Raw genomic sequence first — 56108 nt, 5'->3', positions numbered from 1 at the left:
TGCTCGACCGCAAGGCGATGGTCGAGCGGGCCGGGGCGCTGCTGCGCACGCTCGACGCGCCGTTCGGGCCGCGCGCGCGGTTGAAGGATCTCTCCATCGGCCAACGCCATCTGGTGGCGGTCGCCCGCGCCCTGTCGGTGGACGCGCGGGTCATCGTGATGGACGAGCCGACCGCCGCCCTGTCGCAGAAGGAGGCCGAGGAGCTGTTCGCCATCGTCGAGCGTCTGAAGGCGCAGGGCCGCGCCATCCTGTTCATCAGCCACAAGTTTGAAGAGGTGTTCCGCATCGCCGACGATTACGCGGTGTTCCGCGACGGGCGTTCGGTGGGGGCGGGATCGCTGGCCGACACCGATCAGGCGGAGATCGTCCATCTGATGGTTGGCCGTCCCGTCGAACAGACCTTTCCCAAAATCGCCGTCACCCCCGGCGAGGTGGTTTTGGAGGTGGAGGATTATTCCCACCCCACCGAATTCGACGGCGTCGGCTTCCATCTGCGGCGCGGCGAGATTTTGGGGCTGTACGGGCTGGTCGGGGCCGGGCGCTCCGAACTCTGCCAATCGCTGTTCGGCGTCACCCGACCGTCGCGCGGGCGGGTGCGGATCAAGGGGCGCGACACGGTCATCCGTTCCCCCGGCGACGCCATCAAGGCCGGTCTGGTCTATGTGCCGGAGGAGCGCGGGCGGCACGGCGCGGTGCTCGCCATGCCGATTGCGGAGAACATCACGCTGGCCTCGCTGGCGGAGGTCAGCCGCAACGGAATCCTGCGTCCGGCGTCGGAATTCGCCCTGGCGCGGCGCTACGCCCAGCGGCTCGACCTGCGGGCGGCGTCGCTGTCCCAGCCGGTCGGCGCCCTGTCCGGCGGCAACCAACAAAAGGTGGTCATCAGCAAATGGCTGGCCACCCGCCCGGACATCATCATCCTCGACGAACCGTCCAAGGGCATCGACATCGGATCCAAGGCGGCGGTGCACGGCTTCATCAGCGAACTCGCCGCGCAAGGGCTGGCGGTCATCATGATTTCGTCCGAACTGCCGGAAATCCTGGGCATGAGCGACCGCGTGCTGGTGATGCGCGACGGGCGTCCGGTCCGGCTCTACGACCGGGACGGCCTGTCCGCCGAAATCTTGGTGCGCGCGGCCACCGGAAACATGGACGCCAACGCGGAGCTTGCGGCATGACCGCCCCCCACCCCCTGTTGAAATCGCGCGAAGCCCTGCTGCTGATCGCCGGAACGATCCTGCTGGGGTTGATCGCGTCGCGCGCGCCGGATTTCGTCGCGCCCGGCAACCTCGCGGCGGTGTTCACCGACAGCGCCATCCTCATCATTCTGGCCATCGGCCAGACGGCGGTGATTCTCACCCGCTCCATCGATCTGTCGGTCGCCGCGAACCTCGCTTTGACCGGCATGGCCGGAGCCATGCTGAACGCCGCCCACCCGGAATTGCCCGTGCCGTTGCTGGTCCTGGCGTCGGCTGGAATGGGGTTGGGGCTGGGGGCCGTCAACGGCCTGCTGGTGTGGAAGATTGGTCTTCCCTCCATCGTCGTCACGCTGGGCACGCTGACCATCTTCCGGGGCGCGGCCTTCGTGCTGTCGGGGGGCGAGTGGGTGAACACCTTCCAGATGTCGCCCGCCTATCTGGCGTTGCCGCGCGAAACGCTGCTGGGCCTGCCGGTTCTGGCGTGGCTGGCGGTGGCGGTGATCGGTCTGGCGGCGCTGGTCTTCACCCGCACGGCGGCGGGCCGGGCGCTTTACGCCGTCGGCGGCAACCCCACGGCGGCGGTCTATGCGGGCATCGACGCGGGCCGCGCCGTGTTCCGCGCCTTCTGCCTGTCCGGGCTGCTCGCCGGGCTGTGCGGCTATCTGTGGGTGTCGCGCTTCGCCGTCGCCTATGTCGACGTCGCCGCCGGGTTTGAGCTGGACGTCATCGCCGCCTGCGTCATCGGCGGCGTGTCGATCAGCGGCGGGGTCGGGTCGGTGGCGGGCGCCGTTCTGGGGGCGCTGTTCCTGGGCGTCATCAAGAACGCGCTGCCGGTCGTCGGCGTTTCCCCCTTTTGGCAAATGAGCATTTCCGGCGCGATCATCATCGCCGCCGTCATCCTCAACACGCGGGCCGAGCGCGCCAAGGGCCGCATCATCCTTCGGCGGCTCGACGCCGGACGGGAGGCCGGAGCATGACCATGCTGACACCCAACGCGCCGTTCGCCGCCGACCATGGCCGGGACGCGCCGCCGCCCCCCGTCCGCGTCATTCCCGACCGCGCCGACGCGCCGTTCGTCACGCTGCTGAAAAGCTGGGAAACGCTGCTGCTCGCCCTCATCCTGGCGATCTTCACCGCCAACAGTCTGGCGTCCCCTTATTTTCTCGACGTCTGGAATCTGTCGGACGCGACGTTCAATTTCACCGAAAAGGCCATCGTCGCCCTGGCGCTGGCCTTCGTGATCCTGGCTGGCGAAATCGACATTTCGGTCGCCGGGATCATCGCGTTCTCCTCCACCATCATGGGGGCGACCGCCGCCGCCGGGCTGCCGACGCCGGTTGTCGCGGCGGCGGGGTTGGCCGCCGGTTTGGCCTGCGGCGCGGTCAACGGCCTGCTCGTCACCGCGCTGGAGTTGCCCTCCATCGTCGCCACCATCGGCACGATGAGCCTGTTCCGGGGGCTGGCCTACGGTCTTCTCGGCGATGGGGCCTACACCCGCTACCCCGACGGTTTTTCCTATTTCGGGCAAGGCTATGTCTGGGAATGGCTGTCCTTCGAGTTCGCCGCCTTTCTGGCTTTGGCCCTGTTGGCCGGGTTTCTGCTGCACCACACCGCCTTTGGCCGGACCGTGCGGGCCATCGGCCACAACCCGACCGCCGCCGCCTTCTCCGGCCTGCGGGTGCGGCGGGTCAAATTCTGGCTGTTTCTGGCCACCGGGCTGGCCGCCGGACTGGCGTCGGTCATGCTGACCAGCCGACTGGGGTCAACCCGCCCGTCCATCGCCACCGGCTGGGAGTTGGAGATCGTCACCATGGTGGTGCTGGGCGGCGTGTCGATCACCGGCGGGGTCGGCACGATCCCCGGCGTGGTGCTGGCCGCGCTGGTCATGGGGCTGCTGACCTTCGGGCTGGGCCTGTTGAACGTGTCGGGAATCATCATGTCCATCGTCGTCGGCGCCATGCTGATCGCCGTCATCGCCCTGCCCATCCTGGCCCGCAAACTGTCCCTGCGGCTGCGGAGATCCGCCCCATGAACAACGCCACGCACGAGAAAATCGCCTTCCGCATGGTGCTGAAGCCGGGAATGGAGGCCGAATACCAGGCCCGTCACGACCGGATTTTCCCCGAACTGCTGGCGCTGTTGAAGGAGGCGGGCGTTCGCGATTACTCGATCCATCTCGACCGTGAAACCAACCACCTGTTCGCCGTGCTGTGGCGGCGGCGCGACCATGGCATGGACGCCCTGCCCGCCCATCCGGTGATGCGCCGATGGTGGGCGATGATGGCCGATCTGATGCTGGTCAAACCCGACGACGAGCCGCTCGTCACGCCGCTCCCCACACTCTTCCACATGGCCTGACACATGGCGGATCCCCGCTTCATCGCCGTTTTCGACATCGGCAAAACCAACGCCAAGCTGGTGATTCATGACTTGGCGGAGGGAACGGATTTGTTCGTCGCCAGCCAGCCGAACATAGTTCTGACCGACGGCCCTTATCCACACGCCGACGCCGAGCGGCTGTGGTCTTTCCTGTTGGAATCTCTGACCCAGGCCGCCTCGCCGCACCGGGTGGACGCTCTGTCCATCACCACCCACGGGGCCGCCGCCGCGTTGGTGGACGGTGATGGCCTCGTTCTGCCCATTCTGGATTATGAAAGCTCCCTGCCTGATGAGATCGCGGACGAGTATGAGCGGCTTCGCCCGGATTTTCGGGAAAGCTTCTCGCCGTCATTGCCCGGCGGTCTGAATCTCGGACGGCAATTGTTCTGGTTGCAGCGCCGCTTCCCCGACGCCTTCGCCCGCGCGCGCCACATCCTGACCTACCCGCAATATTGGGCGTGGCGGTTGAGCGGCGTGGCGGCGAGCGAGGCGACCTCGCTCGGCTGCCACACAGACCTGTGGGCGCCCGCCGCCGCGACCTTCTCCAGTCTTGTCGAGCGGGCCGGGTGGCGCGCGAAATTCCCGCCCCTGCGCTCGGCCTTCGACGCGCTGGGGCCGCTGCGCCCGGACATCGCGGCCCAGGTCGGGCTGGGGCCGATCCCCGTTCATTGCGGCATCCATGATTCCAACGCCTCGCTGCTGCCGCACATTCTGGCGCGCCCGGCCCCCGTGTCGGTGGTCTCAACCGGCACCTGGATCATCGCGCTGGCGGTTGGCGGCTCGTTGTCCGGGCTGGACGCCGATCACGACATGTTGGCGAACGTCGACGCCTTGGGCCGCCCGGTTCCCTCCGCCCGCTTCATGGGCGGGCGGACGTATGACCGGCTGACCGACCGCGACCCGACCGGCCCGACCGACGCGGAGATTGACCGGGTTTTGCGGGACGCGGTCCTCGTCTTGCCCGCCGGTGGTTGGAGCCTGGATCCGTCCACCCTGTCGCCCGGCGAGCGGGCGGCGGCGGCCAGCCTCCATTGCGCCCTGATGACCGTCGAAATGCTCAATTGTCTGCGCGCCGACGGTCCTACCATCGTCGAGGGACCATTCGCCCGCAACGGCCTGTTCTTACAGGCGCTTGCCACGTTGACCCAGAACCCGATCTTGGCGTCGGACAGCGCCACCGGGACCAGCGCCGGAGCGGCGCGATTGGCGGCGCGGGACTCTGCCGGGCACAGGGCGGACCCTGCCTACACCACTGTTTCAACCAACGTCCACAACACCCAAGGTTTGAGGCGCTATGCGCAAGCGTGGCGACGCCAAAGCGCCGTTCAGGACAACATCCGCGCGTAGAGACGCCGAACCATAATTGCCAACGCCTGCACTCTGCGATCCACGACATCCCCCTGAGCAGGCCGAGCTTCAGGCCCTATAACCCACCAGTGTCCATTGTTTCGGGGAAAGTTCATTCCAGGATTTGCAAGGACGGTTGGATTTCTGATCGCGCCATCGCCCAGACCAAAAGGCGGGCGCGGATCGCTCCGCGCCGCCCTTTGACGGCCCGACCGCTCAGCTCCAGGCGTGCAGCGGCGGGTTCACCCCGTTCAGCGCGTAGTTGCCGAGGATCGCGTATTTCCAACGCACCGGATCGTGCAGCGTGTGGACGCGCGCGTTGCGCCAATGACGGTCGAAATTGTGTTCGGCCAGGGTGGAGCGGGTTCCCGCCAGCTCGAACAGCTTGTTCGTCGCCTCGATGGCGATTTCGGTGCTGAGCACCTTGGCTTCGGCCACCGCGATTTGCGCCTTGGCGACGGACTCGGCGCTGGGCGCGGCGACGGCGGCGTCCACCGCCAGACCGGCCTTTTCCTGCAAGGCTTCGGCGGCGTGCAGGCGCAGCGTCAGCCCGCCGATCGCCTGGATGGTGTAGGGATCGTCCGACGCGCGGTCCAACCCGCTGTCCACCCAGGGCCGGGTGCGGGTGCGGACGAACTCGATGGTGTCCCGGATCGCCGCCTCGGCGATGCCGATGTCGACCGCCACCTGGATGATCTGGAAAATCGCGCCGTCGGCGGTCGGGGTTTCATAGCCCTTGTAGCCCGGCACCAGATGGGTCTTCGGCACCTTGACCTGATCGAGGATGACGGTGCCGCTGGCGGTGGTGCGCTGGCCGAATCCCGACCAGTCGTTGATGACCGTCAGGCCGGGCGCGTCACGGTCGGCGATAGCGTACCAGGCGCGGCCCTGGTCGTCCAAGGCGACGATGGGAACGCGGTGCGCCAACAGCGCGCCGGTCGAATAGAATTTCCGCCCGGTGACGATCACATGATCGCCCGCGTCGGTGAAGCGCGTCTCGAAATCGACCGCGCGCTTGCTGCCGAATTCGGAAAAGGCGTTGCCGAAGCGCACGCCCTGCAACACCTCGCCGAACAGCAGGCGCTGCTGCGCCTCGTCCGACACGGTGCGGATGGCGGCGACGACGCCCAGATGGTTTTGCGAGATCTGGGCCAGCGACGGATCGGCGGCGGACAGAATCTGCACCACCCGAGTCAGCGTGGCGTAGGACACCTCCGGCCCGCCGAACGCCTTGGGCACGTTGATCGACCACAGGCCGCTTTGCGAGAAGGCGCCCAGTTCGGCGACCGGCAGTTCGCGGTTCAGATCGCGTTGCGACGCCGTGCCGATGACGTCGCGGGCCAACGCCTCGGCCACCGCGACGGCTTCGGCGTCGTCCTTGACGACGTGGGCGGGTTGGCTGGGGCGCGGCAGGCCGGGAACCCCTTTTAAAGCCTCTGTGGCCGGAGCCTTTTCAAGCGTGGCCTTTTCAAGCGTGGCTGTGGTCATTGCGTCGTGTCCTTGATTGGATGTCGTTTTGGGTTGGTTCGAGGCGGATCAGGCGGCGTCGGCGACGCCGAAACCGAGGTAGAAGGCCTTCACGTCGTCGCGTTTGCGGAGATCCGCCGCCGCGCCCTCCAGCACCGTGCGACCGTTTTCCAGCACAGTGGCGCGGTCGGCGTGGCGCAGGGCGACGGTGGAGTTCTGTTCGGCCACCAGGATCGACAGGCCGTCGTCTTTGTTCAGGGCATTCAGGGCGGCGAAGATGCTTTCGACCACCAGCGGGGCCAGCCCCATCGACGGTTCGTCGAGCACCAGCAGCCGGGGCCGCGCCATCAACGCCCGCCCGATGGCCGTCATCTGCTGTTCCCCGCCGGAGGTCAGGCCGGACAGCGCGCCGCGCTTGTCGCGCAGCCGGGGGAACAGGCCGTAGACGCGGTCCAACTCGCGCCGCAGCTCGCCCCGCCCCGCCTTCCGCCCCAGCCCGCCGACGATCAAATTCTCCTCGACCGTCAGCGAGCGGAAGCAGTGCCGCCCCTCCAACACCTGGACCAGCCCGCGCCGCACCAGATCCGCCGGGGAACGGCGGGCCGAATCCTCGCCGTCATAGACGATGGTTCCGGCGGTGATCTGGCCGCGCTCGGCCCCCAGCAGGCCCGACAGCGCTTTCAGCGCCGTGCTTTTCCCGGCCCCGTTGGCGCCGAGCAAGGCGACGATTTCCCCCGTCCGCACCGTCAGGCTGACGCCCGACAACGCGCGGATGGCGTGGTTGTAGGTCGCCTCGACGCCGGTCAGCGACAGAAGAACCTCGTGGATCGTCATGGCGGGGATCCTTAGGGTTGGTGGGGGGATGGTTGGGGAGGTGCCGTTGCGTTTGCCCCCTCCCCGGCCCTCCCCCGCTCACGCGGGAGAGGGAGCGATCCATGGAGTGGGAACGGTCCCCTCTCCCGCGAAGCGGGGGAGGGCTAGGGAGGGGGCATGCGGAGCACGCTTAAAAAGCGGCTCCCTCAGTTGCTCGCCTCTTCCGCCGCCGGGTCGCGCGGCGTGATCCCGTGTTCGGCGGCGTAGGCCAGCGAGGATTTTTCGATGATCGGGCGCAGCAAGGCCCAATCCGGCGCGATCCAATCGGACACCACCTTCCATTTGCCGCCGTCCCACTGCTGGAACGTCACCCGCCCTTCGCCCTCGTGGTTGGCGACGCTGACGTTGATGGAATGGAACAGACCCTTGGCCCCCAGCGCCTCGACCCGCGCGGCGTCCAGCTTCAGATGCTCGAAGCCCCACCGCACCTCGTCGCCGGTCAGGGTGCGCTTGCCGAATTTGGCCTGGGCGACGCGCACCGCCTCGACGTTCAGGATGCCGTTGACGATGCCGAGATTGTGGTAAACGCTGCCGATGCGCTTCTTGTCGTCCAGATTGCCCTTGTTCGCGCCATAGACCGTTTTCACGATCTCCTGAAGCACCGGGTATTCGGCGCCCGACGCCTGGGTGGTGATGGCGGTGTAGCCCTTGGCCGCCTCGCCCGCCGGGATCACGTCCTCTTCCGAATTGGACCAGACGTTGCCGATGATGTGGTCAACCGGGAAACCGACCTTTTGCGCCGTCTTCAAGGCCACCGGATTCATCACGCCCCAGCCGCGCAGCACCACGTAATCCGGCTTGGACCGGCGGATCAACAGCCATTGCGATTGCTGCTCGTTGCCTGGATGCGGCACTTCGATCTGTTCGACGCTGAAGCCGTATTTTTCGGCCAGCAGTTGATAGACCGGGATGGTTTCCTTGCCATAGGGCGAGCCGTGGTAGAGCACCGCCAGCTTCTTGCCCTTCAGCTTGTCGAGGCCGCCTTCCTTGGCCGCGATGTAATTCACGATGCCAGAGGTTTCGCTGTAGGGATTCAGCAGCAGCGGGAAGACGTATTTGAACACGCGCCCGTCGGTCGAATCGGTGCGGCCATGGTTGACGGTGATGAGCGGCGCCTTGTCGCGCCCGACATCGTCGATCATGGCGTAGGCGATGCCGACCGACAGCGGGTTCCAGGCGGCGACGCCCGGCTTGCTCTTCTGCCGCTTGTAGCATTCGACGCCGCGTTCGACCTCATACTGGGTTTCGCACTCGTCCCAGGTCAGCTTGACGCCGTTGACGCCGCCGTCCCGCGTGTTGACGAGATTCAGATAATCGATGAACCCGCCGAAAAAGCCGGTGCCGCCAGCGGCGTAGGGACCGACGCGGTAGCTTTGCAGCGGAAAATACTGCTCGTCCGCCTGCGCGCCCGCCAACGGGGTGAGGGCGGCGGTCCCAAGCAGGGCCGCGAAAAAGGCCGATTTGAGGGCGGTCGGAAGCGACATCAGGAGAGTCTCCGTTGATGAACAGTCAGGAATGGGACGGAAAGGGGTCAGGGACGGGCGCGCGCGGTCAGACGCCGCCACCCCCGGTCCAGCAGGGCCGACAGCCCCGCCGGTTCGGCGATCAAAAAGCCGATGATGAGCAGGCCCAGCACGATGCGCTGGCTCATCTCCAGGACGCCGGAATCGAACAGCCCGCCCAGCAGCGCCTCGCCCAGCCGGGCCAGAAGCAGCGGGAAGACGACGATCAGCGCGGCTCCCAGGAAGGCCCCCCGGATGGAGGCCAGCCCGCCGATGATGACGATGAAGAGAATTTGAAAGGAACGGTCCAGGTTGAAGCCCGCCGGTTCGACCGTGCGCAGATAGGCGAAGGCCCACAGCACCCCGGCGACGCCGATGACGAAGGATGACAGGCCAAAGGCGAACAGCTTGACGCGCAGCGCCGGCACGCCGATCACACGGGCCGCCGTCTCATGGTCGCGCACCGCGATCAGGCTGCGCCCGGTCGCCGACCGGGTGATCCGCCACACCAGCAGCGTCACCAGCGTGACGACGCTCAGCGAAAACAGGTAGCGCCCGACCGATCCGTCCAGGGCGACGCCCGCGATCTTCAGCGGCGGCACGGTGATGACGCCCGACGCGCTGCCGTTGGAAAACCAGCCGAACTTGTTGAACACCCATTGGACGAAGAACTGCGCGGCCAGTGTCGACACCGCCAGATAAAAGCCGCGCAGCCGCAGGCTCGGCAGCCCGAACACCAACCCGACCGCCGCCGCGACGACGCCCGCCAGCAGAATGTCGATCAGGAAGGGCAGGCCCGGCAGGCGGAGCGACAGATTGTAGGCGGCGTAGGCGCCGACCGCCATGAAGGCCGACGATCCCAGCGACACCTGCCCGGTGTAGCCGGTCAGGATGTTCAGCCCCAACCCGGCCAACGCCAGCGCCAGAAAGGGCGTGAGAATGGCGTCGAACAGATACTCGCCGCCGACCAGCGGCAGCACGCCGAAGGCGACCACCAGCAGCGCGCCAACGCCAAGCGCGGTCAGCGGCAGACCGCTGGCGGCGGTTTCGGATGGTTTCAGAACAGCGTCGGTCATGATGTCAGACCCTTTCGACCAGCTTGGCGCCGAACAGACCGGCGGGGCGGATCAGCAGGAAGCCCAGGGCGGCGACATAGGCGATCCACCCCTCGATCCCGCCGCCGAAGAAGGGGCCGATGTAGACCTCGGCCAGCTTTTCGACCGCGCCGACGATCAGGCCGCCGACGATCGCCCCGGCGATGGAATCGAAACCGCCGAGCACCAGCACCGGCAGCGCCTTCAACACCACCAGCGACAACGAGAATTGCACCCCCAGCCGCGCGCCCCACAGCAGCCCGGCGACCAGCGCCACCACCCCGGCGGCGGTCCACACGCTGGTCCAAATCCGGTCCAGGCTGAGGCCGACCGCCAGCGCCGCCAATTGATCGTCGGCCACGGCGCGAAAGCCCAAGCCGATGCGGGTGTAGCGGAAGAACAGGGTCAGCGCCGCGACCATCGCCCCGGCCACCGCCGCCGCGAACAGGTCGAAGGTGCTGACAAGCACGCCGGAAATCTCCAGCGGCACGTCGTCAACGCCCAGTTCCAGCCCATGCACCTGGGTTCCCCAGAGCAATTGCGCCGCCCCTTCGATGACGTAGGAGACGCCGAGCGTCGCCATGAACAGGGTGATCGGCGGTTGGTTGACCAGCGGGCGCAGAACCGTCCGCTCAATCGTCGCCCCGATGGCGACCATCGCCGCCAGCGTCAGCAGCAACGCCGCCCAAAAGGGCAAGCCGCGCTCGGTCAGGCTGACGAAGGTCAGCGCGGCGAACAGCAGCAGCGCGCCCTGGGCGAAGTTCAGCACGCCGGAGGTTTTGTAAATCAGCACGAATCCGATGGCGACCAGGGAGTACATCACCCCCGACAGCAGGCCGCCGACCAGCACCTCGGTGAAAAACGGCCAATCCATGGCTCAGATGCCCTCCCCGGCTTCCAGGTCGTGGGCGACGCCGAGATAGGCGTCGATGACCGTCTGGTTGTTGCGGATCTCCTCGGGCGTGCCGTCGGCGATGCGCCGCCCGTAATCCAGAACGGCGATGCGGTCGGACAGCCCCATCACCACGCCGACGTCGTGTTCGATCAGGACGATGGTGGTGTTGTGACGGTCGCGAACGGCGCGGATGTAGCCGGTCAGCTCGCGCTTTTCGGTCAGCGTCATCCCGGCCATCGGTTCGTCCAACAGCAGCAGATGCGGGCGGGCGATCAGGGCGCGGGCCAGTTCCACCCGCTTTTGCACGCCGTAGGGCAGGCCGCCGACCGGACGGTCGCGGTAGGACTCCAGATGGAAAAAGGCGATGGCCTCCTCGGCCCGCTCCTCCACCGCCCGCTTTTCACGCCGGGCCAGCGGCGAGCCGACGATCTGCGCCAACACCCCGGCCCGCAGGCTGTGGGTCAAGCCGCTCGCCACATTGTCGAGCACCGACAACCCCCTGAACAGCGCCAGATTCTGGAAGGTTCGGGCGACTCCCAGATGGGCCAGCCGGTCGGTCGGCGTCTGGGCGAAGCTGTGGCCCGACAGCCAGACCCGCCCGTGATCGGGCTTGTACAGCCCGCTGACCACGTTCAGCAGCGAGCTTTTCCCCGCCCCGTTCGGCCCGATGATGGCGCGGATTTCCCCCGGCGCCACCGACAGGTCAACCTCGCTGAGCGCGACGACGCCGCCGAACGACAACGACACCCGTTCCACCGCCAGCGCGGCGGGCGTGTCGGGGGATGATGCGAGGGCGACGGCGGGCATGGGGGTGGCTCCGATGACATGGTTCGGCGGACGGTTGCCCCCTCCCCGACCCTCCCCCGCTTGCCAGCGGGAGAGGGGGCCTTGCGGAAAGGCGCGTTCCATCCCCTCTCCCGCAAAGCGGGGGAGGGTTAGGGAGGGGGAAAAACAAGGCGACGACGCTTGAGGAAATCCCGTCCAAATCAGACCGGAACCGCCACGCGCGCCGCCGCCTCTTCCAACTCGCGGACCAGCGGCACGACGTGCTTGCCGAAATACTCCACCTCTTCCTGGAAATGCAGGAAGCCCAGCAGCACCAGATCGACGCCGATGGCCTTCAGGGCGACGATGCGCTCGGCCACCTGGCGCGGCGTGCCGATCAGGTTGGTTTTGAAGCCGTCGTTGTACTGGACCAGATCCTCGAAGGTCGATTTCGCCCAATTGCCTTCGCGCTCAGGCGAGGCGTTTCCGGCGTTCTGGACCTCGTGGTGGAAGCCCTTGACCGCGTCGGGATCGGCCTTTTCCAGGATTTCGGCCAGCACGGCGCGGGCCTCCGCCTCGGTTTCGCGGACGATGGCGAAGGCGTTGACGCCGATCTTGGCCTTGTGGTCGGTCCCGGCCTCTTTGGCGCGGATGTCGTCGATCTGCGCCTTGATGCCGTCGGGCGTGTTGCCGTTGGTGAAGTACCAATCCGACACCCGCGCCGCCATGTCGCGCGCCGCGCGCGAGCTGCCGCCCTGGAAGATTTCCGGCAGCGGGGCCAGCGGCTTGGGCTTCAGCGTGTAGTCATGGAAGCGGTAGAAATCGCCGTTGAACGAGAAATTGTCCTGCGACCAGATTCCGCGCACCACGCGGATGAACTCCTCAGACCGGCGGTAACGCTCGTCATGGTCCAGCCACGGCTCGCCAATCGCCTGGAACTCGCCCCGGAACCAGCCGCTGACGATGTTGACGGCGACGCGGCCCTTGGTCAGATGGCTGATGGTGGCCACCTGCTTGGCCAACAGGGCCGGGCGCCACGGGCCGGGCAGCACGGCGGCGATGACGTTCAACTTTTCCGTCGCCGCCAGCAGGGCGTGGGTGAAGGACACCGATTCATGCTGGTTGTCGGCGCCGTACCCGGCGGTGAAGCGAATCTGGCTCAGCGCGTAGTCGAACCCGGCCTGTTCGGCGATCTGGGCGAGCTTCCGGTTGTAGTCGATGTCCCAGCTTGTGCGCTGTTCGATCTTGCTGATGACAAGACCGCCGGACACGTTGGGAACCCAATAGGCGAATTTCACGGGCTGGGCCGGGGGGTCGGTCATGATGCGTCGTCTCCAGACGAAGGGATGAGAAAGGGTGCGGAGTCTTGCGGCGGGTCAGGCGGCGACAGGTTCGCGCGCCGTCAAACGGCCCAGCGCGGCCAGACGCACCGCCTCGTCGGCGGCCTTGCGCGCCCGCGCCGCGATCTCCGGGCTGGTCAGCCGGTAATCGACGAAATCGCCGTCGAGCGCGAAGACGCCGGTCGGCACGGTCTGGGCCTGGAAAAAGCCGAACAGCGGGCGCAACTGATGCTCGATCACCAGCGCGTGGCGCGGGCTGCCGCCGGTCGCCGTCAGCACGACGGGCAGGCCGATCAGGGCGTTGGGGTCGATGAAGTCGATCAGATGCTTGAACAGGCCGGTGTAAGATCCCTTGTAGACGGGCGACCCGACGACCAGCAGATCGGCGCCGACGATGGCGTCCAGCGCCGCCGCCACGCCCGGGGGAATGGCGTTGGGGTTGGTCAGGACGCCAAGCTCCGGGGCCAGATCGCCGACGGTGATGTCGGTCAGCGCGACGCCGGTTCCCGATTCCTGGGCCAGCGCGCCGATCTCCCGCGTCACGGCGTCCACCAGCGTCCGCGTCCGCGACCGACCGCCGAGATTGCCCGACACCGCGACGACCTTGATCTTACCCATCTTGCGCATCCGTTTGTTGTTTGCAGCGATCCACACCCTCCTTGGCAAGCGGCGTGCCATTCATCCAATCCACTGTTTTTAAAGAATTCATTGAACGGCGCCGCCCCGGCGCGGGGCTTCATACGCAACAGCGCCGCCGGAAGGCTGCTGCACATGCAACAGAGTTTTCCGTGATTTTCACTTTATAGACATTAAAATTTTGTTGTTTATAACGGCAATGCATATTCATACAGTGGGATTACAGAGCGCCGTTCACAGCCTTGGTGTCGTCATGAGCAAAGACAGCCCGCTTGCCGATTGGTCCAGCCTTCAGGGGCCGGGGATCCGCGCGTCGGATCGCGACCAACGCCGGATCGTGTCCTTCGACCCGGAAGCCCGGAAGCGCTGTCAGACGACCATCCGCGCCACCGCCATGGTGTTCCAGGATCCGGTGTCGCAGCGGTTGCGCGCCAATCTGGACCGCATCGCGCCGTCGGACGCCACCCTGCTGGTGATCGGCGAGACCGGCACAGGGAAAGAGCTGGTGTCCCGCTACATCCACGCCAACAGCCTGCGCCGCTCCGGGCCGTTCGTCGCCGTCAATTGCGGCGCCTTCAGCGACAGTTTGGCCGAGGCCGAGCTGTTCGGTTACGAGAAGGGCGCCTTCACCGGCGCGCTGAAGACGCAAGCGGGCTGGTTCGAGGCGGCCAACGGCGGCACCCTGCTGTTGGACGAAATCGGCGACCTGCCGCCGACGCTCCAGGTCAAGCTGCTGCGCGTTCTGCAAGAGCGGGAGGTGGTGCGGGTCGGCTCGCGCCGCCCCATTCCGGTCGACGTCCGCGTCATCGCCGCCACCAACGTGGATCTGGAGGCCGCCGTCCAGGCCAAGCGGTTCCGCGAGGATCTCTATTTCCGCCTGAACGTCGCCTCCGTGCGGCTGGCCCCGCTGCGCGAACGGCCCGGCGACATCCCGACGCTGGCCGAGCATTTCCTGGATCTCTACAAGGAGCGGCTGAACCGCCCGGAACTGACCATCGGGGACGAGGCGCTGCGCCGCCTGGTTCAATGCGCCTGGCCCGGCAACATCCGCCAATTGGAAAACACCCTGCACAACGCGGCGCTGCTGGCCCCCGGCCCGGTCATCGGCCCCGACGACATCCGCCAGCGCTGCCAAAACCACGGGCGCGCGGAGGCCGCCGCCGGGTCCGCAGTCGAAACGGTCGATCTGGAAAGCGCGGTCAAGATTCTGACCGAACGCGCCATCGCCGACGGCGAATCCGACATCCACGAGCGCGTGACCCGCAGCGTGATCCGCGCCGCCTTCGATCTGGCCGACGGCAATCAGGTGCGCGCCGCCGACAGTCTGGGGCTGACGCGCAACGCCTTTCGCACCCAATTGGCCCATCTCGGGGCCATCGCCCCGCGCCGCCGCAGCGACGCGCCAACCCCGGCCAAGCCGACGCAACCGCCAACGATCCAGCGGCCCATCCGCCGCCTGACCGACCTGCCCATCGGCTATCAGAAATACGGCACCTCGAACATTCTGAAGATGCGCGGCGCGCTGGAACAGCGGCTGGCCGCCCATGGCTACCGCGTCACCTGGACCGAGTTCCTGTCCGGCCCGCAATTGATGGACGCGCTGGACAGCATGCGGGTGGAGTTCGTCGCCACCGGCGAAGCGCCGCCGGTGTTCGCCCAGGCGGCGGGCGTGCCCCTGGTCTATGTCGGCCACGAACCGCCCGCCCCCAGCGGCGAAGCGCTGCTGGTGCGCCGCGACAGCCCCTTTCAGGCAACCGGCGATCTGCGCGGACGCACGGTCGCCCTGCACAAGGGGTCGAACGTCCATTACTTCCTGCTGCGCGCCTTGCAGGCGCAAGGCCTGTCCTTCGACGACGTCCAGCCGGTCCACATGCGCCCGACCGACGCGCTGGAGGCGCTGGTCGATGGCCGGATCGACGCCTGGGCCATCTGGGATCCCCTGCTGTCGTCGGCGCAGATCCGCAACGACACCCGCGTGCTGACCGACGGCCACGGGCTGGTCCCCAACCATCAATTCTACCTGACCAACCAATCCTTCGCCGACCGCAACCCGGAGGCCGTCGCCATCCTGCTGGACGAGTTGGGCAAGGCCGGGGAATACGCCGCCCTGCACGCCGCCGAGGCCGCGCGCAGCATGACCCGCGCCTTCGGCATCGAGGCGCCGGCCCTGGAACTGGCCTTCAGCCGCCTGACCTACGGGGCAAAGCCGCTGGACGACCGCACGGTGCGCCAACAGCAGGGCGTGGCCGACAGCTTCCACGCGCTGGGCATGCTGCGCTCCAGCATCTCCGTCCGCGACGCGGTGTGGATGCGGGCGTGACGCCCGTTGCCAATGCAGCACCATCCCGGCGGGGTGCTGCATTGGCAACGGCGGAACTGGCGGGTGCACACGACAACTATCTGAAAAACAATAGAAAGTCTTCTTGGCATCGATGTTGCCTTTAAACGGATCACACCACATTCGGAGCCTTTGACCGTGACCCGCCCCATCATCGATCTGCGCAGCCGCCCCGCCTTCCTGCATGATTTCTACGGCGCCACCCCCGGCACACCGGCCTATGACGCGGCGAAATGGTTGAACCGCCGCGTCGGGTCGAAAGAAGACGATCACTTCACCCGCTCCTACACGCTCGACGGCTTCATCGCCGAAATCCGCGACGCGGGCATCACGGCGGCGGCGTTGATCGGGCGCGACACGCCGGGCGTCAGCACCAGCAACGATCAGGTCGTGTCCTTGATCGACGGGCGGCGGGAGTTGATCGGCGTCGGCTCCGTCGATCCGCAGCGCCAGGGCGTCAAGGCCGCCGTCGCCGAGGTTGAACGGGCCATCACCAAGCTTGGCCTGAAGGGGATCAACGTCGAGCCGGGATTCCTCGACCCCGCCATCGCCTTCGACGATCCGCTGCTGCTGCCGGTCTATGAGGCGTGCGACCAATTGGGCGTCCCGGTGTTCCTGATGAGCGGGCCGACCACGCCCGACCCGCGTTTCAACGATCCGGCGGCGGTCGGGCGCGTCGCCCGCAATTTCCCCAACCTGACCATCGTCTGCCACCACGGTTTTTGGCCGCATGTGAACGAAATCATCGGCATCGCCTTCCGTTACGCCAACGTCCACATCGTGCCGGACATGTACATCTTCCTGCCGGGCAGCCGTTTGTACGTCGAGGCCGCCAACGGCTTCCTGCGCGACCAGCTTCTGTTCGGCACCTCCTTCCCCTTCCGGGCGATGAAGCAGACGGTCGATGATTTCCTGGCGCTGGGCTTCGACGAGGCCGTGTTGGACGGGGTTCTGTCCGGCAACGCCGCGCGCCTGCTGAAGCTTGATCTCTGACCGTCCCCTCCCCGCCTTTTCAGGATTTCCCGCCATGGATGTTTTCTGGTTCCTGCCGGTGCACGGCGACGGTCCCTTTCTCGGCAGTCAGGTGGAGTCCCGCCCGGCGACCCTGGATTATTTGAAACAGATCGCGGTCGCCGCCGACCAGCGCGGCTATCACGGCGTGCTGGCGCCCTGCGGCAAGACCTGCGAGGAACCCTACATCGTGTCGGCGGCGCTGATCGCGGCGACGGAGCGGTTGCGCTTTCTGGTCGCCACCCGCCCGTCGGCGCTGACGCCGACCTTCGCCGCGCGGCTGGCCGCCAGCCTGGACCGGCTGTCGGGCGGGCGCTTTTACCTGAACGTCGTCGCTGGCGGCGACGCCGACGAGTTGGCGGGCGACGGCGTGTTCCTGGACCATGACGCGCGCTACGCCCACGCGGCGGAGTTCTTCACCGTCTGGAAACGGGCGTTGAGCGGCGAGCGGGTGGATTTCGCGGGCGCGCACGTCACCGTGCGCGGGGCCGAAGCGCCCTTGACCCCGGTGCGGCGCCCGCACCCGCCGCTGTTCTTCGGCGGCTCCTCCCCCGCCGGTCACGCGGCGGTGGCCGAGCATTTCGACACCTATCTGACCTGGGCCGAGCCGCCCGACGCGGTGGCGGCCAAGATCGCCGACGTGCGCGCCCGCGCCGCCCGCCATGGCCGCACGCTGACCTACGGCCTGCGCGTCAACATCATCGTGCGCGAGACGGAGGCCGAAGCCTGGGCCGCCGCCGACCATCTCATCAGCAAGATCGACCGCAAGGCGGTGGAGAGCGCCCACAGCGCCTTCCGCCGTTTTGAATCCGAAGGCCAACGGCGGATGACCGAATTGGCCTCGCGCGCCGATCTGGTGGTGTCGCCCAACCTGTGGGCCGGGGTCGGGCTGGTGCGCGGTGGGGCCGGAACCGCACTGGTCGGAACCCCGCGTCAGGTCGCCGACCGGCTGCTGGAATACCGCGATCTCGGCATCGATTCCTTCATTCTGTCCGGCTATCCGCATCTGGAGGAGGCGCACCGCGTCGCCGATCTGCTGTTCCCGCTGCTGCCGGTCAACGCCCAGCCGCCCGCCGCCCAACCGGCCCCGACCGTAGCCTTCGTCAGCCCGTTCGGCGGCCTGCAACCCGTGCGCAGCGCCTCCTGATGAGCGCGGCGCTGGATGAGTTGACGCGCGCCCTCGCCGCGACGGCGGTGGCGCGCGACCGCGCCGGGGGAACCGCCAAGACCGAACGCGACGCCATCCGACGGTCCGGCCTGCTGACCCTGGCGGTTCCGACCGCGTTTGGCGGGCAGGGGGCCGGGTGGCCGGAGATTTTGGGGGCGGTGCGGGAACTGGCGCGGGTTGATTCCTCCCTGGCCCATCTCTTCGCCTTTCAACATCTGATGGTCGCCTCCGTCCTGCTCTACGGCCATCCGGGGCAGCAGGAGCGGCTGTTGACGGCGACGGCGAACGGCCCGCTGTTCTGGGGCAACGCGCTGAACCCGCTGGACCGCCGCACCCGTCTGACGGCGGACGGCGACGGATTCCGCCTGAACGGGGTCAAGAGCTTTTGCTCCGGGGCCAGCGATTCCGATCTGCTGCTGGTCTCGGCGGACGACGCCGACGGCGTGTTCCGCGTCCTGGCCCTGCCGACGGCCCGGCCCGGCGTCGCCGTGCTCGACGATTGGGACAATATGGGGCAGCGCCAGACCGACAGCGGAACCGTCACCTTCACCGATGTGCGGGTCGAGGCGGACGAGCTGTTGGGACCGCCCGGCCCCTATGGCGGCCCGGCCGCCAGCCTGCGCCCTTGCGTCGCCCAAGCGATCCTCGCCAGCATTTACCTTGGCATCGCCGAGGGCGCCTTGGCCGAAGCGGCGGCCTTCACCCGCGACCAGTCCCGCCCCTGGCGGACCTCCGGCGTGGCCAGCGCCGCCGAGGATCCCTATGTGCTGCGCCATTATGGGGAGTTTCACGTCGCCGTCGCCGGGGCCGACGCGCTGGCGGAACGTGCGCTCTCCCAATTGCAACTGGCCTGGGACGGGCGGGGAACGCTGACGCCGGAGCGGCGCGGCGCGGCGGCGCTCGCCATCGCCACCTTCAAGGTCGCCGCCGCGCGGGCCGCGCTGGACGTCAGCCACCGCCTGTTCGAGGTGACGGGCGCGCGGGCCACCGCCGCCCGCCACGGCTTCGACCGTTTTTGGCGCAACGTGCGGACCCATTCCCTGCACGACCCCATCGACTACAAGCTGAAGGAGCTGGGGGCCTGGACGCTGACCGGCGCCCTGCCGGAACCGGGTTTTTATTCGTGACCCTATTCGTGCCCCTTGCGGCGGCGACGTCCGCCGCATGAGGGATGGCTATATTTTACAAAATTAATGTTCAGACTCGGATAAAAATCTATTTTGCAGATAGGTTAATAACCGCCTATAATCTCTATTAATCTATAGACATAATATGAGAACACTCCCCCATGCTCACAGCGCGCCACATCGCCGCCGCCGCCCTTGGTCTGTTCGTTGGAACCCTCTCGGCGAACGCCCAAGCCGACGCGACGCTGACCAAAATCAAGGAACGCGGATCGCTGGTCGCGGGCGTCATCCTGTCCGGCGCGCCGTTTGGCTACATCGACGCCAAAACGCAGGAACAGAAGGGCTTCAACATCGATCTGGCGACCGAACTGGCGCGCTGGTTGGGGGTGAAGCTGGACACCGTCACGGTGACGCCGCCCAACCGGGTGCAGTTTCTCCAACAGGGCAAGGTCGATCTGCTGATCGCCAACATGTCCTGGACCGAGGAGCGGGCCGAGATCCTCAATTTCGTTCCCACCGCCTTTGAGCGCAGCGGCGGCGTCGCGCTTGGCCGCAAGGGCGGGGCCATTCACAGATGGTCCGATCTGAAGGGCAAATCCGTCTGCCTGTCGCAAGGGGCCAACTTCACCAAACCGCTGATCGAAGAGCATGGCGCGCAGGTCAGGGGTTTCCCCAGCCAACCGGAATCGGTCCTGGCGCTGAAGGGCGGCCAGTGCGACGTCGCCGTGCACACGGGAGCCACGCTGAAAACCATGCTGCTCGACCGCGCGGAGGAGTGGAAAGACTATGAAATCGTGGTCAACGAGGATCTCTTGCCCTCCCTGAACGTCATCTGGGTGCGCAAGGGGGAAAAGGACACGGAAGCGGCGTTGGACGGGATCATGCGCAAGCTGCACGGATCGGGCTGGATCATCGAGGCCGCCGAACGGCACCGGCTGACCATCACCCCCTATTTCCTGGAAACCCGCGACGCCAACAAGGGCCGGTGACGGGACCGGGACCGTCGCATCATGACCGATCCGCTTCTCCTTGATCTCGTCAAGACCGCCAAGAGCTACGGCATCAACGTCGGTTTCCTGACCAGCCCGCACGAGCGGGACATCTGGCTGGAAGGCTTTCGCACCACCCTGACGCTGGTGGCGACGGTGCTTCCGGTCAGCCTCGCCGCCGGGATTTTGCTGGCGGCGGCGCTGACCGCGCGCCAGCGCTGGCTCGCCCTGCCCGCCCGGATCTTTGTCGAGTTGACCCGCAACACGCCGACGCTGGTGCAACTGTCCTGCGCCTTTCTCGGCCTGAACATGCTCATCAGCCAATCGCTGGGCGGGGCCGGGCAAAATCCGTTCGGGGCGTTTTTCTGGGTGGTCTTCGTCGTCGGGTTGCACGGCGCGGCCTATCACGCCGAAGCGCTGCGCGCCGGAATCGAGGCGGCGCCGGAAACAACCCTGGAAGCGGCGCGCGCGCTGGGCTTCAACCGGCTTGAGATTCTGCGCTGGGTGGAACTGCCGCTGGCTCTGCGCATCGCCTTGCCGAGCATCGTCAACAACCTCGTCAATCTGGTGAAGCTGACCACGGTGGGGTCGGCGGTCGCCGTCGGTGAGATCACCTACGCCTCGATCATGATCTGGACGCAGCGCGACAATGTGGTCGAACTGATGGTCGTGATTCTGGTGTTCTTCAGCGCGATCAATCTGGTGGTCTCGCAGATCGGCCTGTGGCTGGAACGCCGTCTGGCGGTGCCCGGCCTGGGGGCGCGGTCGTGAGCGCGCGTCTGCTGGTTCGCCCGGTCCCGCAGTCGGTCGGACGCCCGGTGATGGCGGCGGTCGCCGCCGTCGCGGCGCTGTGGGCGGCGCTGCAACCGGATTTGGCGGCGATCCTGATCGACTGGGTTCCCTATCTGGCTCAGAGCTTCGCCATGAACATCCTCATCAGCGTGGCCGCCATCGCCATCGGCAGCCTGATCGGCCTGATTCTCGGCGTGATGGAACTGGCCCCCGCCCGCTGGATCCGCACGCCCGCGATCACCTATGTCCACATCTTCCGCAACGCGCCGCATCTGGTGCTGATTTTCGCCACCACCTACGCCATGCCCTTTGAAATCACCCTGTTGGGGGGAACCGTCGCCTTTCCCGACTGGCTGAAGGCGGTGGTCGGTCTGGCGATTCCGGCCAGCGCCCACATCGCGGAAATCGTGCGCGGCGCCATCCAATCCATCCCCACCGCCCAATGGGAATCCGCAGGATCGCTGGGCTTTTCCCGGTTGCGGACGTTGCGCTGGATCATCCTGCCGCAATGCCTGCGCCGCACCCTGCCCGCCTGGATGAATCTCTACGCCTCCATCGCCATGGGATCGGCCCTGGCCTCCCTCGTCGGGGTGGGGGAGTTGCTGCACGCCGCCACCGACGCCAGCACGGCGGTGCGCCGCGCCGACTTCACCATCGCGGTCTACCTGACGGTCCTCGTCTCGTTTTTCGCCTATTGCTACCCGATTTCGCGGCTGACCCAGCGTCTCGAACGCCGCTTCGCCGTCTGAACCGAGAGTGACGCGCCGATCATGACCACCCCTGTTCCCCCCCGACAACCGCCCGCCGCTGGTGCGCTTGCGCGACGTGCATCTGTCCTTCGGCGCGACCGAGGTGCTGAAGGGCGTCGATCTGGACGTTCGACCGGGCGAAGCTCTGTCGATCATCGGCCCGTCGGGATCGGGAAAATCCACCATCCTGCGCTGCATCAACGGCCTGATCGCGCCGCAGCGCGGGGAAATCCACGTCGCGGGAACCGCCCTGCACCAATTGACCCGCGAGGCCGACCGTTTGGCGCTGCGCAAGCGCATCGGCTTCGTCTTTCAGCAATTCAACCTGTTCCCGCATCTGTCGGTGTTGGAGAACATCGCCATCGCCCCGGTGCGCATCCTGGGGCGTCCCCGCGACGAGGTGGAGCGCCACGCCCGCGAACTGCTGGATCGGGTCCGCCTGTCCGGCAAGGAGCGCGCCTATCCCGGCGAATTGTCGGGCGGGCAACAGCAGCGCGTCGCCATCGCCCGCGCCCTGGCCATGCGCCCGGAACTGGTGCTGTTCGACGAGGTGACGTCGGCGCTCGACCCCGAAACGGTGGGCGAGGTGCTGGCCGTCATCCGCGACCTGATCCGCGACGGGCTGACCTCCGTCCTTGTCACCCATGAGATGCGCTTTGCTGAGGAGATCAGCGACGTGGTCGTCTTCACCGAAGGCGGGCGCATCGTCGCCCAAGGCCCGCCGGACGCGATTTTCCACACCAACGACAACCCGCGCGTCACCGCCTTCATCACCGGGCTTGGAAGCCGCGAAGCCACCAACACCGGAACGGAAGGACGGGCGCGATGACCGCCTCGCTCACCACAAACGCGCCCACCACGAACACGCTGACCGCCGACCTGGCCCGCCGGATCGTCGCCTCCGATCCCTTGACCGACGCCGAGGCCGTCCAAGCGGCCCGCGTCGCGCTGGTCGATTTCCTGGCCTGCGCCATCGCCGGGGCCACCGATCCCGCTCTGGCGATTCTGTTGGACACGCTGGGCGGCGTGGGCGGCGGAGACGCCACGCTGATTGGCCGGGCGGCGCGGGCCGACGCCTTCACGGCGGCGCTCGCCAACGGTCACGCCGGTCACGCGCTGGATTACGACGACGTCCACGCCAGCGTGCGCGGCCATCCCGGCACGGTGATTTTTCCCGCCCTGCTCGCGGCGGCGGAGGAGAGCGGCGCCAGCGCGCTGGATCTGCTCGCCGCCCACATCGTCGGGCTGGAAACCATGGCCCGGCTGGGTCTGGCGCTGGGCAGCCGCCATTACGAGATCGGCTTTCACGCCACCGCGACGCTGGGCAGCGTCGGCGCGGCGGCGGCGGTCGCCCGCCTTCTGGGTTTGGACGCCGCCCAGGTCGCCGTCGCCTTGGGCCTCGCCGCCACGCAATCCTCCGGGCTGCGTTTGCAATTCGGCTATGACGCCAAGCCGTGGCACGCCGGTTTCGCCGCGAAAGCCGGGCTGACCGCCGCCCGTCTGGCCGCCCGAGGATTCGGCGGCGCGCCCGACGCCTTCGATGGCCCCATCAGCGTTTTCTCGGCCTTTGCCGCTGGGGCCGCCCAGCCGGATTTGGCGACGCGTGGCTGGGGTGAGCCGTGGCAGATCGTGACCCCGGGTCTGATTCTGAAGGAATTTCCCTGCTGCACGGCGGCCCATTGCGCGGCGGAAGCGGTGCTTGGCCTGCGCGCCGACCACGCCATTGGTCACGCCATCGACCCGACACGCATCGAATCGATCACCGCCACCTTTCCGCCGGGCGGCGACGCCGCCCTGGTCGTGCGGCGGCCCGCCAACGGCGTCGAGGGCCGTTTCAGCGTCGAATACGTCATCGCCTCGGCCCTCGTCCACGGCGATCTCGGGGTGACGACCTTCGCCGACCGGTCGATTCCCCCGGCGGTTCAGGCCCTGCTCGACCGCGTCGAACGGCGTCACGACCCGGACGCGCCGCGCATGTCGAACGATCCGGCGACCCGCTTCACCGACGTGACCATCCGCTTTGCCGACGGCTCCCGCCTGTCGCGCCGGGTGAACCGCATCCGGGGCGCGCAGGATCTCGACGCCAAGTTCCAGGACGCGACGAACGGCAACCCACGCTTTGCCGACGTCCCCGCCCGCGTCTTCGCCATGACGACGCGCGACGACCTGCGCGGCCTGACCGCCGCGCTGGGACAGCCGGTTTCCTGACAAAAAAGGCGGGGAAGGACGAGACGAACCCGCCATGCCCATCCATCAGAAAGACTCCGTCATGACTCCGCCCAAACGCAGCCTTCACCTCGGCCTTTTCCTTCAGGGCGCCGGGCATCATGTCGCCGGGTGGCGCTATCCGGGCGCGGATTCCGGCTCGGAAAATCTGGCCCATCTGCAACGGATCGCCGCCACCGCCGAACGCGCCAAGTTCGACATGCTGTTCCTGGCCGACGGCCTGACCAGCGGCGCCGACGCCCACCCGTCGATGATCGCCCGGTTCGAGCCGCTGACCCTGCTGGCCGCGCTGGCCATGTCCACCAGCCGGATCGGTCTGGTCGCCACGGCGTCGACCACCTATGGCGAGCCGTTCCATCTGGCCCGCGCCTTCGCCTCCATCGACCATCTCAGCGGCGGGCGCGCGGCGTGGAACGTGGTGACGACCTCCTACGCCCGCACCGCCGCCAATTTCGGGGCCAGCCACCCCGACCATGACGAACGTTACGCGGTGGCCCAGGAGTTCGTCGATGTCGTCAAGGGGCTGTGGGACAGTTGGGACGACGGCGCCTTCCCCAAGGACAAGGACAGCGGCGTCTACGCCGACGTTTCCAAGCTGCGCGTCCTCAACCATGTCGGGAAATATTTTTCGGTCAAGGGTCCGCTGAACATCCCCCGCCCGCCGCAGGGCCATCCGGTGATCGTGCAGGCCGGCTCGTCCGGCCCCGGCCAGGATCTGGCGGCGCGCACGGCGGACGTCGTCTTCACCGCCCAACAGACCTTCGAGGAGGCGCAAGCCTTTTACGCCAGCCTCAAGGCGCGCCTGCCCGCCCAAGGACGCAGCCCCGACCATCTGGCGATCATGCCGGGTTTCCTGCCGATCATCGGGCGCACCGCGCAGGAGGCCCGCGACAAGCTGGCGACGCTGGAAGGCTGGACCGACCCGCAGCACGCCCTGCCGCTGCTGAACGAACGGCTGGGGACCGACGTCTCGGTCTATGATCTGGACGGGCCGCTGCCGGACCTGCCGCCGTCCGAACAGTTGCAAAGCCGGTCGCAATTGCTGATCGCGCTGGCCCGCCGCGAGAATTTGACCATCCGCCAGTTGGCCCAGCGGGTCGCCGCCGGGCGCGGCCATCATCTGGTCTGCGGCACGGCGGTCGAAATCGCCGACGATCTGCAACGCTGGTTCGAGGGACACGCGGCGGACGGCTTCAACATCATGCCGCCCTATTTCCCCGGCGGCTTGGACGATTTCGTCGAACAGGTCGTGCCGATCCTGCAAGAGCGCGGCCTGTTCCGCACCGAATATGAGGGGACCACCCTGCGCGATCATTTCGGGCTGCCCCGCCCCGCTTCGACCTTGCCCTGATCCAGCAAAGGCCCGTCGCCCTCGCCAGACGACGGGCTTTCGATGGGACCCTGTCCACATATCCATATCCGTTTTGGGAACCGCCGCCCGCGCAGTCGCGGGTCAGATCGACCACCCGATGATGGAGCGATTGCGGGCGATAGGCGCAGCGCGTCCCGGCGCCTTGCTTTATAAAAACATTTATTCTCTGTTATTATTATTTATATATTGACTTGACTACTAGTGTAATAGAAATTTCTAAGGGCGAGCCGTCACCGCCACCGCCACCGACAGAACGACGCGACCGCGCTCTCACCCTTTGGGCGCCCACCTTCCCCACAGTCACTGACGATAAGGACGATTGCCATGGCCTCCCCCACGATCCGGTTTGGCGTTTGGGCGCCGGTCCATGGTCCGCGCGCCGCCTTGCAGGATCCGGCCGAGCCGTTCGACGCCTCATGGGAGCGCAACCGCGCCGTGGTGCTGGAGGCCGAGGCGCTGGGATTCGATTCCACCCTGGTGGCGCAACACACGGTCAACCCGCATCTGCCTGACCATGACCAGCTCGGCAGCGACGGCGGGACCGCCGCCGGTCTGGTCGGCAGCCACGATCAGGTGGCCGAACGCATCCAGGCCTTCCACGCCGCCGGGATCGAGCTGTTCATGCTGCAATTCCAGCCGCTGCGATCCGAACTGCGGCGCTTCGCCGCCGAAATTTTCCCGCGCGTCGGCAAAACGGTCGCGACCGACCGTCCCGCGCGCGCAGCCGCTGAATAGCCCGGCGTCCCCCACGCGGCGGAGATCCCCATGAGCGCCATCGAACACACATCCAGCACGGCCACCCCGCTCCACCAGCGCCAGCGGTCGAACGATCGGCGCGGACCGGGCGGGACCGCCGTCGGCCCGCGCGGTTTGATCGCCATATCCTGGATCGCGCCGGTTCTGCTGGTTCTGGTTTGGGAGGCGTTGGCCCGCAACGGCTGGCTGTCACCGCAGATTTTGCCCGCGCCAAGCAAGGTTCTGGCCGCCGCCGACGCGCTCGACGCCGTGGCCCGCCGCCGGGACGAGGGAATCGACGATCCCGCTCTGGCCCACGCCGCCGCGCTCGCCGCCGCCAAGGCGAAGATCGTCGTCGATGATCTGGCCCTGCGCAGCGGCGGCCTGATCTTTGACGTGGCCGGGGCGTCGGCGACCCTGCGCGCCGTCAACCTGGACCGCCCTTGGCGCAACGCCCGCGCCTTGGCGTCGCACAACCCCGCGTCCTACAAGGCGATGGCGGTGGGCGCCCACGCGATCCACGGCACGCCGCTGCCCGCCAAGGGCTTTTTCTAAACACATTCGTGCCTTGCACAGAAACGCGCGGCCTCAGGGGCCGCGCGCGGGATCGGCCACACACGTCGCAATCGACATTTAAAGAGGCTCAACGCCATGAAACGGCTCATTGGATTGGTGGTCGGCGCGGCGGCCCTGCTGGGTCTTGCCGCACCGTTCGGCGACGCGCTCGCCGCCGACAGGCAGGTCCGCATCGGCTACCAGAAATACGGGACCCTCATCATCCTGAAGGAACAGGGTCTGTTGGAAAAAAGGCTGGCGCCGCTGGGATACAGCGTCGCCTGGACCGAGTTTCCCGGCGGCCCGCAATTGCTGGAGGCGCTGAACGTCGGCGCGCTCGATTTCGGGACCACCGGGGAAGCGCCGCCGATCTTCGCGCAGGCCGCTGGCGCGCCGCTGCTCTATGTCGGCTATGAACCGGCCTCGCCGAAGGGCGAAGCGATCCTGGTGCCGAAGGACAGCGCGATCCAGTCGGTGGCCCAGCTCAAGGGCCGCAAGGTCGCCCTGAACAAAGGCTCCAACGTTCATTACCTGCTGGTCAAGGCGCTGGAAAAAGCCGGGCTGGCGATCACCGACATCGAACCGATCTATCTGCCGCCCGCCGACGCCCGCGCCGCCTTTGAACGCGGGGCGGTGGACGCTTGGGTGATCTGGGATCCGTTCTACGCCGCCGCGTCCGCCGCGACCGGCGCCCGGACGCTGACCGACGGCGTCGCTTCCGACGGCACGAACATCGTCAAGAACCATCAGTTTTTCCTGGCCGCCAAGCCCTTCGCCGCCGCCAACCAACCGGCCATCGACGCCATTCTGGCCGGGCTGAAGGAGATCGACGACTGGGCGGGCAAGAACGTCAAGGCGGTGGCCGAACAACTCAGCCCGAAGGTGGGCATTCCGGTCTCGGTCCTGGAGGTCGCCGCCGGTCGCCAGGGCTACGGCCTGCGCCCCATCAACGCGGAGGTGATCGCCGAACAGCAGCGCATCGCCGACACCTTCTTCGAGCTGAAACTGATCCCCAAAAAGATCGACGTGTCCGCCGCCGCCCCGGGAAACAAGTCATGAGCAGCCAGCCCCACACCACCGCCCCCGGCGAAGCCAACATCCTCTGGTTCATCCCCACCCACGGCGACGGCCGCCATCTCGGCACCACCATCGGCGCGCGCGAGACCGACCGGCATTATCTGCGCCAGATCGCGCAGGCCGCCGACAGTCTGGGTTATTACGGGGTGCTGCTGCCGACCGGTCGTTCCTGCGAAGACAGTTGGGTGGTCGCCTCCTCGCTGGTTCCCGTGACCGAACGGCTGCGCTATCTGGTCGCCGTCCGGCCCGGTTTGCAATCGCCGACGCTGGCCGCCCGCATGGCGGCGACGCTGGACCGCGTGTCCGACGGGCGGTTGCTGGTCAACGTCGTCACCGGCGGCGATCCGGTGGAGAACAAGGGTGACGGCATCTTTCTTTCGCACGGCGAACGCTATGAGGTGACGCGCGAGTTCCTGGACGTGTGGAAGGGCCTGTTCGGGCCGGAGCCGGTCCACCACCAGGGCAAACACATCCGCATCGAGGATGGCCGCCTGTTCTACCCGCCGGTTCAGGCGGGCGGGCCGCCGCTGTTCTTCGGCGGGTCGTCCGACGCCGCCAACGGGATCGCCGCCACCTATGTGGACAAATACCTGACCTGGGGCGAGCCTCCGGCGCAGGTTGCCGCCAAGCTGGCGGAGGTCCGCCGTCTGGCCGAAGCGCAGGGCCGGACCGTGACCTTCGGCATCCGCCTGCACGTCATCGTGCGGGACACCAACGAACAGGCGTGGAAGGCCGCCGACGACCTGATCCGCCACGTTGACGACGCCACCATCGCGGCGGCGCAATCGGTCTACAGCCGGATGGATTCGGTCGGTCAACGCCGGATGTCGGAGCTGCACGGCGGTCGCCGCGACAAGCTGGAGGTCAGCCCCAACCTGTGGGCGGGCGTCGGGCTGGTGCGCGGCGGGGCGGGAACCGCGTTGGTCGGCGATCCGGCGACGGTGGCCGCCCGCATGCGCGAATACATCGACATCGGCATCGACACCTTCATCCTGTCGGGCTACCCGCATCTGGAGGAGGCGTACCGCTTCGCCGAGCTGGTGTTCCCGCTGCTGCCGCTGGCGGCCACCACCGGGCGGTCGCGCGGTCGCGCGGCGAACAACGGCCCCTTTGGCGAAAGCATCGCCAACCAGCAACCACCCGCGCTGCGCCAATCGGCCCAGTGAGAACCGGTTCATGAATGGGGGGCGCGGGTGACGCCCGCCTCCCCCGCCACGCCAGATTCCCCCACCGACGGCCGTTTTCACCCGCGCCGTCCGCTTCCAGCGGAGCGCAGGACTCGACCGGACCGATATTTTGTTCTATATTTGTTCTGACAAAGAGGGGCGAATATGGAATTGCGGGCGTTGCAACCTTGCGTGATCGTCGCGGTCGAGGCGGTGGTGTCCGCCGGGTTCCCGTCGCCCGCTGGCGACTATGCCGAGGGCCGCATCGACCTGACCGACGCGCTGGTTCCGCACCCGTCGGCCAGCTTCACCTTGCGGATCAGCGGCCACAGCATGACCGGGGCCGGAATCCACGATGGCGATCTGGCCATCGTGGACCGCAGCCTGACCGCCCGGCACGACGATGTCGTCGTCGCCGCCGTCGATGGAGAGTTGCTGTGCAAACGGCTGGTGATCCAACGGGGGCGCACGCGGCTGGCGCCGGATTGCGACGATCGCGCTTACACCGCCATCGACGTGACCGACCATCCGGGTTTTGCGATCTGGGGCGTCGTCACCGCGACCATCCGCTTTCACCGGCGGTGACAGGATGACGATCTACGCCCTGGTGGACGCCAACAATTTCTATGTGTCGTGCGAGCGGGTCTTTCGCCCCGATCTGGAAAACGCGCCGGTCGGGGTGTTGTCCAACAACGACGGCTGTTTCGTGTCCCGCAGCGCGGAACTCAAGGCGCTGGGCGTGAAAATGGGCCAGCCCTTTTTCGAGACACAGGATCTGGTGCGCCGTCACAAGGTGCATGTGTTTTCGTCGAATTACGCGCTTTACGGCGACATGTCGTCGCGCGTGGTGGCCTGCCTGCACGGCTTCACGCCACGTTTGGAGGTTTACTCCATCGACGAATCCTTTCTGGATCTGACCGGCATCGGCGGCCCCCTCCCCGCCTACGCCGCCGACATTCGGAGCAGGGTGAAGCGTTGGACCGGGATTCCCACCTGTGTGGGCATCGGCCCCACCAAAACGCTGGCGAAGCTGGCCAACCACGCGGCGAAAAAGGGGCTGCTCGATCCGTCCGGGGTGTGCGACCTGTCCGATCCCGCCGCGCGGGCGCGGGTGTTGCCGTTGGTGCCGGTGGCCGATGTGTGGGGCGTTGGGCGACGCAACGCCGTCCGGTTGAACCAGCTTGGCGTCACCACCGCCGCCGACCTCCGCGACCTCGACCCGCGATTGGCCCGCCAGGCGCTGACCGTGATCGGCGAACGGCTGGTGCAGGAGTTGCGCGGCCTGTCCTGCCTGTCGCTGGATCGGATCCCTTCCCCCCGCCGGTCGGTGGCCGTCACCCGCTCTTTCGGCCAACCGGTGTCGGATTGGGAGACAATGCGGCAGGCGGTGGCCGCGCACGCGGCCCGCGCGGCGGAAAAGCTGCGGGCCGAGGGCATGGTCGCCGAAGCCCTTCATGTGTTCATCCGCACCAGCCGTCACCGCCCCGGACCCGCCTGCAACGACAGCGTGACCGTTGGCCTGCAACCGGCCAGCGCCGACGGTTTCGTCCTGATCGCCGCCGCCGCCAACGCGGCCCGGCGCATCTGGCGCGACGGCGTCCCGTTCAGCAAGGCGGGCGTCATCCTGACCGGCCTGCGACCCGCCGACCGGGCGCAGGTCGATCTGCTCGACACCACCGACCGCGCCAAAGCCGCGCGTTTGATGGCGGCGGTGGACGCGGTGAACGGCGCGTTGGGCCGCAACACGCTGGTTTCCGCCGCCACGCTGGGGCACGGCTGGCGGATGCGGCAGAACAACCGCTCCCCGTCCTACACCACCCGTTTGGCCGATCGGCCGATCGCGCGGGCGTGATGTCGCGGGGGGCTTTTCTCCATTCGCAAGCGCAACCCGGCCTCACAGGATCGTAACGGCCTCCGCCACATCCAGGCGCGGGGCGCGGGGACGGGCGGGCGGGCCGTCGGCGTGGCCCAGCGCGATCAGGATGTTGGAGCGCACTTGGCCATCCGGGAAAAACTCCGCGTCCACGGCGGCGTTGTCGAAGCCCGACATCGGCCCGGCGTCCAAACCCAGCAGCCTCGCCGCCAGAATCAGATAACCGGCCTGGAGCGTGCCGTTGCGGAACGCGGTGGTTTCGGCCAGGGCCGGGTTGTCCACAAACAGCCCCGACGGGTCGTAATGCGGACTGAGGCGCGGCAGATGGTCGAAAAAGCGCAGATCATGGCCGACGATGGCGATGACCCCGGCCTTCAGCTTGGGCAGATTGCCCTTGGTCAGCGCCGGGCGCAGCCGCTCCTTGGCCTCCGGCGTCGTCAGGAAGACGAAACGGGCCGGGCTGCCGTTGAAGGCGGTGGGGGCCAACCGCGTCAACTCGTAAAGCTGGTGCAGAACGGCGGCGGACACCGGGCGGTCGGACCAGGATTGCGGCGTGCGCGCGTCGAGGAAGAGCGGCCCGGCGGCCACCGGCAGATCGGCCAAATCACCATCGGGAAAGGCCACCGTGGGAATCAGGGTGTTGGTCATGATGCCGGTTCTCCTGTTGCTCGGACGATCAAAGGCTGGCGGGCAGCAGCGCCAACAGGCCCAGCAGCAGCGACGCGAAGCTGACCAGCATCGCCAGATCGGTCATGTCGAGGTCGGAATCGTCGGCCCGGTCGCGAAACAGCGCGCCGTCCTGGCCGTCCGCCGCGCCCCCCACGTTGGCGGCCAACAGCAGGATTCCGTCGGGGGTTGGCATCAACGAGGCCACGGTCAGCAGATCGAGTTCGGATGGGCGGTGCATGATTCGGCCTCCTCGGGATGATCCGGCGGTGCGGTGCGCGCTGTGGGTCCGGGCACGGCTCCTCCGGGCGGTGGGGCCGTCATATTCCACACGATTGGCAACCATCATCGCTATTTATTTCCTATTTATCAAGTATGTTTATATGCCCGCATAAACAACATTTTTCCCTCGCTGCTAAAGTCTATTTTTCTACAGTTTTATGTGTTTTTGCGATTGCGCCGGTCCCACGCGTCGCATTAGTGTTTTCCCAACCCGCCGGACCGTCTCCGCCGATGCCCTCATCGGCCCCTCCAAGTCCGCCCGGCCCCTCCCCCATCTCTGTTGGATTCCGCGCCATGACCAAGCCCTTGCACACGTTGCTGTTCTCCGCCTTGACCGCCCTGCTGCCCTTCGCGGCGGAGGCGGCAAACGGCACGGTGGTGGTCGGCTATCAGACCGACGCCCTGCCCTCCTCCGTGGCCATCGCCAACGGCGATTTCGCCAAGGCCACCGGCGTCACCATCGATTTCCGCAAGTTCAACTCAGGGGCCGATGTCTTCGCCGCCATCGCGTCGGGCGACGTGCAGGTCGGCTATGTCGGGTCCAGCCCCTTTGCGGCGGCCACCAGCCGTGGCCTGGACGTCAAGGCCTTCCACCTCGCCACCATCTCCGGCACCGACGAGGCGCTGGTGGTCCGCAACGGGTCGGGCATTGAAATGCCGTCGGACCTGAAGGGCAAGAAGCTGGCCGCCGCCCCGGTCTCCACCGACCATTACCAACTGCTGGCGGTGTTGAAGCAGGAGAAGATCAGCGAGCGCGACGCCCAGGTGTTCGCCATTCCCCAGCCGGACATCGTCGCCGCCTGGAATCGCGGCGATCTCGACGCCGCCTTTGTCTGGGATCCGGCGCTCACCGAACTGAAAAAGAACGGCAAGGTTCTGCTGACCTCCAAGGAGGTCGCCGACCGGGGCGCGCCGACCTTCTCCGCCTGGATCGCCACCGCGTCCTTTGCCAAGGACAACCCGGCCTTCCTCAAGGGCTTCGCGCAGGTGATCGAAAAGTACAGCGCCTCGTTCCAGACCGACAAGGCGGCCTGGAGCGCGGATTCGGACAACGCCAAGGCGCTGGCCAAGCTGCTGGGCGGGACCCCCGCCGACCAGGCCGCCGCCTTGACGAACCTGTCGCTGGTTCCCCCGGCCCAACAGGCGAGCGCCGCGTGGCTGGGCGGCGGGGAAAACGGCGGGGCCGCCAAAATCCTGAAGGCGACCGCCGAATTTCTGAAGGAGCAGAAGAAGATCACCACCGTCCTGCCCAGCTATGGCGGGTTCGTCACCCCCGACGCGGTCAAGGATCTGCGCTGACGCCATCCTCATCGTGGGTTGAAGAGAGGACGCCATGCTTCACGTCCACAACGCCAGCGTCTTCTTTTCCGCCCGCGACGGGCGGATGGTGCACGCGCTGGACCGCGCCACGCTCGACATCGACGCCAACAGCGTCGTCGTGGCGCTGGGGGCCTCGGGTTGCGGCAAATCCACCTTGCTGAACGCCATCGCCGGGTTTCTGCCGCTGTCCGACGGCTCCATCACGCTCGATGTGCAACCGGTGGACAAACCCGGGGCCGACCGGGGCGTCGTTTTTCAAAAGGACACGCTGCTGCCCTGGAAAAGCGTGGCCGACAACGTGGCGCTCGGCCTGAAATTCGCGGGCGTCCCGGCGCGCGACCGGCGGGAGCGGGCGGAAGAGCTGCTGCGGCTGGTGGGGTTGGACGGTTTCGCCAACGCCGCCCCGCACGAGCTGTCGGGCGGGATGCGCCAGCGCGTCGGCATCGCCCGCGCGCTGGCGACCGACCCGAAAATCCTGCTGATGGACGAGCCGTTCGGCGCGCTCGACAGCCTGACGCGCGAGCAGATGCAGGAACTGCTGATCGACGTCTGGGCGCGCACCGGCAAGCGCATCTTCTTCATCACCCATTCGATTGAAGAGGCGCTGTTCCTCGGGACCACGGTGGTGGTGATGTCGCCGCGCCCGGGCCGCATCGTCGCCCGCTTCGATCTGGATTTCGTCCGGCGGTTCGCGCAGGAACGCGACGTGCGGGCCATTCTGTCGGCCCCGCGCTTCGCCGAGCTGTACGACGAGATCCGCAACCTCGTGCACCGCCCGCATGACCGTCCCCATGACGGGGGAGACCGACCGCAATGACCGATCTGGCAAGCCGGGGCGCGCCGCTGCCCGCCCCCACCGCCGCGCCCACCACATCGCCCAGGCGGGTGCGGCTTCACCCCTTTGGCCTGGATGGCGCGCCCACCCTGCTCATCAGCCTGACCACCGGCGCCGCGCTGATCGGGCTGTGGTTCCTGGTGTCGTGGCTGCGGCTGGTCCCGCCGCTGTTCCTGCCCGGCCCGGAGGAGGTCCTCACCCAGTTCCTGGCCATTCTGGACGACGGTTACGCCGGGGCGACGCTGGGGGAGCATGTGTCCGCCAGCCTGTTCCGCATCTCCACCGCCGCCCTGCTCGCCGCGTCCTTCGGCATCCCGTTGGGCTTGGCGATGGGGCTGAACCGCTGGGTCAAGGGCGTGTTCGACACCCCGATTGAGTTTTATTGGCCGCTGCCGCCGCTGGCCTATCTGCCCTTGATAATCATCTGGCTGGGCATTGGCGAGCTGTCCAAGATCGTGCTGTTGACGTTGGCGATGTTCGCGCCGATCTGCCTGTCGGCGCAGGCGGGGGTGCGTTCCCTGCCGATCGAACGGGTGAACGCCGCCCTGTCGCTGGGGGCGACGCGCTGGCAACTCTTCCTCGACATCGTGCTGCCCAGCGCGCTGCCGGAAATTCTGACCGGGCTGCGCATCGGCATCGGCGTGGGGTGGAGCACGCTGGTGGCGGCGGAGCTGATCGCGGCCACGCGCGGCATCGGCTTCATGATTATGTCGGCCTCGCATTTTCTGGCGACCGATGTGGTCTTTGTCGGCATCGGCATCATCGCCGCCTGGGCCTTCGCCTTTTCCTATGGCATGCGCCTGCTGGAACGGGCGCTGGTTCCCTGGAAAGGCAAAAGCTGAAGCCACGCAAACGCGGTCAAAGTCCGAACGCGCGCAAAAAAGGGGTGGCTGGATCTGTCCAACCACCCCTTTTTATGATGAATGCAGGACGTCAGACCGGGCGGTCGCCCAGCACGGTGGCGCGGTGCATCAGGCGGCTGTGCGGCAGATAATCGTTCACCGCGTAATGCTGGGTCGAGCGGTTGTCCCACAGCGCCAGATCGTCCGGCTTCCAGCTCCACCGCACGGTGAATTCCGGTCGGGCGACGTGATCGAACAGGAAGCGCAGCAGATAGTCGCTTTCCTTCGGGCTGAGGCCCAGGATGGCCGCCGTGAAATTATCATTCACGAACAGCGCCTTGCGTCCGTTCACCGGATGGGTGCGGATCACCGGATGGACGCGGATCGGGTTCTTGGCCCGCGCCTCCAGCCAGCGTTCGTACAGGCCCGGTCCGTTGTGCCGCCATTCCGGGAACGACCGGCTGAAATCATGCACGGCCTTCAGCGGCTCCAAAAGCACGCGCAGCGGTTCCGACAGCGCTTCATAGGCGGCCGACGCGCTGGCCCACAGGGTGTCGCCGCCCAGCGGCGGGACCTTCTTGGCCGACAGCGCGACGATGGCCGGTGGCGTTTCCACAAAGGTCACGTCGGTGTGCCAGACATCGTTGTCGCTGGGGTTGTGCGGACCGGTGTCCAGAACCATGATTTCCGGAACCTCCGGAATGTTCGGATAGACCGGGTGGATGTGCAGCGGGCCGAAGCTGGCGGCGAAGGCGCGCTGCTGCCCTGGGGTCAGCGGCTGGTTTTCAAAGAACAGCACCTGATGGCGCACCAGAAGCGCTTCCAACTCGGCCGCAACCGACGGGGTCAAGGGCTGGGACAGGTCAACGCCGCTGACCCGTGCGCCGATGGTGGGGCCAAGCGGGGTGGCGGTCAGGGTCGGCAGGGCAACATCCGGCATGGACATCCTCATCACGGTTTGGAAAACGATCCGGACCACCCAAAAAAATGGGGAAACGCGCGAACGCGCTTCCCCATCAGTTGGCGTGGACAATGGACGAGCGAATGGACGAACGAGACGCACGGAAACGTCCCGGCCCTTGGTGGGCAAACCCGCAGCGGTCAACCACAGGCGACCGGGTGCAGAACGCTGGTCAGACCTCGGCCAGCGCCTGTTCGATGTCGGCGATGATGTCGTCGGGGTGCTCGATCCCGATCGACAGGCGGACATAGCCAGGGGTGACGCCGCTGGCGATCTGGTCCTCCACCGACAATTGCGAATGGGTGGTGGTCGCCGGATGGATGGCCAGCGACCGGGCGTCGCCGATGTTGGCGACGTGGTACAGCAGCTTCAGCGATTCGATGAAGCGGCGTCCGGCCTCCGCCCCACCCTTCAGCTCAAACCCGATCAACGCGCCGTAGCCGCCCTTGAGATAGGCGTCGGCGCGGCGCTTGGCCTCGCCGGTGTGCAGACCGGGGAAGATGACCGAGGCGACCTTCGGGTGAGTCTTCAGGAAATCCGCCACCTTGATGGCGTTGGCGTTGTGCTGGCGGATGCGCAGCGGCAGCGTTTCCAACCCCTGGATCAACTGGAAGGCCGACAGCGGGCTGATCGCCGCCCCGGTGTCGCGCAGCAGCGTCACCCGCGCGCGCAGCACATAGGCGATGGGGCCGAGCGGCTTGGCCGCCTCCGTCCACACCGCGCCGTGATAGCTGGGGTCGGGCTGGGTCAGCAGCGGGAAGCGGGCGGCGTGATCGGCCCATGGGAAATTGCCGCCGTCGATGATGACGCCGCCGATGGTGGTCCCATGCCCGCCGATGTATTTCGTCGCCGAATAGAGCGTCACCGCCGCGCCGTGATCGAACGGGCGCACGGTCAGCGGGGCGGCGGTGTTGTCCACGATCAACGGCACGCCCAGCGACCGACCGATGTCGGCCACCTCGCGGATCGGGAAGACGTTCAGCTTGGGATTCGGCAGGGTTTCCGCGTAATAGGCGCGGGTCTTGTCGTCGGTGGCGCGGCGGAAATTCTCCGGGTCGACCGGATCGACGAAGCGCGCCTCGATCCCCAACTGTTTGAAGGTGTTGGCGAACAGGTTCCAGGTGCCGCCATAGAGATCGGTCGAGGTGACGAAATTGTCGCCCGCCTGCGCCAGATTCAGAATGGCGTAGAAGGACGCCGCCTGTCCCGACGCCACCACCAACGCCGCCGCCCCGCCTTCCAACGCGGCCAGACGCTGTTCCAGCACGTCCGTCGTCGGGTTGGTCACGCGGGTGTAGATGTTGCCCAACTCCTGAAGCGCGAACAGGCGTTCGGCATGGCCGGTGTCCTGGAACTGGTAGGAGGTGGTCTGATAGATCGGCACGGCCACCGCCCCGGTCGCCGGATCGGACCGGTAGCCGCCGGCGTGCAGGGCCAGGGTTTCAAAACGCGGAGACGTGTCGGTCATCGGTCGGTCCTTTTGAGCAGCGTTTTTGAAAAGGGATTGGCGGAAACGGGCGGCTCAGTAGGCGGCGGGTTCCAGAACCCGCCCGGCCAGGGCCGCCACCGCCGGAAGATCGGCGTAATGGCGTTGGGCGACGTCGGGGTGCGAACGCAGGCGGCTTTTCAGCGCGTTTTCACCGACATCCACGAACAGAGGGTTGTTGGGATCGCGTTCCGGCCCGCGCGCCTGCGCCGCCAGATCAGGCGGCAGGGGCAGAACCGGAACCCGCGCGCCCAGACGCGCGCCCAGGAAAAAGGCGATGGACAGCCGGTCCACCCCGGTCGGCGGCGTCACCACCCGGTGCACCGCCGCGCGGAAATAGCCATCGGTGGCCAGTTCCAGCAATTCACCGGCGTTGACGACAAAGGTGCCGGGAATCGGCGGCACATCGACCCAACCATCGGGCGTTTCGGCCTGAAGCCCGCTTTGCTGGTGTTGCAGCACCAGGGTCAACAGGCCGCTGTCCTTGTGCGCGCCAACGCCCTGACCACCGTTGTTGTCACCACCTTGTTCCGCCTCGGGCAGCGCGTCGCGCCCCGGGTAGCGGATCAGCTTGATGAGCTGCGTCGGGTCGGGGGCCACGATGGGATCGAAGGCGTCGGCATTCTGGCCGATGGCCAGCGCCACCGCGCGCAGCAGGCGCAACGTGACTGCGGTCAGCGCGTCTTGCAAGGCCAGCGCGGCGGGGCGCAGCTCCGGCAGGGCGGCGGGCCACTGGTTCGGACCCTGCAACCGCGTCCAGGCGGGCGCGTCGGCATCGGCGGGCAGCGTGGGGCGTTCGGACCCGATGTCCACCTGCTCCCGCCAATCGGCCTTGCCACGGGTGCGCTCCCACCCGGCGCGGGTGTAGCCCCGGAAATGCGGCGAATGAACCATCTCGATCGCCAGCTTGTCGGCGTCGGGCAAGGCGAAGAAGCGCCGCGACAGGGCGAAAGCCTGGTCGAGCGTCGCGGCGTCCACGCCATGGCCGGTGACGTAGAAGGCCCCGTAACGGCGGATCGCCACGCGCAGATCGCCGAGAAACGCGGCGCGTTCGCTGTCGTCGCCCTGAAAACGGCCCAGATCCAAAATCGGCAATGGCGCGGTCACGCTGAAACCTCCTTCCGAAAACGATTCCAAGGAAAACGCGCGCAGTGGCGGCGGAGGCGTCAGGCGGCCCGCCGGGCGGCGGCCCGTGTCAACCACGCGTCGCTCAACCGATTCCACAGTGATGCAGTGTTGAACAACGGCGCATCGACCGACCCGTCGAACGCCAATCCCTCCGGCAACGGAATCCACACCACCACCGGGTCGGCGGGGGCGAGGAGAGCAGCGGATTCACGGTTTGTCAGCGGATCGGTCATGAGAAAATCCTTTTTAGACAAAGGATTGGACGTCGGTTCCTGATGGCGGGGAATGCGGTGGGCGCGTCACGCCGCCTGTGATTGTGATTCCATGATGAGGCCACAAAACCCTATTTGTCTATAAAAATAATATGGGAAAAATGGGAAATCGTATCTATATCACTATTATATTTCGTTATTTTTGAATGTAAGATGACCGCCCGCGTTTAGGCCCCTGCCCCCGCTGCGCGCGGCGGCGCGGGCGATGGCCGACAGGCGCGGCTGATCGGACAGGCCCGCGACGCCCCGCGCGAACAGCGCCTCCACTGGGCCACGCTCGCCGGTCAACTCCACGAAACGGCGGGTATGGACGGACGCGCAATAGACGCAGCCGTTCAACACCGATTCCACGGCGCTGGCGAATTCACGATCCGACCGGGGCGCCCCGCGCGGGGCGTACAGCGCCGCCAGGGCGCGGTAATGGGCGGCCAGCGCGGCGTCGCCGCTCAGTTCGGTAAGGCGGGCGGCCAACGTCGCCCGTTCGGCGGCGGGCAGACGACCGGGCCGCTGCGGGAACAGCAAGGCGTCGTGGGCCGCCTGGGCGCGGGCGCGCGCGTCGGCCCGCGTGGCGCGCAGGGCCAGCAGCGGCGAGCCATCCGCGAACCCGGCCAAGCGGTCGATCAGGTCGGGGGGCACGGTTGCGGTTGCGCCGGTGGCGTCACCGCGTTCAATGGGCTGGCTGGTCATCCGAAGCCCTCCGCTTCGGTCCATTCGTCACCCAGCAGTTCCGGCGTCGTGAAATCGGTCAGCCGCCGCCAATGATGGTCGTAATCCTCGGTGAACAGGGCGGCGGTGATGCTGTCGGCCAGCCCTTCCGCCCCGGCGCTGATGCCGGGAATATCGCCCGTCACCTTGCCGTGGCTGAGCACGGCGGCGAAATTGAAGGCGTGGATCCGGTTCAGCCAGGGGGCGGCGCCGGGTGCGCGCTCCAGAAACTCGAAATCCGCCCCAAGATAGGGGTGCAGGGCGAGAGGCCTTCGCGGTGGACATCCACCCGGCGGTTCCGTTCGGGCGCGGGGTGCTGATCGACCATGGGACTGGTGTCGTCATCGGCGAAACCGCGTCCGTCGGCAACGACGTGTCGATCCTGCAAGGGGTGACGCTGGGCGGCACCGGCAAGGACCATGGCGACCGCCACCCGAAGGTGCGCGACGGCGTGCCGCTGGCCGCCGGGGCCAAGGTGCTGGGCAACATCGAGGTGGGGCGGCACGCCAAGGGCGACGCGGGCGGCGGCGTTCTGAAACCGGTTCCCCCCGGCGCCACCGTGGCCGGGGTCCCCGCCAATCCGTTCAGACACCCCCCAACAGCGTCGGAACATCAAGACCCAGGGAGCCGCCGATCCGGTGGAGCGCGGCCACGGTGTCGGGGTCGAGCGTCACCCCCTCGCGCTGCGCGCGTTCGAGATGCGCGCGTTCCGGCCCGCCGGGCAAACGGACGCCCTCGCCGCCGGAACGGGCCGGTGTCTCTTCAAGGCTGTCATACACCGCGTCGGCCAACCCCTGCCACGCACCATCGCTGATGCGGTTGGGGTCGAGGATGAAGGCCAGCGCGTTGTTCACCACCCGCCCCGGACGCAGGTTCTCGGGCAGCGCCGGAAAGCCGACGGCGACCACGCCCGCCAGAATTTCGCAGGCCAGCGCCAAACCAAAGCCCTTGTGACCGCCGGTGGACCCGCCAAAGGGCAGGATCGCCCCGGTCGGGTCCTGGAACATCACGCCGGGGTCGGTGGTGGGCAGCCCCTGCGGGTCGATCAACAGCCCGTCCTCCACCCGCTCGCCCTTGGCGGCGGCAACCCGGCATTTGTTGGCCGCCACCGCGCTGGTGGCGAAATCCAGCAGCAAGGGCGGATGCCCCGGCGTGCCCGGCACCGCGACGCAGATCGGGTTGGTTCCCAACCGGGGCCGCGCCCCGCCATGGGGGGCGGCCAGCGGGCGGCTGACCACGTTGACGAAGAACACCCCGATCAGCCCGGCGGCGACGCATTGCTCGCCATAGGCCCCGACCCGCCCGATGTGGTGGGCGTTGCGCAGCGCCAGAATGGTCGCGCCGCTCCCCGTCCGGGCGCGGTCGATGGCAAGGTCCGTGGCCTCCCGCGCGATCACTTGACCATAGCCGCAATCGCCGTCCACCAGCAGGAAGGGCGGCTCGTCGCGCAGCACGCGGGCGTGCCGGTTCGGGGTGAGATGGCCACGCTCCAGGCTGTTTTGATAGACGGCGATCTGGCACACGCCGTGGCTGGCGTGACCCTTGGCGTCGGCGTCCACCAGATTGGCGGCGACGGTCGCCGCCTCCGCCGGGTCGCTGCCGGAACGGCGCAGGATGGCGTCGAGCGTGGCGACGAGACGGTCGATGCGAAAGGTGGCGGTCATCAAACAAATCCGTGCAGCAAACAGAAAGACCAGGGCGGAAAGAATCGCGGAAGCGATCAGGCCCGCGCCGACAGACGGCCCCGGTGGGTCAAGGTGTCGTCCATGTCGGTCAAGACGCAGCGGACAGCGGCCAACGCCGCGCGCGGGGCCTCGCGCAGCGGCCTCACCGGAAAGACGCCCAGTCGATGGGCTGGTGATGGTCCAGGGAGCGGGACACCGGCGGCAGCGGGTATTTCAGGCCGGTGGCGCAGTTGAACAGCACCGCGCGTTCGTCCCGGCCAACCCGCCCGTCGGCCAGCGCCTGTTTGTAGGCGGCGTAGGTCGCCGCCCCCTCCGGGCACAGCAGGAAACCTTCCTCCCGCGCCGCCTCGTCCAAGGCCGCCTGGATGGCGTCGTCGGTCACGGCGATGGCGAAGCCGCCGCTTTCGCGCACCGCGCGCAGGATCAGGAAATCGCCCACCGCCTGCGGCACGCGGATGCCGGAGGCCAGCGTGTGGGCGTCCTCCCAGCGCGGGGCGTGCTCCTCCCCCGCTTCCCAGGCGCGCACCATCGGGGCGCAACCCGCCGCCTGCACCGCGACCATGCGCGGGCGCTTGGCGCCGATGAAGCCGATGGCCTCCAACTCGGCGAAGGCCTTCCACATGCCGATCAGGCCGGTGCCGCCGCCGGTGGGGTAGAAGATGACGTCGGGCAGCTCCCACCCCAACTGTTCGGCCAGCTCCAGCCCCATCGTCTTCTTGCCTTCGATGCGATAGGGTTCCTTCAGGGTGGACACGTCGAACCAACCGACCTCCGCCTTGCCCTGGCCAACGATCTTGCCGCAATCGTCGATCAGGCCATTGACCCGGTGGACCGTGGCCCCCGGCGCCTCGATCTCCGACACGTTCACCTCGGGCGTGTCGGCGGGACAGAAGACGGTGGCGCGGATGCCCGCCCGGCTGGCGTAGGCCGCCCGCGCCGCCCCGGCGTTGCCGTTGGTCGGCATGGCCAGATGCGGCAGGCCGAACGCCTTGGCCATCGACACCGCCATCACCAGACCGCGCGCCTTGAACGACCCGGTGGGCAAGCGGCCCTCGTCCTTCACCAGCAGCTCGCCGCCGCCCAAGCGGGCGGACAGGCGCGGCAGCGGAACCAGCGGCGTCACCGCCTCCCCCAGGCTGACGATGTCCGCGACCCGCCGCACCGGCAGCAATTCGCGGTAGCGCCACAGATCCAGCGGGCGGGCGGCCAGCGCCTCCTTGGTCAACGTCCGCCTGACCCCGTCGAGGTCGTAGCGGACCAGCAGCGGCCTGCCCGCGCGGGACAGGTTGTGAACCGTGTCGGCCTCATACCGCTCGCCGGTCAGCCCGCATTCCAGATGCGTGACGAAGGTCGGGCGTTCGGTGGTGAGATTGGCGTCAAAACGAACTGCGTTCATGATGTCAGCGAACCATTCCCCAGGCGCGCACGGTGCGGGCCTCAATCCATCGGAAAACAAGGTTTTCAACCAGCAGCCCGATCAGAATGACGGCGGCCAGCCCGGCGAAAACCTTGTCGGTGTAAAGCTCGTTGCGGTTCTGGAAGATGAACCAGCCCAGCCCGCCCTTGCCCGACGACACGCCGAACACCAGCTCCGCCGCGATCAGCGTGCGCCAGGCGAAGGCCCACCCCACCTTCAACCCGGTCAGGATGGTGGGAAAGGCGGCCGGAATAAGCAGGGTCAGGACATAGCGCGGCCCGGTCAGGCCGTAATTGCGCCCGGCCATCCGCAGCGTGTCCGACACCGCCGTGAACCCGGCGTGGGTGTTCAGCGCCAGCGGCCACAGCACGGCGTGGACCAGGACAAAGGTCAGGCTGACCGACCCCAAGCCGAACCACAGCATCGCCAACGGCAACAGCGCGATGGCGGGCAGCGGGTTGAACATGGAGGTCAGGGTGGACAGCAGATCGTCGCCGATCCGGGTGGACACGGCGAGCGTGGTCAGCGCCACCGCCAGCGCGACGGCGATGGCGTAGCCCTTCAGCAGCACCGACAACGACACCCAGGCCATCGCCAGCAGATCGTCGCGCAACACCGCCTCCACCAGGGCGGAGGCCATGGCGGTGAAGGTGGGGAACATCAGCGGGTTGTTCTGCCACAGGGCCGCCCCCTGCCACAGCGCGGCGACCGCCGCCAGCAGGACCAGACGGCGCAGCAGCGCGACCCCGGTCAGCCGTTCCCACAGCGACAGCGGACGGGCGGCGTCGCCGATCACCCCGGCGGCGGACACGGCGCGTTCAAGCTCCGGCCGGACCGGCGGGATGGCGCGGCGAGACGGCGCGACAGACGTGTTGGCGAGCGACAGGTCGGTCATGACGTCCCCCCCGCCACCGGCTGTTCCACCGCGTCGGCGAACAGCAGAGTGTGGATCCGCTGCGCCGCCGCCTGGAATTCCGGGCTGCCCGCCGAGGCGCGGTCGAACGCGTGGCAGTTGATTTCCGCCTTCACCCGGCCCGGATGGGGCGACAGCACCAGGATGCGGGCGCCGACCACCAGCGCCTCTTCAATCGAATGGGTGACGAACAGCATGGTGAAGCCCAGCGTGTCCCACAATTGCAGCAGCTCGTCCTGCATCTTGCGGCGGGTCAGCGCGTCCAGCGCGGCGAAGGGTTCGTCCATCAACAGGATGTCCGGCTCCATCGCCAGGGCGCGGGCGATGGCGACGCGCTGCTTCATCCCGCCCGACAGGGTGTGCGGGTGGGCGTCGGCGAAAGCCGCCAGATTGACGGTGGCGATGGCGGCCAACGCCCGCTCCTCCGCCTGCCGCCGAGTCGCCTTGCCGCTGGCCAGCAACGGAAACATGACGTTCTGCTTGACCGTCTTCCAGGGCGGAAGCTGGTCGAACTCCTGAAACACCATCATGCGGTCGGGGCCGGGGCGCGTCACCGGATGGCCGTTCAGTCGGATGCTTCCCTCGACCGGGGGCAGAAAGCCGCCGACCGCCTTCAGGAGAGAGGATTTGCCGCAACCGCTCGGCCCCAGCAGGACGTAGCGTTCTCCCTTGTAAAGCTGGAAGTCCACCCGGTGGCAGGCCGTGACCAGATGGGCGCGCGTCTTGTACTGCACGGTGACGCCCGACACGTCCAACAGAACAGGATGCGGGCGTCGGATGGCGGTGCGGCGTCATGAAGGCGTCCCCTTCAAATTTCACAAACTGTTTTGGCGTAAGTCGGCCTCCGCAATGTTGGACGAATGTGTTTTTTGAGTCAAACATTGTCTATAAAAATATGTTATTATAGACTTTATCGCTCCGCGCACCGGCCCAGCCACACGGGCCTAGCCACATGGGGACGCGGGCCGGAAATCGGCGGCCCCCGCAAGAAATATGGCCTTGCCCCAAGCTGGGGCTTGACGTTTCGTAAATTTCCTATTTTGCTATAGGAAATTCTATTATTGAACATTGCCGCTCTGTTCAACACCGGCGATGACGGTTCGCCCAGGTCTGCGCGGTCCTGTCCGCAAACGGGAGCCGCCCTGTGATCCGCATTCTCGAACCGCTCGGCCGTGCCGAGAGCTGGTAAGGACACCCCGACCATGCCCAACGACAGGACGCCCACCCCCAACCTGCCGCGCCTGCGCGGCTTCATCGCCGACTTCACCCGTCTGGTGGAGCGGCACGGCGGCGACGAACCCGCCATTCTGGACGCCGGTCGCGCCCTGCTGGCCGACCTGATCGCCACCGACGACTGGCTGCCCGACGCCTATGCCCAGCCCGATCCGGCGCATTACCGGCAGTATCTGCTACACTGCGACCCGTATGAGCGGTTCTCCGTCGTCAGCTTCGTCTGGGGACCGGGGCAGCGGACGCCGATCCACGACCACACGGTCTGGGGCCTTGTCGGCGTCCTGCGCGGGGCGGAACGCTCCCAACGCTACGATCTTCAGGACGCGGGCGGCCCGCCCGTCGCCTCCCCGTCCGAAATCCTGGAGGCGGGGGCGGTGGAGGCGGTGTCGCCGCGCATCGGCGACGTCCATGCAATCGCCAACGCGCTGCCCGACCGGCCATCGATCAGCATCCACGTCTATGGCGGCAACATCGGCGCCGTCCGCCGCTCGGTCTACGATCCGTTGACCGGACAGCGCAAGCTGTTCATTTCCGGCTACGCCAACACCGCCCTGCCCAACCTGTGGGACCGTTCGCAGCCCGTCCCCCACGCCGCCTGAGGATCCCACGCACCATGACCGCCGCAGCTTCTTTTGGCGCTCCCCTGGCCACCCGCCGCCCCGCCGACATCCGCCGTGCCTGGATCGAGCGCGAGGAGGTCGCGTTGCTCGACGCGCGGGAGGAAGGCCCCTATTCGCTGGCCCACCCGCTGTTCGCCGTCTCCGTCCCGCTGAGCCGGGTGGAACTGCTGGCCTATGACCTGCTGGCGCGCCGCGACGCGCCGATCACCGTCTATGACGACGGCGAGGGTTATGCCGAGCCGACCGCCCGCCGACTTCAGGCTCTGGGCTTCAGCGACGTGACGCTGTTGGAGGGCGGGCTGAGCGGTTGGATCGCCGCCGGGTTCGAGGTCTACCGGGACGTGAATGTCCCCAGCAAGGCCTTTGGCGAATGGGTGGAGCATCACCGCCACACCCCCTCCCTGCCAGCGGCGGAGGTCAAGGCGCTGATCGACGCGAAAGCCGATCTGGTCATCCTCGACGCCCGCCGGTTCGAGGAATACCGCACCATGTCGATCCCCGGCGGCGTCAGCGTGCCGGGGGCGGAGCTGGTCAAGCGCGTCCACGACGTCGCCCCCAACCCCGACACGCTGGTGGTGGTGAATTGCGCTGGTCGCACCCGCTCGATCATCGGCGCCCAGTCGCTGGTCAACGCTGGAATTCCCAACCGGGTCGCCGCCCTGCGCAACGGCACCATCGGCTGGACCCTGGCCGGGTTGACGCTGGACCGTGGGCGCGAGGGCCAGTTCCCCGCCAGCCTGTCGGCGGAAGGCGACGCCGACGGGCGGCGGCGGGCGCGGGCGGTGGCCGACCGGGCGGGCGTCCGCCGGATCGATCCGGCGGGGCTGGACCGCCTGCGCGCCGACGAGCGGCGGACGCTCCACCTGCTCGACGTGCGCACGCCGGAGGAGTATGAGGCGGGCCATCTGCCCGGCTTCCGTCACGCTGCGGGCGGACAGTTGGTCCAGGCGACCGACGAGCATGTCGCGGTGCGCGGCGCCCGCATCGTGCTGGCCGACGATCCGGCTGGTGGTGGCGGCCCGCGCGCCGACATGACCGCCTCCTGGCTCGCTCAGCTTGGCTGGGAGGCGCATGTTCTGGACGGCGACGTCTCCAGCCTGGGCCGCGAGAGCGGTCCCGACCGCCGCCGCCTGCCGCCGCCGCCGGAGGTGGGAGCGGAGACCATCGCGCCGCGCGACCTGCTGGCGTTGCTGGAGAATGGCGAAGCGGCGGTGATCGACCTCACCCGCAGCCCGCGCTACCGCGCCGGTCATGTTCCGGGGGCGTATTTCTCCACCCGCGCCCGGCTGGCCGGGATCATCGCCAAACTGCCCAAGGGCGTGCGGCCGGTGCTGACCTGCGGCGACGGCACGCTGGCCCGCTACGCCGCCGCTGATTTCCCGGATGGGCAGCGCCCCCTGCTGCTGGAGGGCGGCGCCCAGGGGTGGGTCGCCGCCGGACTGCCGCTCAGCGCCGCTCTCGACCGGCTGGGGGGCGAACCCGACGACGTCTACAAGCGCCCCTACGAGGGGACCGACAACAGCGCCGCCGCCATGCAGGGCTACATCGACTGGGAACTGGAACTGGTCGCCCAGCTCCAGCGCGATGGCGCGCACAATTTCCACGTCATCTGACGGAGACCCCCATGCCACCCATCCCCTCTTCGCTCCCGCCGCTCCCGCCGCTGTCGCGCCGCCGCGCTCTCGGGCTTGGTCTGGGCCTTGGTTTCGGTCTCGGCGCCGCCGGACTCCTCCCCCTGGCGCGGGCGCGGGCGGCCATTCCCACCGGCGCCGTGCTGAAGGTCGGCGACCAGAAAGGCGGTGTGCAATCGGTGATCGAGGCCGCCGGGCTTCTGTCCGATCTGCCCTATCGCATCGAATGGAGCCAGTTCCCCGCCGCCGCCCCGCTGCTGGAGGCGCTGAACGCCGGGGCCATCGAGGTCGGCTACGCCGGTGACGCGCCGACCACCTTCGCGCTGGCCGCCGGCGCCTCGGCCAAGATCATCGGCGCGGTGCGCTCCAACCCGCAGAGCACCACCATCCTGGCGCCGGGGGCCTCGCCGATCCGCAGCGTCGCCGATCTGAAGGGCAAGACCATCGGCGCCGGGCGCGGCTCCATCGGCCATTATCTCGTGCTGGCGGCGCTGAAGGCCAACGGCCTGAAGCCGGACGACGTGAAGATCGCCTTCCTGCTGCCGTCGGACGCCAAGTCGGCGCTGGCCGCTGGCTCCATCGACGCGTGGTCGAGCTGGGGCATCTATGTGTCGCAGGCGCTTCTGGTCGATGGCGCCCGCGCGGTCGTCACCGGATCGGGGTTGATGAGCGGCCTGTCTTACCAGACCGCCACGCTGGAGGCGATCGCCACCAAGCGCGAGGCCCTGTCCGACCTGATCCGTCGCTTCGCCGCCGCCCGGCTGTGGGCGCTGGAGAACAGCGACGCCTACGCCGGTATCTGGGCCAAGACGGTCGGCATCGATCCCGCCATCGCCCGCCACACCTTTGGCGTCGAACGGGCGCGGCCGGTCGCCCTCGACGCCTCGGTCATCGCGGACCAGCAGGCGACCGCCGATGTCTGGCGGGAGTTCGGCATCATCCCGAAACGGCTGGACGCGACGGTGATCTTCGATCCCGGCTTCAACAGCGCGTTGCCGACCTGACGGCGGGGGAGCGGCCCAAGGACGACGGCGATGGCGTTGCTTCCGACCAACCTCGACATGGACGTGCTGCGGGCGCTGGTGATCGCCATGGAGCATGGCGGTTTCGCCCGCGCCGCCGAACGGCTCGGTCGGACCCAGTCGGCGATCAGCCTCCAGATGAAGAAGCTGGAGGAGCAGGTCGGCCAACCGCTGTTCCGCAAGGCGGGCCGCACCGTGGCGCTGACCGACGCGGGCGACCTGCTGCTGGGCTACGCCCGCCGCCTCGTCACCCTGAACGACGAGGCGTTGTCAGCCGCGCGCGGTCGGGCGATGGATGGCGCGGTGCGGGTCGGCTTTCCCCAGGATCTGGCGGAACGTTGGCTTCCCGCCGTGCTCGGCTCCTTCCACCGCGCCCATCCCCGCGTCCATGTCGAGGCCCAGGTCGGTCGTGGCCGTGAACTGCGCGAACGGGTGGCGCAGGGCGCGCTTGATCTTGCCCTGGCCTTCGGCGAGATCGACGGCCCTGCCGCCGCTGTGGCGCCAGGGACCGCCGCCGCGACGCTGGCCCATCTGCCGGTGGCCTGGGTGGCGGCGGCCCGGGTGACGGCGGACGGCTTCCACGCCGATCAGGAAACGCCCCTGCCGCTGGCCCTGCTCGACGCGCCTTGCATGTTCCGCCAGCATGGCATCGAACGGCTGGACGGCGACCGACGCCCCTGGCGCATCACCTTCACCAGCCCCAGCCTATCCGGCCTGTGGGCGGCGGTTGAGGCCGGTCTGGGCGTGACCGTCCGCACGCCGCTCGGCCTGCCCGACACGCTGGCGATCCTGGAGCCGGGCCATGGCCTGCCGACGTTGGGAACGGTTCCCCTGGAACTGCACCGCGCGCCGTCGGCGGCGACCCCAGCGGTTGATCGGCTGTACGACATCCTGTCCGATTCGCTCGCGCTTCTGCTGACCGAAGCCGCCGCCCAGAAATAGCAATTTTTCTGTGTTGCTTAAATTTTTCTCAACAGTGGAATTTGTGTTTTTCATTTTTCCTATTTTCTGAATAGGGATATTCTTCCACCCGCAGCCACCACACATCGAACGGCGTCGGGAGGAATCATGACAGCAGTCACCGCGACCAAAGGCACGGCGCCGCAGCCCCGCGCCGCAACGCTTCCGGCGGGCCTACGGCGCTGCGTCGTGCCGCTGGCGCTGCTGGCGCTGTGGCAGGCCAGCGTCGGGCTGGGTTGGATATCCACCCGCTCCATTCCCTCCCCCACCCAAATCCTGACGGCCTTCTGGGACCTGACGGTCAGCGGCGAGTTGGCGCTGCATCTGCTGGTCTCGCTCGGTCGGGTCAGCGCCGGGCTGGCCATCGGCGTGTCGGTCGGCACGGTCTGCGCCCTGATCGCCGGTTTGTCGCGCCGGGGGGAGGACGCGCTCGACGCCCTGTTGCAGATGCTGCGCACCTTGCCCCATCTGGCCCTGGTCCCGCTGTTCATCCTGTGGTTCGGCATCGGCGAGACGCCCAAGATCGCCCTGGTGGCGCTGGGGACCGCCTTCCCGATCTATCTGAACCTGTTCGCGGGCATCCGCACCGTCGACGCCAAGGTGGTGGAGGCGGTCTCCACGCTGGGCCTGACCCGGCGGGAGCTGATCGGCCTGGTGATCCTGCCCGGCGCCCTGCCCTCCTTCCTGACCGGGCTGCGCTACGCGCTTGGCGTCGCCTGGCTCAGCCTGGTGGTGGGGGAGCAGATCAACGCCTCCAGCGGCATCGGCTATCTGGCGATGACCGCGCGGGAGTTCCTGCGCACCGACGTGATCATCGTCGCCCTGATCGTCTACGCCATCCTCGGCCTGCTCGCCGATCTGATCGTCCGCGTCATCGAACGCTCGGCGCTGGTCTGGCGCCCCGCCTTCATCAAGGAGTGATCCTCCATGAGCCTCACCCCGACCCAAGTTCCGACCGTCTCCCCGTCCCATGTCTCCCCGTCCCATGACAAGCCGGTCGTCAGCGTCCGTGGTCTCGTCCGCAATTTCGGCGGCGGCAATGTGCTGGACGGCCTGTCGCTCGACCTCCAACCGGGGTCCTTCACCGCCCTGCTCGGGCGGTCAGGCTGCGGCAAGTCCACCCTGCTGCGCACGCTGGCGCGGCTGGACCCGGCGCCGGACGGCGTCGTGGACCTGCCGGAGCAGCGCGCGGTGGTGTTCCAGGAACCGCGATTGGTCCCCTGGATGCGGGTTCTGCGCAACGTCACGCTCGGCCTGCGCCATCCCGACGTCGAACAGCGCGGCCTTGCCGCGTTGGCGGAGGTCGGATTGTCCCACCGCGCCCGCGCCTGGCCGCTGACCCTGTCGGGGGGCGAGGCGCAGCGGGCGGCGCTGGCCCGCGCCCTGGTCCGCGAACCGCGCCTGCTGCTGCTCGACGAGCCTTTCGCCGCGCTGGACGCGCTGACCCGTCTGCGCATGCAGGGGCTGGTCGAAACGCTGTGGCGCGCCCATGCCCCCGCCATCCTGCTGGTGACTCACGACGTCGATGAAGCGCTGCTGCTGGCCGACCGCGCCGTGGTGATGGCGAACGGCAGAATCGCCGCCGACATCCCGATCCCGCTCGCCCGCCCGCGCCGCCATGGCGATCCCGGCTTCATCGCGCTCCGCTCCCGCCTGCTGGCGGAGCTGGGCTTCGATGAGGAGCATCTGGCCGCGCGCGAGCCGCAGCCCGCCGAGAGCAGGACGACCGGCGCGGCGACGCTTGCGGCAGCCGGGTCCAATCCGGGTCCGGGCGGCTTCGGCCTGCCCGTCGGCGCCGCCACCTTAGCCAGCCTGTGATTTTCACCGCCGACGGATCCCGCCCGCCATGACGACCGATCTCCTCCGCCTTCCCCCCGCCCCCATCGACCGCCGCAGCCTGCTGCGCCGCGCCGCCGGGGCCTGCGGCGCCCTGGCGCTGGGCGGCCTGCCCCTCTCCGCGCGCGCCGCCTCCGGCCCGACGCCCGACACGATCCTGCGCATCGCCGATTACAAAGCGCTGGACGGGTTGGCGCTGGAGGCGTCCGGCAACGCCCAGTCCGGCTACCGCTCGCGGTTCGCCGAATTCGCCTCGGGCAACCTGATCGTCGAGGCGATCAACGCCGGTTCCATCGACATCGGATCGAGCAGCGAGATCCCGCCCGCCTTCGGCGTGGCCGCCGGCGCCCGCCTGACCATCGTCGCCGTCGTCAAGGACGACGTGAACTGGCAGGTCGTGCTGGTTCCGCCGGACAGCCCGATCCGGTCGGTGGCCGACCTGAAGGGCAAGCGCGTCGGCTATGTCCGCGCCACCACCACGCAATATTACCTCGCCAAGATGCTGGGCGAGGCCGGTCTGCGCTTCACCGACGTCCAGGCGATCAGCCTGTCCCCGTCGGAGGGGCAGGCCGCCTTCGACCAGGGCGCGCTCGATGCCTGGGCGATCTACGGCTATTCGGCGCCCTTCGCCATCAAGAAAGGGGCGCGGGTGCTGATCTCCTCCAACGGCTACCTGTCGGGCAACTATTTGTATCTCGCCTCGCCCGACGCGCTGGCCGATCCGGGCAAGTCCGCCGCCATCGGCGATTATTTCCTGCGGTTGCGCCGCGCCTTCGCCTGGCGCGCCGCCAATCTGGACGCTTGGGCCAAGGTTCATTCCGCCGCCATCGGCGTGCCGCTCGACACAGACCTGGAGATCCTGCGCAAGAACTCGCGCCAACGCGATCTGGCCCCCATCACCGACGCCGACGTCGCGTCGGCCCAGAACGTCGCCGACACCTTCCACCAATTGGGCGTGCTGCCGAAATGGATCGACATCGCCCCGGCCTTCGACCGCCGTTTCACCGACATCCTGTCGCGTCCGCTCGGCTGAGCCGACGCCGTCCCTCGCCAGCCATAAACAGGGGAACACCGCCATGACCGCGACCCACAGCGCCGCCTCCCACAGCGCCGCCGCTCATCCGCTCCGCTTCGTCGGCTTCGTCGGCAATCACAACGCGTCGGAGATCATCCCGCGTCAGGGGCCGGTGGTGGACCGCGATTACATCGAGACGACGGCCAAGGCGCATGAGCTGGGCGGCTTCGATTCCGTGCTTCAGGCCTTCCACGCCGACGCGCCCGACAGCCTCCAGATCAGCCAGCACATCGCCAGCGTCACCGACCGGCTGGGCGTGCTGATCGCCCATCGTCCCGGTTTCCAGGCCCCGACCATCCTGGCCCGCCAATTCGCCACGCTCGACCAGTTGAGCCGGGGCCGCGTCGCCATCAACGTCATCACCGGGGCCGAGCGCAGCGAGCTGGCCCGCGACGGCAACGTCGTGGAGGACAAGGACGACCGCTACGCCCGCACCTCCGAATTCCTCGACATCGTCCGCGCCGAATGGACCAGCGACACGCCCTTCGATTATGAGGGCAAACACTACCGCGTCGAAAAGGCGATCTCCCATGTGAAGCCCTACAACCCGTCGGGCATCCCGGTGTGGATCGCGGGCGCGTCGGCCGCCGCCGTCGAGGTGGCCGGTCGTCATGCCGACACCTACGCGGTGTGGGGCGAAACCCACGATCAGGTGCGCGAGCTGCTGGCCCGCGTGCGCGCCGCCGTCGCCAAGGCGGGCCGTCCGCAGCCGGCCTTCAGCCTGTCGCTGCGCCCGATCCTGGCCGACACCGAGGATGCCGCCTGGGCCAAGGCCGACGCCATCTATGAGAAGGCCAAGGCGCTGCTCGACAAGACCGGCTTCAGCCGTGGCGAGCTGCCGAACAATGAGGGCGCCCGCCGCCTGCTGGCCGTCGCCGACAAGGGGCATCGCCACGACAAACGCCTGTGGACCGCCATCGCCAGCCTGACCGGGGCGAAGGGCAACTCCACCTCGCTGGTCGGCACCCCGGATCAGGTGGCGGACGCCCTGCTCGATTACTACGATCTCGGCGTCACCACCTTCCTGATTCGCGGCTTCGACCCGCTGCCCGACGCCATCGCCTATGGCCGGGAGTTGCTGCCCCGCGTCCGCCAACGGGTGGCCGAGCGCCAGCGCGCCCAGGCCGTCGCGGCGGAGTGAACGCACGGTGGCGATCCCTTCCCCGGTGATCCTCAACCAGCTTGGTCCGGTGGTGGGCGCGCGCGTCGCCGCGCACCCCTGCCGACCCACCCTGCTGGAGCATGAGGCGGGCCGCGCCCCCTGGGACCTGCCGACCGGGGTCGAGGTTCTGCTGACCCGCCCGTTGATCGGGTGGGACGCCGCGCCCGCAGCCCCGCCCCAGGGCTGGGGCGAGGGCCTGCGCTGGATCCAGTCGGCCTCTACGGGAATGGATTTTTATCCGCCCTGGCTGCTGGAGGGGCGGCGGACCGTCACCTGCGCCCGTGGCGTTTCGGCGGTGGCCATCGCCGACTATGTGATGACCGCCATCCTCGCCTTTGAAAAGCGTTGGGACGTCCTCCGCCTGCGCGGGCCGGAGGACTGGCGGCGCGAGACGCTGGGCAGCCTGTCCGGCAAGCGGCTGGGGCTGGTCGGCTTCGGCGCCATCGGTCGGGCGGTGGCGGAGCGGGCGGGCGCCTTCGGTCTGGTGGTCGGAGCGGTCCGCCGCTCCGGCTGGGAACGGTCGGAGCCGGGCGTCGACCCGTTCGACCGGCTGGAGGATTTGGCGGCGGCCAGCGACCATCTGGTCCTGGTCCTGCCGCTGACCGCCGCCACCCACGGGTTGATCGGGGCCGGGCTGCTGGCCCGCGCCAAGCCGGGGTTGCATCTGGTCAACGTCGCGCGCGGCGCGCTGCTCGACCAGGACGGGTTGCTCGCCGCCCTCGACAGCGGTCGGATCGCCGGCGCCACGCTGGACGTCACCGACCCGGAACCGCTGCCGACCGGCCACCCCTTCTACAGCCATCCCGCCGTCCGGTTGACCCCGCACGTCTCATGGTCCAGCCCGGACGTCGAATCGCGGCTGGCCGACCGCGTCCTCGCCAACCTCGACGCTTACGCCCGTGGCGAACCGCTGCGCGACGTGGTGGACGCCGACACCGGCTACTGATCCCCTTTCCCGACGGAGCCTGTTCCGATGACCCATATTTCTCCCAGACCGCGCAAATTCTGGCCGCCGGTCGATGCGGTCAGCCACACCAGCGTCGAGGAGGAGCGGCGACGCCGCAAGCAGCGGCTGGCCGCCACCTTCCGCCTGTTCGGCCACTACGGCTTTGACCAGGGGCTGGCCGGGCATGTCACCGCGCGGGATCCGGAACATCCCGACCGCTTCTGGATCAACCCGCTGGGCCAGCATTTCCGCACCATCCGGGCGTCGGACCTGCATCTGGTCGATGGCGACGGCGCCATCCTCCACGGCGACCGCGCCATCAACCAGGCCGGTTTCACCATCCATTCGGCCATCCATCGGGCGCGGCCCGACGTGATCGCCGCCGCCCACACCCATTCGACCTATGGCAAGGCGTGGTCGTCGCTTGGCCTGCCGCTCGCCCCGCTGAGCCAGGACGCCGCCGCCTTCTACGAGGATCAGGTGATCTTCGACCCCTATTCCGGCGTCGTCCTGACCGAGGGCGAAGGCACGCGGCTGGTGGAGACGCTGGGCGACAAGAAGCTGGCGATCCTGAAGAATCACGGGCTGCTGACCGTCGGGCCGAGCGTGGAGGCGGCGGCCTGGTGGTTCATCAGCGCCGACAACGCCGCCCACACCCAATTGCTGGCGGAGGCCGCCGGACGGCCCCAGCCCATCGACCACGAAACGGCGCTGCTGACCCGCTCGCAGGTCGGCAGTCACCAGGGCGGCGCCTACAACTTCCATCCGCTGTGGGAATGGATCGTCGCGACCGAACCCGATCTGCTCGACTGACCCCGCCCTTCCAGCGCAACGTTTGCGGAGCCGCCTGTCATGCCCTTCGACAACCCGTCCCTTACGGTCGCCCCCTTCGGCGGGACCGACGATGCGCCGCTGGCCGACCCGTCGCTGATCGCCACGCTGGCGGCGGAGTTCGCGCGGCGCGCCGCCGAGCATGACGCCGCCGCCAACTTCCCGTTCGAGAACATCGAGCGGTTGCGGGCGGTCGGGCTGTTGGCGCTGGTCGCTCCGACATCAGCGGGGGGACTGGGCGGCGGGCTGCGCGACGCGCTGGCGGTGGTGAACGGGATCGCGCGGGGTGAGCCGTCCACCGCCCTGGTTCTGGTGCTGCATTACGTCATCCACAACCAGCTCCAACGCGGACCCGCCTAGCCGGAAGCCCTGCGCGAGCGCATCGCCCGCTCCGCCGTCAGCGATGGCGGCCTCATCAACATCCTGCGGGTGGAACCGGAACTGGGCACGCCCCACCGTGGCGGTCTGCCGGCCAGCGTGGCGCGCAAAGTGCCCGGCGGCTGGCGGATCTCCGGGACCAAGATTTACTCCACCGGCATTCCGGCGCTGTCCTGGCTCGGCGTCTGGGCGCGCACCGACGAGGCCGAACCCCGGGTCGGCATCTGGGTGGTGCCGCGCGGCAGCGGTCTCGCGGAGCAAGGCGTCGAGGTGCGCGAAACCTGGAACCACATCGGCATGCGCGCCAGCGGCAGCCACGAGGTGGTGTTCAACGACGTCTTCGTGCCGGACGATCACGCTGGAGAGCTGCGCCCACCCGCCGACTGGGCGGCGCCCGATCCGACCGCCACCGCCTGGATGGCTGCCCTGTTCAGCGGCGTCTATGACGGCATCGCCCGCTCGGCCCGCGACTGGCTGATCGGCTTCCTGCACGCCCGCAAACCGACCGCGCTGGGCGGGGCCTCGCTGGGGACGGTCCCCCGCCTTCAGGAGGCGTTGGGCGGCATCGAAGCGCTGCTGCTGACCAACCGCGTGCTTCTGCGCTCCCTGTCGGCGTCGGTGGATGGCGGCGCCCCGCCCGCCTCCAGCGACAGCCTGCTGGTGAAATACACCGTCACCAACAACGCCATCGACGCGGTGGCGCGGGCGCTGGAGATCACGGGCAATCCCGGGCTATCGCGCGACAACCCGCTGGAACGCCATCACCGCGACGTGTTGTGCGCCCGCGTCCATGCACCCCAAAACGACATGATCCTGTCCAGTGCCGGTCGCGCCGCCCTTGCCGGGTGAGGCTCCCTGAAAAGATTGGATGTGAGCGCACCATCAATCGGCGCGGGTTGGGGCGCCGCGCCCCAAAAGGCAAAACACGGCGTATAGTTAGTCCCGACGGATAGTTCTACTGTGTCATGAATATTGGAATGGGGTAACGGTTCGTTGCAAAAGGGGGATTCATGCTTCGTTCAGTGAGGCGGTATGGATCCCCTTGGCGCTGCAAGCGGCATCGAACACGGTTTGGGGCGTATCCATGAGGCTTCCACGGAAGCGTTTGGTCAGCGATCTTGCGCACAGCAAAAAGCCGCTGATCCAAGTTCTGGATCAACGGCTTTTGGTGCTTGGTTGCGGGGGCAGGATTTGAACCTGCGGCCTTCAGGTTATGAGCCTGACGAG

At 67.9% G+C, this 56108-nt stretch carries 57 protein-coding genes and 1 pseudogene (1 of these 58 running past the window's edge); 38 read left to right on the top strand and 20 right to left on the bottom strand.

Annotated elements, in window-relative coordinates:
* The 5 genes in view from ACODS4_RS25145 to ACODS4_RS25125 are tightly spaced (at most 3 nt apart) and all read left to right on the top strand, a layout consistent with a single transcriptional unit that may run on beyond the window.
* On the top strand, positions 1–1178 hold the 3' portion of the coding sequence (locus ACODS4_RS25145) for a sugar ABC transporter ATP-binding protein (protein ID WP_488868410.1). The gene continues 367 nt to the left of window position 1, outside the view; the window shows 1178 of its 1545 coding nt (coding positions 368–1545); its start codon lies beyond the left edge, outside the window; its stop codon occupies positions 1176–1178.
* The gene (locus ACODS4_RS25140; RefSeq protein WP_488868409.1) at positions 1175–2176 is read left to right on the top strand and encodes an ABC transporter permease; all 1002 of its coding nucleotides are present in this window, start codon (positions 1175–1177) and stop codon (positions 2174–2176) included. The genes ACODS4_RS25145 and ACODS4_RS25140 overlap by 4 nt, the downstream gene beginning before the upstream one ends.
* Entirely contained in the window at positions 2173–3231 is a 1059-nt protein-coding gene (locus ACODS4_RS25135) for an ABC transporter permease (RefSeq protein ID WP_488868408.1), read from the top strand. Before ACODS4_RS25140 ends, ACODS4_RS25135 begins: the two co-directional genes overlap by 4 nt.
* The gene (locus tag ACODS4_RS25130; protein WP_488868407.1) at positions 3228–3557 is read left to right on the top strand and encodes an L-rhamnose mutarotase; all 330 of its coding nucleotides are present in this window, start codon (positions 3228–3230) and stop codon (positions 3555–3557) included. The genes ACODS4_RS25135 and ACODS4_RS25130 overlap by 4 nt, the downstream gene beginning before the upstream one ends.
* Positions 3558–3560: 3 nt before the next feature.
* On the top strand, positions 3561–4925 hold the full coding sequence (locus tag ACODS4_RS25125; RefSeq protein WP_488868406.1) for an FGGY-family carbohydrate kinase: 1365 nt from the start codon (positions 3561–3563) through the stop codon (positions 4923–4925).
* A gap of 216 nt (positions 4926–5141) precedes the next feature.
* On the opposite strand, the gene ACODS4_RS25120 is transcribed toward ACODS4_RS25125, so the two are convergent.
* The 8 genes from ACODS4_RS25120 to msuE all read right to left on the bottom strand — a co-directional run bounded on the left by ACODS4_RS25120 (position 5142) and on the right by msuE (position 13479).
* On the bottom strand, positions 5142–6413 hold the full coding sequence (locus ACODS4_RS25120; RefSeq protein WP_488868405.1) for an SfnB family sulfur acquisition oxidoreductase: 1272 nt from the start codon (positions 6411–6413) through the stop codon (positions 5142–5144).
* Between the two features lie 48 nt (positions 6414–6461).
* Positions 6462–7226 (bottom strand): ABC transporter ATP-binding protein, encoded by a 765-nt coding sequence (locus ACODS4_RS25115; RefSeq protein ID WP_488868404.1) that lies wholly within the window; start codon positions 7224–7226, stop codon positions 6462–6464.
* A gap of 185 nt (positions 7227–7411) precedes the next feature.
* Positions 7412–8749 (bottom strand): ABC transporter substrate-binding protein, encoded by a 1338-nt coding sequence (locus ACODS4_RS25110; RefSeq protein ID WP_488868403.1) that lies wholly within the window; start codon positions 8747–8749, stop codon positions 7412–7414.
* Positions 8750–8796: 47 nt separating this feature from the next.
* Positions 8797–9843, bottom strand: coding sequence for a branched-chain amino acid ABC transporter permease (locus ACODS4_RS25105; RefSeq protein WP_488868402.1), 1047 nt, complete (start codon positions 9841–9843; stop codon positions 8797–8799).
* 4 nt (positions 9844–9847) lie between these two features.
* Positions 9848–10735, bottom strand: coding sequence for a branched-chain amino acid ABC transporter permease (locus ACODS4_RS25100; RefSeq protein ID WP_488868401.1), 888 nt, complete (start codon positions 10733–10735; stop codon positions 9848–9850).
* 3 nt (positions 10736–10738) lie between these two features.
* Positions 10739–11563, bottom strand: a complete 825-nt coding sequence (locus ACODS4_RS25095; RefSeq protein WP_488868400.1) for an ABC transporter ATP-binding protein — start codon at positions 11561–11563, stop codon at positions 10739–10741.
* Between the two features lie 179 nt (positions 11564–11742).
* Entirely contained in the window at positions 11743–12843 is a 1101-nt protein-coding gene (gene sfnG, locus ACODS4_RS25090) for a dimethylsulfone monooxygenase SfnG (protein WP_488868399.1), read from the bottom strand.
* A gap of 54 nt (positions 12844–12897) precedes the next feature.
* A complete protein-coding gene (gene msuE / locus ACODS4_RS25085; RefSeq protein WP_488868398.1) occupies positions 12898–13479 on the bottom strand; it encodes an FMN reductase in 582 nt (193 codons plus the stop codon).
* A gap of 271 nt (positions 13480–13750) precedes the next feature.
* On the opposite strand from msuE, the gene ACODS4_RS25080 reads away from it, so the two are divergent.
* From ACODS4_RS25080 to ACODS4_RS25005, 16 genes are all read left to right on the top strand, one after another.
* Positions 13751–15817: a sigma-54-dependent Fis family transcriptional regulator gene (locus tag ACODS4_RS25080; RefSeq protein WP_488868397.1), complete on the top strand. Its 2067-nt coding sequence runs from the start codon at positions 13751–13753 to the stop codon at positions 15815–15817.
* 156 nt (positions 15818–15973) lie between these two features.
* Positions 15974–16828 carry an amidohydrolase family protein gene (locus ACODS4_RS25075; protein ID WP_119833170.1) on the top strand — a complete coding sequence of 285 codons (855 nt, stop codon included), beginning with the start codon at positions 15974–15976 and terminating at the stop codon, positions 16826–16828.
* A gap of 34 nt (positions 16829–16862) precedes the next feature.
* Positions 16863–17993 (top strand): FMNH2-dependent alkanesulfonate monooxygenase, encoded by a 1131-nt coding sequence (gene ssuD, locus ACODS4_RS25070; protein ID WP_488868396.1) that lies wholly within the window; start codon positions 16863–16865, stop codon positions 17991–17993.
* Complete coding sequence (locus ACODS4_RS25065) at positions 17993–19141, top strand: acyl-CoA dehydrogenase family protein (protein WP_488868395.1); 1149 nt, start codon at positions 17993–17995, stop codon at positions 19139–19141. The genes ssuD (ACODS4_RS25070) and ACODS4_RS25065 overlap by 1 nt, the downstream gene beginning before the upstream one ends.
* 161 nt (positions 19142–19302) lie before the next feature.
* Entirely contained in the window at positions 19303–20130 is an 828-nt protein-coding gene (locus tag ACODS4_RS25060; protein ID WP_488868394.1) for a transporter substrate-binding domain-containing protein, read from the top strand.
* Positions 20131–20151: 21 nt separating this feature from the next.
* Complete coding sequence (locus ACODS4_RS25055; protein ID WP_488868393.1) at positions 20152–20901, top strand: amino acid ABC transporter permease; 750 nt, start codon at positions 20152–20154, stop codon at positions 20899–20901.
* The gene (locus ACODS4_RS25050) at positions 20898–21671 is read left to right on the top strand and encodes an amino acid ABC transporter permease (RefSeq protein ID WP_488868392.1); all 774 of its coding nucleotides are present in this window, start codon (positions 20898–20900) and stop codon (positions 21669–21671) included. The genes ACODS4_RS25055 and ACODS4_RS25050 overlap by 4 nt, the downstream gene beginning before the upstream one ends.
* 58 nt (positions 21672–21729) lie before the next feature.
* Positions 21730–22500 (top strand): amino acid ABC transporter ATP-binding protein, encoded by a 771-nt coding sequence (locus ACODS4_RS25045; protein ID WP_488868416.1) that lies wholly within the window; start codon positions 21730–21732, stop codon positions 22498–22500.
* Positions 22497–23879, top strand: a complete 1383-nt coding sequence (locus tag ACODS4_RS25040; RefSeq protein WP_488868391.1) for an MmgE/PrpD family protein — start codon at positions 22497–22499, stop codon at positions 23877–23879. The genes ACODS4_RS25045 and ACODS4_RS25040 overlap by 4 nt, the downstream gene beginning before the upstream one ends.
* A gap of 61 nt (positions 23880–23940) precedes the next feature.
* A complete protein-coding gene (locus tag ACODS4_RS25035) occupies positions 23941–25248 on the top strand; it encodes an LLM class flavin-dependent oxidoreductase (RefSeq protein ID WP_488868390.1) in 1308 nt (435 codons plus the stop codon).
* Positions 25249–25593: 345 nt separating this feature from the next.
* The gene (locus ACODS4_RS25030; RefSeq protein ID WP_488868389.1) at positions 25594–26004 is read left to right on the top strand and encodes a hypothetical protein; all 411 of its coding nucleotides are present in this window, start codon (positions 25594–25596) and stop codon (positions 26002–26004) included.
* Between the two features lie 30 nt (positions 26005–26034).
* Entirely contained in the window at positions 26035–26559 is a 525-nt protein-coding gene (locus ACODS4_RS25025; protein WP_488868388.1) for a hypothetical protein, read from the top strand.
* Between the two features lie 96 nt (positions 26560–26655).
* Complete coding sequence (locus tag ACODS4_RS25020) at positions 26656–27618, top strand: sulfonate ABC transporter substrate-binding protein (protein ID WP_488868387.1); 963 nt, start codon at positions 26656–26658, stop codon at positions 27616–27618.
* Complete coding sequence (gene ssuD / locus ACODS4_RS25015; RefSeq protein ID WP_488868386.1) at positions 27615–28802, top strand: FMNH2-dependent alkanesulfonate monooxygenase; 1188 nt, start codon at positions 27615–27617, stop codon at positions 28800–28802. Before ACODS4_RS25020 ends, ssuD (ACODS4_RS25015) begins: the two co-directional genes overlap by 4 nt.
* A 165-nt stretch (positions 28803–28967) precedes the next feature.
* A complete protein-coding gene (locus ACODS4_RS25010) occupies positions 28968–29387 on the top strand; it encodes a LexA family protein (protein WP_488868385.1) in 420 nt (139 codons plus the stop codon).
* Positions 29388–29391: 4 nt separating this feature from the next.
* Positions 29392–30654 carry a Y-family DNA polymerase gene (locus tag ACODS4_RS25005; RefSeq protein ID WP_488868384.1) on the top strand — a complete coding sequence of 421 codons (1263 nt, stop codon included), beginning with the start codon at positions 29392–29394 and terminating at the stop codon, positions 30652–30654.
* Between the two features lie 42 nt (positions 30655–30696).
* Here ACODS4_RS25005 and ACODS4_RS25000 read toward each other — a convergent pair whose 3' ends face one another.
* Positions 30697–31323, bottom strand: coding sequence for a malonic semialdehyde reductase (locus ACODS4_RS25000; protein WP_488868383.1), 627 nt, complete (start codon positions 31321–31323; stop codon positions 30697–30699).
* A gap of 28 nt (positions 31324–31351) precedes the next feature.
* A complete protein-coding gene (locus tag ACODS4_RS24995) occupies positions 31352–31582 on the bottom strand; it encodes a hypothetical protein (RefSeq protein ID WP_488868382.1) in 231 nt (76 codons plus the stop codon).
* Between the two features lie 335 nt (positions 31583–31917).
* Here ACODS4_RS24995 and tauA point away from each other — a divergent pair, with 335 nt between their 5' ends.
* From tauA to ACODS4_RS24980, 3 genes are read left to right on the top strand one after another with little or no spacing between them, the layout of a single operon-like run.
* Entirely contained in the window at positions 31918–32922 is a 1005-nt protein-coding gene (gene tauA / locus ACODS4_RS24990; protein WP_488868381.1) for a taurine ABC transporter substrate-binding protein, read from the top strand.
* 34 nt (positions 32923–32956) lie between these two features.
* Positions 32957–33760, top strand: coding sequence for a taurine ABC transporter ATP-binding protein (locus ACODS4_RS24985; RefSeq protein ID WP_488868380.1), 804 nt, complete (start codon positions 32957–32959; stop codon positions 33758–33760).
* Positions 33757–34620 (top strand): ABC transporter permease subunit, encoded by an 864-nt coding sequence (locus tag ACODS4_RS24980; protein WP_488868379.1) that lies wholly within the window; start codon positions 33757–33759, stop codon positions 34618–34620. The genes ACODS4_RS24985 and ACODS4_RS24980 overlap by 4 nt, the downstream gene beginning before the upstream one ends.
* A 91-nt stretch (positions 34621–34711) precedes the next feature.
* On the opposite strand, the gene tauD is transcribed toward ACODS4_RS24980, so the two are convergent.
* From tauD to ACODS4_RS24950, 6 genes are all read right to left on the bottom strand, one after another.
* Positions 34712–35560, bottom strand: a complete 849-nt coding sequence (gene tauD / locus ACODS4_RS24975) for a taurine dioxygenase (protein ID WP_488868378.1) — start codon at positions 35558–35560, stop codon at positions 34712–34714.
* Between the two features lie 193 nt (positions 35561–35753).
* The gene (locus ACODS4_RS24970) at positions 35754–37049 is read right to left on the bottom strand and encodes an O-acetylhomoserine aminocarboxypropyltransferase/cysteine synthase family protein (RefSeq protein ID WP_488868377.1); all 1296 of its coding nucleotides are present in this window, start codon (positions 37047–37049) and stop codon (positions 35754–35756) included.
* A 54-nt stretch (positions 37050–37103) separates the two neighbouring features.
* Positions 37104–38174: an isopenicillin N synthase family dioxygenase gene (locus tag ACODS4_RS24965; RefSeq protein WP_488868376.1), complete on the bottom strand. Its 1071-nt coding sequence runs from the start codon at positions 38172–38174 to the stop codon at positions 37104–37106.
* 59 nt (positions 38175–38233) lie between these two features.
* Positions 38234–38428, bottom strand: coding sequence for a hypothetical protein (locus ACODS4_RS24960; protein ID WP_488868375.1), 195 nt, complete (start codon positions 38426–38428; stop codon positions 38234–38236).
* Between the two features lie 165 nt (positions 38429–38593).
* Positions 38594–39154 carry a carboxymuconolactone decarboxylase family protein gene (locus tag ACODS4_RS24955; RefSeq protein WP_488868374.1) on the bottom strand — a complete coding sequence of 187 codons (561 nt, stop codon included), beginning with the start codon at positions 39152–39154 and terminating at the stop codon, positions 38594–38596.
* Entirely contained in the window at positions 39151–39336 is a 186-nt protein-coding gene (locus ACODS4_RS24950) for a hypothetical protein (protein WP_488868373.1), read from the bottom strand. Before ACODS4_RS24950 ends, ACODS4_RS24955 begins: the two co-directional genes overlap by 4 nt.
* A gap of 101 nt (positions 39337–39437) precedes the next feature.
* Between ACODS4_RS24950 and ACODS4_RS24945 the strand changes: the two are divergent.
* A pseudogene (locus tag ACODS4_RS24945) lies at positions 39438–39749 on the top strand (LbetaH domain-containing protein); the annotation flags it as partial.
* Between the two features lie 7 nt (positions 39750–39756).
* On the opposite strand, the gene ACODS4_RS24940 reads toward ACODS4_RS24945, so the two are convergent.
* The 4 genes from ACODS4_RS24940 to ACODS4_RS24925 all read right to left on the bottom strand — a co-directional run bounded on the left by ACODS4_RS24940 (position 39757) and on the right by ACODS4_RS24925 (position 43921).
* Positions 39757–40836, bottom strand: coding sequence for a malate/lactate/ureidoglycolate dehydrogenase (locus ACODS4_RS24940; protein ID WP_488868372.1), 1080 nt, complete (start codon positions 40834–40836; stop codon positions 39757–39759).
* A 163-nt stretch (positions 40837–40999) separates the two neighbouring features.
* Positions 41000–42253 carry a threonine synthase gene (locus ACODS4_RS24935; RefSeq protein WP_488868371.1) on the bottom strand — a complete coding sequence of 418 codons (1254 nt, stop codon included), beginning with the start codon at positions 42251–42253 and terminating at the stop codon, positions 41000–41002.
* A gap of 4 nt (positions 42254–42257) precedes the next feature.
* Positions 42258–43169 (bottom strand): ABC transporter permease, encoded by a 912-nt coding sequence (locus ACODS4_RS24930; protein ID WP_488868370.1) that lies wholly within the window; start codon positions 43167–43169, stop codon positions 42258–42260.
* Positions 43166–43921, bottom strand: a complete 756-nt coding sequence (locus ACODS4_RS24925) for an ABC transporter ATP-binding protein (protein WP_488868369.1) — start codon at positions 43919–43921, stop codon at positions 43166–43168. Before ACODS4_RS24925 ends, ACODS4_RS24930 begins: the two co-directional genes overlap by 4 nt.
* A gap of 468 nt (positions 43922–44389) precedes the next feature.
* Between ACODS4_RS24925 and ACODS4_RS24920 the strand changes: the two genes are divergently transcribed.
* The 13 genes from ACODS4_RS24920 to ACODS4_RS24860 form a co-directional block, all read left to right on the top strand.
* Entirely contained in the window at positions 44390–45019 is a 630-nt protein-coding gene (locus ACODS4_RS24920; RefSeq protein WP_488868368.1) for a cysteine dioxygenase family protein, read from the top strand.
* Between the two features lie 14 nt (positions 45020–45033).
* Entirely contained in the window at positions 45034–46653 is a 1620-nt protein-coding gene (locus tag ACODS4_RS24915; protein WP_488868367.1) for a rhodanese-like domain-containing protein, read from the top strand.
* Between the two features lie 11 nt (positions 46654–46664).
* Entirely contained in the window at positions 46665–47675 is a 1011-nt protein-coding gene (locus ACODS4_RS24910; RefSeq protein WP_488868366.1) for an ABC transporter substrate-binding protein, read from the top strand.
* 30 nt (positions 47676–47705) lie between these two features.
* On the top strand, positions 47706–48635 hold the full coding sequence (locus ACODS4_RS24905) for a LysR substrate-binding domain-containing protein (protein WP_488868365.1): 930 nt from the start codon (positions 47706–47708) through the stop codon (positions 48633–48635).
* Positions 48636–48761: 126 nt separating this feature from the next.
* Entirely contained in the window at positions 48762–49574 is an 813-nt protein-coding gene (locus ACODS4_RS24900) for an ABC transporter permease subunit (protein ID WP_488868364.1), read from the top strand.
* Between the two features lie 6 nt (positions 49575–49580).
* A complete protein-coding gene (locus tag ACODS4_RS24895; RefSeq protein WP_488868363.1) occupies positions 49581–50471 on the top strand; it encodes an ABC transporter ATP-binding protein in 891 nt (296 codons plus the stop codon).
* Positions 50472–50499: 28 nt separating this feature from the next.
* Complete coding sequence (locus tag ACODS4_RS24890; protein WP_488868362.1) at positions 50500–51522, top strand: ABC transporter substrate-binding protein; 1023 nt, start codon at positions 50500–50502, stop codon at positions 51520–51522.
* A 43-nt stretch (positions 51523–51565) separates the two neighbouring features.
* The gene (locus tag ACODS4_RS24885; RefSeq protein WP_488868361.1) at positions 51566–52705 is read left to right on the top strand and encodes an LLM class flavin-dependent oxidoreductase; all 1140 of its coding nucleotides are present in this window, start codon (positions 51566–51568) and stop codon (positions 52703–52705) included.
* 7 nt (positions 52706–52712) lie between these two features.
* Entirely contained in the window at positions 52713–53672 is a 960-nt protein-coding gene (locus tag ACODS4_RS24880; protein ID WP_488868360.1) for a D-isomer specific 2-hydroxyacid dehydrogenase family protein, read from the top strand.
* Positions 53673–53699: 27 nt separating this feature from the next.
* Positions 53700–54485: a class II aldolase/adducin family protein gene (locus tag ACODS4_RS24875; protein ID WP_488868359.1), complete on the top strand. Its 786-nt coding sequence runs from the start codon at positions 53700–53702 to the stop codon at positions 54483–54485.
* A gap of 39 nt (positions 54486–54524) precedes the next feature.
* Positions 54525–54863 carry an acyl-CoA dehydrogenase family protein gene (locus ACODS4_RS24870; RefSeq protein ID WP_488868358.1) on the top strand — a complete coding sequence of 113 codons (339 nt, stop codon included), beginning with the start codon at positions 54525–54527 and terminating at the stop codon, positions 54861–54863.
* Positions 54864–54932: 69 nt separating this feature from the next.
* Positions 54933–55730 (top strand): acyl-CoA dehydrogenase family protein, encoded by a 798-nt coding sequence (locus tag ACODS4_RS24865; RefSeq protein ID WP_488868357.1) that lies wholly within the window; start codon positions 54933–54935, stop codon positions 55728–55730.
* Between the two features lie 183 nt (positions 55731–55913).
* Positions 55914–56108: hypothetical protein (locus tag ACODS4_RS24860; protein ID WP_488868356.1), on the top strand; the 195-nt coding region annotated here is incomplete at its 3' end.

It is taken from the genome of Azospirillum sp. FG154 (assembly GCF_057809575.1).
Note: the sequence above shows the minus strand (reverse complement) of the source record. Positions and strands in the feature narration are given on the sequence as shown.

Excerpts from the sequence above, each read along its gene's own strand:
- ACODS4_RS25140 (WP_488868409.1), top strand. The coding sequence starts at position 1,175 with ATGACCGCCCCCCACCCCCTGTTGAAATCGCGCGAAGCCCTGCTGCTG.
- ACODS4_RS25135 (WP_488868408.1), top strand. The coding sequence starts at position 2,173 with ATGACCATGCTGACACCCAACGCGCCGTTCGCCGCCGACCATGGCCGG.
- ACODS4_RS25130 (WP_488868407.1), top strand. The coding sequence starts at position 3,228 with ATGAACAACGCCACGCACGAGAAAATCGCCTTCCGCATGGTGCTGAAG.
- ACODS4_RS25125 (WP_488868406.1), top strand. The coding sequence starts at position 3,561 with ATGGCGGATCCCCGCTTCATCGCCGTTTTCGACATCGGCAAAACCAAC.
- ACODS4_RS25120 (WP_488868405.1), bottom strand. The coding sequence starts at position 6,413 with ATGACCACAGCCACGCTTGAAAAGGCCACGCTTGAAAAGGCTCCGGCC.
- ACODS4_RS25115 (WP_488868404.1), bottom strand. The coding sequence starts at position 7,226 with ATGACGATCCACGAGGTTCTTCTGTCGCTGACCGGCGTCGAGGCGACC.
- ACODS4_RS25110 (WP_488868403.1), bottom strand. The coding sequence starts at position 8,749 with ATGTCGCTTCCGACCGCCCTCAAATCGGCCTTTTTCGCGGCCCTGCTT.
- ACODS4_RS25105 (WP_488868402.1), bottom strand. The coding sequence starts at position 9,843 with ATGACCGACGCTGTTCTGAAACCATCCGAAACCGCCGCCAGCGGTCTG.
- ACODS4_RS25100 (WP_488868401.1), bottom strand. The coding sequence starts at position 10,735 with ATGGATTGGCCGTTTTTCACCGAGGTGCTGGTCGGCGGCCTGCTGTCG.
- ACODS4_RS25095 (WP_488868400.1), bottom strand. The coding sequence starts at position 11,563 with ATGCCCGCCGTCGCCCTCGCATCATCCCCCGACACGCCCGCCGCGCTG.
- sfnG (WP_488868399.1), bottom strand. The coding sequence starts at position 12,843 with ATGACCGACCCCCCGGCCCAGCCCGTGAAATTCGCCTATTGGGTTCCC.
- msuE (WP_488868398.1), bottom strand. The coding sequence starts at position 13,479 with ATGGGTAAGATCAAGGTCGTCGCGGTGTCGGGCAATCTCGGCGGTCGG.
- ACODS4_RS25080 (WP_488868397.1), top strand. The coding sequence starts at position 13,751 with ATGAGCAAAGACAGCCCGCTTGCCGATTGGTCCAGCCTTCAGGGGCCG.
- ssuD (WP_488868396.1), top strand. The coding sequence starts at position 16,863 with ATGGATGTTTTCTGGTTCCTGCCGGTGCACGGCGACGGTCCCTTTCTC.
- ACODS4_RS25065 (WP_488868395.1), top strand. The coding sequence starts at position 17,993 with ATGAGCGCGGCGCTGGATGAGTTGACGCGCGCCCTCGCCGCGACGGCG.
- ACODS4_RS25060 (WP_488868394.1), top strand. The coding sequence starts at position 19,303 with ATGCTCACAGCGCGCCACATCGCCGCCGCCGCCCTTGGTCTGTTCGTT.
- ACODS4_RS25055 (WP_488868393.1), top strand. The coding sequence starts at position 20,152 with ATGACCGATCCGCTTCTCCTTGATCTCGTCAAGACCGCCAAGAGCTAC.
- ACODS4_RS25040 (WP_488868391.1), top strand. The coding sequence starts at position 22,497 with ATGACCGCCTCGCTCACCACAAACGCGCCCACCACGAACACGCTGACC.
- ACODS4_RS25035 (WP_488868390.1), top strand. The coding sequence starts at position 23,941 with ATGACTCCGCCCAAACGCAGCCTTCACCTCGGCCTTTTCCTTCAGGGC.
- ACODS4_RS25030 (WP_488868389.1), top strand. The coding sequence starts at position 25,594 with ATGGCCTCCCCCACGATCCGGTTTGGCGTTTGGGCGCCGGTCCATGGT.
- ACODS4_RS25025 (WP_488868388.1), top strand. The coding sequence starts at position 26,035 with ATGAGCGCCATCGAACACACATCCAGCACGGCCACCCCGCTCCACCAG.
- ACODS4_RS25020 (WP_488868387.1), top strand. The coding sequence starts at position 26,656 with ATGAAACGGCTCATTGGATTGGTGGTCGGCGCGGCGGCCCTGCTGGGT.
- ssuD (WP_488868386.1), top strand. The coding sequence starts at position 27,615 with ATGAGCAGCCAGCCCCACACCACCGCCCCCGGCGAAGCCAACATCCTC.
- ACODS4_RS25010 (WP_488868385.1), top strand. The coding sequence starts at position 28,968 with ATGGAATTGCGGGCGTTGCAACCTTGCGTGATCGTCGCGGTCGAGGCG.
- ACODS4_RS25005 (WP_488868384.1), top strand. The coding sequence starts at position 29,392 with ATGACGATCTACGCCCTGGTGGACGCCAACAATTTCTATGTGTCGTGC.
- ACODS4_RS25000 (WP_488868383.1), bottom strand. The coding sequence starts at position 31,323 with ATGACCAACACCCTGATTCCCACGGTGGCCTTTCCCGATGGTGATTTG.
- ACODS4_RS24995 (WP_488868382.1), bottom strand. The coding sequence starts at position 31,582 with ATGCACCGCCCATCCGAACTCGATCTGCTGACCGTGGCCTCGTTGATG.
- tauA (WP_488868381.1), top strand. The coding sequence starts at position 31,918 with ATGACCAAGCCCTTGCACACGTTGCTGTTCTCCGCCTTGACCGCCCTG.
- ACODS4_RS24985 (WP_488868380.1), top strand. The coding sequence starts at position 32,957 with ATGCTTCACGTCCACAACGCCAGCGTCTTCTTTTCCGCCCGCGACGGG.
- ACODS4_RS24980 (WP_488868379.1), top strand. The coding sequence starts at position 33,757 with ATGACCGATCTGGCAAGCCGGGGCGCGCCGCTGCCCGCCCCCACCGCC.
- tauD (WP_488868378.1), bottom strand. The coding sequence starts at position 35,560 with ATGCCGGATGTTGCCCTGCCGACCCTGACCGCCACCCCGCTTGGCCCC.
- ACODS4_RS24970 (WP_488868377.1), bottom strand. The coding sequence starts at position 37,049 with ATGACCGACACGTCTCCGCGTTTTGAAACCCTGGCCCTGCACGCCGGC.
- ACODS4_RS24960 (WP_488868375.1), bottom strand. The coding sequence starts at position 38,428 with ATGACCGATCCGCTGACAAACCGTGAATCCGCTGCTCTCCTCGCCCCC.
- ACODS4_RS24955 (WP_488868374.1), bottom strand. The coding sequence starts at position 39,154 with ATGACCAGCCAGCCCATTGAACGCGGTGACGCCACCGGCGCAACCGCA.
- ACODS4_RS24940 (WP_488868372.1), bottom strand. The coding sequence starts at position 40,836 with ATGACCGCCACCTTTCGCATCGACCGTCTCGTCGCCACGCTCGACGCC.
- ACODS4_RS24935 (WP_488868371.1), bottom strand. The coding sequence starts at position 42,253 with ATGAACGCAGTTCGTTTTGACGCCAATCTCACCACCGAACGCCCGACC.
- ACODS4_RS24930 (WP_488868370.1), bottom strand. The coding sequence starts at position 43,169 with ATGACCGACCTGTCGCTCGCCAACACGTCTGTCGCGCCGTCTCGCCGC.
- ACODS4_RS24920 (WP_488868368.1), top strand. The coding sequence starts at position 44,390 with ATGCCCAACGACAGGACGCCCACCCCCAACCTGCCGCGCCTGCGCGGC.
- ACODS4_RS24915 (WP_488868367.1), top strand. The coding sequence starts at position 45,034 with ATGACCGCCGCAGCTTCTTTTGGCGCTCCCCTGGCCACCCGCCGCCCC.
- ACODS4_RS24910 (WP_488868366.1), top strand. The coding sequence starts at position 46,665 with ATGCCACCCATCCCCTCTTCGCTCCCGCCGCTCCCGCCGCTGTCGCGC.
- ACODS4_RS24905 (WP_488868365.1), top strand. The coding sequence starts at position 47,706 with ATGGCGTTGCTTCCGACCAACCTCGACATGGACGTGCTGCGGGCGCTG.
- ACODS4_RS24900 (WP_488868364.1), top strand. The coding sequence starts at position 48,762 with ATGACAGCAGTCACCGCGACCAAAGGCACGGCGCCGCAGCCCCGCGCC.
- ACODS4_RS24895 (WP_488868363.1), top strand. The coding sequence starts at position 49,581 with ATGAGCCTCACCCCGACCCAAGTTCCGACCGTCTCCCCGTCCCATGTC.
- ACODS4_RS24890 (WP_488868362.1), top strand. The coding sequence starts at position 50,500 with ATGACGACCGATCTCCTCCGCCTTCCCCCCGCCCCCATCGACCGCCGC.
- ACODS4_RS24885 (WP_488868361.1), top strand. The coding sequence starts at position 51,566 with ATGACCGCGACCCACAGCGCCGCCTCCCACAGCGCCGCCGCTCATCCG.
- ACODS4_RS24875 (WP_488868359.1), top strand. The coding sequence starts at position 53,700 with ATGACCCATATTTCTCCCAGACCGCGCAAATTCTGGCCGCCGGTCGAT.
- ACODS4_RS24870 (WP_488868358.1), top strand. The coding sequence starts at position 54,525 with ATGCCCTTCGACAACCCGTCCCTTACGGTCGCCCCCTTCGGCGGGACC.